Here is a 57,671-nt window from a genome sequence, read left to right as displayed (position 1 = left end):
TTAGCCGTGTTCGACAGTGGTGCGTATGGAGGATCGCAGTAAACCACACAGCCTTTGCGCGCGCGGCTAAAGGTTTCATGGTATCCCTCACAGACGAAGGTGGCCTTTTTCGCTTTCTCGGCAAAAAACTCCAGCTCAGCTTCTGGGAAGTAAGGTTTTTTATAAGAACCAAATGGAACGTTAAAACCGCCCTTCTTGTTGTAACGACATAGGCCATTGAAGCCAAATCGGTTCATATACAAGAAAGCCAACGAACGATACATGACGTTATCTGTACCATTGAACTCAGCGCGAATATCTAAGAAGGCTTCTTTGCGGTTGTTCTCAGGACAGAACCAGCGCTTCGCTTCCGTGATATAAGTTTCAGGATCGGTTTTAAGTAGGTTGTACAGGTTGATAAGATCGGGATTGATATCTGCAAGCAGGTACTGTTCAAAGTCAGTATTCAGAAATACTGAGCCGGCACCGACAAACGGTTCTACCAATTTACGAGCAGGTGGCAGGTGACGTTGGATGTCTTCAACTAGGCCATATTTACCACCAGCCCATTTTAGAAAGGCACGCTGCTTTTTCATTTACTGCTCTATCTATCAACTCAAAAATAAGGCTGCGGAATGTAACATATTTTGAGGCTAAGCTCAGGGTTATTTCGCACGTTCTATCTCTCGATGCACTTGATTCATCGATTTTGCCCAAGGTTCCAACTGTTGAAGTGGTTTTGATAACACACTTACCGCGTCTCTCGCCACTTGAATCGTTGGGTAATCTTGATAAGTGACAATAAACCACTTGGTGTCGTTGCGAAGTGTTGGGTAAATACGAACCTTGTTCTCAAGGTCATACTCTTCAATGAAAGATTGTACGTCTTCCAATGAGGTCATCGCACTCAACTGCAAAGTATAAGCTCGCGGCGAGATCGCTTGTAACTCTTCGCGAGAAAATGAGAAGGTGATTTTCTTAGTCGGTGGTGTGGACTGGGTTAGGGCTACTGCTTCATCGGCTGAAGGCTGTGACTCCACTTTGTCTGCATCTGACTGCGAACTCACCGCGGCTCCTGTGTTTTCCTCAACAGCCGCATCAATCGCACTGGTATCAGCACTTTCAGGTTTATCATCAAGCAAGGCATCAACCACATCAGAGGTGATTACGACACGTTGCTGATCTTGTGTTGCTTCACCAACACTGGCTGTCTCTTCAACCACAACCGGTGGCAAAGATGAGCTGTCGTCATCAGCACCTTGATAACTCATGTCAGCTTCGGCTTCAGAATCGTCCATTCCGTCGATTCCAGCTTGCTCGGTACCACTTTCCACTTCAAAAGTTGGGATAGCTGTCTGTTCAATCGGAGCGATAAGAGATTGCGCTTTATCGTCAGGGGTTGGTTGACTGAACATCCACCAATAACCACCACCAATTAAAATCAACAACAAGGCCACCACAATCGCGATATTGATGGGTGAGCCAATAATTGAGCGAATAATAATCCTTTTTTCCACTTTCAATTCTCCTAAAGCCATTAACTCACCGGGCAGAGGTTGCGCTTTATTAAACGCACGTCGCACGCGAGTTTCAGACTCATCATCAACATATCGAATCACCAGTGATTCAAAGAAATGTTCAGCTTCTGGTTGCGAAAGGTCATCGATCTCAAGATCGATAGGCTTGTGTTGTTGACCGTAACTCAAACGCGTTAATAACGTATCTAAGTGGCCAGGTTCCGAGAAGAGAACGATATTGATCGCCCATTGAGGGTTTGATTGAGCTTCCAGTACCAACATCCATAATTCGGATACCAATAGCTCAGAAAGTCGTTGGGCATCATCAACGACGATAACCACATTACACGGCTCTCCATCCAGTAACCTTGTCAGGCTATCAGATAAAGAATCATGTTGATTAAACAGGGGATCAGAAACAATTTGGCTAAGAATAAGCGCGCGGCGTTGTTGATCGTCTTGGCTTGGATGACAAAGCAGTAAACACTGATTTTTTTCTGTCGACCATGCTTCAAGATAACGCTGAGCTAACCAAGATCGGCCAGAGCCAGCTTTGCCAGCCACCGTCACAAGGTTTGAACCAAAGTTAGTCAAAAGCTGTAAGCGCTCTAGCAACTCAACTTGAGATTCTAACTCTAATACTCTTAATTCATGAGCCAAACTCATTGGGGATCCCTACTGATAAGATCGATCAGTAAAACGCTTCAGTTGCCTAGAGTTTAGCTAGGCAACCTCACAACCAAATTTAAAGAGTACGGCAGAAATCGATCGCTTGTTTAATGATGTCTTGAGGCACATCAGCAACCACTTCAGCAGTACCAATACTTGTTGGTAATACCAAACGCAACTGACCAGACAGCACTTTTTTATCGCGCATCATGTGCTTCATAAAGTCTTCAAAAGACATGCTTTCTGGCGTATGGATTGGTAGTTTCGCATTCTTGAGTATAGAAATAATTCGCTCAAGTTGCTGCTGAGAGATCAGTCCCTGTAATTGAGCTGTTTTAGCTGCCATTACAGTGCCTGACGACACAGCTTCACCATGTAGCCAATTACCATAGCCTAGTTCTGCTTCAATCGCATGACCAAATGTATGACCTAGGTTCAATAACGCTCTGATTCCTGACTCTTTTTCATCTAGAGCCACCACTTCAGCCTTAATTGCACAACAACGAGCAATCGCGGTAATCAGTGCTTCTTCATCAAGTTGATAAAGTTTCTCTAGATTCTGCTCCAACCAATCAAAGAAGGCTTCATCGTAAATGATGCCGTATTTGATCACCTCAGCAATGCCAGCTGCAAACTCACGCTCTGGAAGCGTTGATAAACAGTTAGTATCGATGATCACAGATTTCGGTTGGTAAAAAGCGCCGATCATATTCTTACCAAGAGGATGGTTTACTGCGGTTTTACCACCAACAGAAGAGTCCACTTGAGAAAGAAGGGTCGTCGGGATTTGAATGAAATCAATACCGCGCTGGTAACAAGAGGCAGCAAAACCGACCAAGTCACCGATTACACCACCACCTAAAGCAATTACCACCACATCGCGGCTGTAATTTCCTTCAAGCATGTAGCTCATCACTGAATTGAACGTTTCAAGGGTTTTGTACTGTTCACCGTCTGGCAGCTCGAGAAGAGATGTCTGACAGCCGACTTGATCCAATAGCGATAAAATTTTATCAGCATAAAGAGGCGCTACTGTCACATTACTGATAACAACAACTTTCTGCTTACCTGATAAAAAAGAAAGGTACGCCGGGTCTTCAAATAACCCGGCGCCAATAGAGATAGGGTAGCTACGCTCAGCTAGATTGACCGTAATCCGTTCCATGGGTTTGCTCTCCGAAAAAATGAACTTAACGTTCTTCTAGCATTTTTACGATCTGGTTGGCTACCACTTTTGCACTTTGGTCGTCAGTACGAACTGTGTAGTCCGCCACTTCTTCGTATAGTGCGTTGCGAGATACAGCTAGATCTTCTAGCACATCACGCGGGTTGTCTGTTTGAAGTAGAGGGCGTTTCTTGTCGCGGTTAGTGCGAGCAAGTTGCTTTTCAATTGTTGTCTCTAGGTATACAACAATGCCTCGTGCAGATAGACGGTTACGGTTTTCTTTGCTCAACACTGAACCACCACCTGTCGCAAGAACAATACCTTGTTCTTCTGTCAGATCATTGATTACAGATTCTTCGCGCTTACGGAAACCTTCTTCGCCCTCAACATCAAAAACCCATGCGATGTCTGCGCCAGTGCGCTCTTCGATCACAGTGTCAGAGTCTAGAAACTCCATATGAAGTTGGGAAGCTAGGTGTCTACCAATTGTACTTTTGCCGGCGCCCATTGGGCCAACAAGAAAAATATTGCGTTTCTCAGCCATGTTTTTAGCAGTAATTTACAACGTTAATTCAATGACATCGCCACAAGGTAGGTCAGTACAAGTACTGAAATTAAAAGGCCCGTGGCACCGATTCCTCACAGATAATTCGTGATAAGACCCGAAATTATCAAGGTTAGGTGCCACTAATGCAACTTTATTTTTAATCTAATTGTTCATTACTGAATCACAACTTTGGGTGTGACAAAAATAAGTAGTTCACTTTTACCCACATTTTCATAGCTACGACGGAACAATGCACCCAAAACTGGCAGGTCTCCCAACAGAGGAACTTTATCCACTGTACTGCTCACGCTGTGCTGAAATATACCGCCAAGCACGACAGTTTCACCATTATTAACAAGTACTTGCGTTCCTATTCTTTGCGTATCAATTGCGACAGCTTCACCGGTTCCGGTTTTTACCACTTGCCCTGGCCTATCTTGAGTCACGCTCAAATCCAAGACCAAGCGATTGTCGGGTGTGATCTGTGGTGTCACCTTAAGACTCAATACCGCTTTCTTAAATGCGACCGACGTAGCGCCACTTGAAGATGACTCTAAGTAAGGAATTTCAGTACCTTGCTCAATATAAGCGGGCTTTTTATTGGTGGTGATTAAGCGTGGGCTGGAAATGATTTCAGCTTTCGACTCTTGTTGCAGTGCCGACAGTTCAAGATCGAGTAAGGTATCTGAGCCCAGTTTGGCCACCTGAAACGCAATACTCGAGGCGTTCGGCGATGTTGCCCCTAAATTAACATTGAGGTAGTCATCAATCACGCTGCTGCCGCTATCGTCGTCATACGGCGTAATCGCTGATGGGTGGTTGCCTTCGATTGAGCCGCCAACAGTGAAGCTTCCGTTGGTTGAGGAAACGCCCCAGCGCACGCCAAGCTCATCTAGGTTACCCTCGGTAACAGTGACAATACGTGCCTCTATCTGTACCTGCTTCACGGGAATGTCTAACGATTCAATAATGCCTCGGATCACGGCAATGTTTTCTTCCAATTCACGAATGAGCAGTGAGTTGGTTCTCTCATCAATGGTAATTGAGCCGCGATCGGACAACATGCTGACCGCACCTTCACCGCCAATCATGTCAGCAATGTCGGTGGCCTTAGCAAAGTTAATCTTGATGATTTCCGATTTAAGCTCCCCTAGTTCCTCTTCTAAGCGCGATTTCTCTAACGCTTGTTGCTCTCGAAGGTCGAGCTCCGCTTTCGGCGCGACCAAGATAACATTACCATCAACACGTTTATCCAAGCCTTTAACTTGCAAGATAATGTCGAGAACTTGTTGCCAAGGTACGCCATCTAAGCGTAACGTCAGGTTTCCGGCTACCGAATCAGACACGACGAGATTGAAATCATTGTAGTCGGCAATCAACTGCAGGACATTTCGTACTGGGATATCCTGGAAGTTAATCGATATCAGCTTGCCCTCTTTCTCTAGAACGCTTTTTTCTTTGGCCGCTTCATCGATAACCGGTTTGCTGATCACCACCTCAATAAAACGTCCCTTTAGATTGTATTCATACTGATAGTCATTGCTAATCGTCGCTAGAAGCCGAGTGCTTGGTGTCTCTTTATAGACTTCAATGCCTTCAACCAAGGTAGCGAAGTCTTTTACATCTAGTAGGTAAAGCTTGTCATCATCAACCTGAGTATTGATTAACTCGATACTTAACCCTTCCTGAGCACGTTGAACATCCACCACAGCAGTGCTGGTCGCCAGCTCAATAATGATGACGGCGTCTTTATCTTTGTTGACCCTAAAATCAATATTCTCCAATTTGTTCGGTAAGCTCTCGGCATGGCTGAGCACGCTAACAACCAACATCACAGACACAGCAAAACCTTGTAGAGCCTTGCTCACTAATCCACTTATTCCTTTAATCATATTTACATCTCATATCCACATCATGTGACATTGCTTTACTTCAGAGCCAGCCTAACGTTGCGCTTATGCCAACAACCTAAGCCATCTGGAAGAGTTTCATTAATCTGAACGTATTGGCTCGTCACCTTAGTAACTCGGCCATTGTTTAAGCCGATAAACTGGCCTTTCTTGACGTTTACCACGTTGCCTTTGGGTGTTTGCACTAAGCCAAACACGCTTGAGCCACTGCCCATCACGCCTCTTAAACGAAGCTTACTCAGCGGATACTTCTCTAACTTGCCATTACGAGAACGGGCGCTGGGTTGCCAACAGTCTTTCTTGACCAAGGGTTGGTTTTGCACAATGGCTTCTTTAGGCAGTTCAAAGGGAGGACGCAAAGATCGGCGCTGATAAATCGCCGCCGTGAATTCAGTTGCTGGGACAAGTTGCTCGACGTCTTTTCTCGCCTTGGCTTCAACCTGTGCGACAAAGTCTTGCAGTGAGTCTTGATTAGCTTTGCAGCCTGACAACGCAAGCATCAATACGATTGAGAAAAACGCGCTATTGGGTTTCATCATTGACCTCCGATTTAAACTGGTAGGTATAAGCTCGAACCCTAAAATGCAGCGTGCTACTTTCTTGGCTGACTCGCTGCCAATTCACATCATCAAAGCTGATGATGCGCGGCAGCTTGGCGATAGCAGCAGAGAAGTCCCCAATCTCGTGATAGTCACCTGTCAGCTCTATATTGAGAGGCAATCGATAGAGAAACTCCTTATTCTGCTTTTGCCCCCAATCGATTCGTGTGAAGGTCAGTGAGTTATCCAAGCCGAGCTCATTCACGGAGGCCAGCATGCTCGCTAACTCCTTTTGAACGGGCAGCTGCTCTAATAGATAATCGTAACGACTAGTTAGCTCATCCAACTGGCTCTGCAACTTAGGCAAGGCTGCAACCTTATTCGCCTTTATCCTCAAGGTCGTTTTTAAGGTCTGCTCCTGATGCTTCATTTGTTGCAGTTCCTCGTCGAGCGGCAGCAGATACAGCCAAGTACCAACACCTTGGATTAACACCATCAACACCAGAATCACGAGAAGCTGAGGCAACAATGGCCATTCGGTGATCTCATCAACATCGAGATCTTGCAAGCTCATCCTGTTTTGCCTACCAATCCTATTTTGAAGGTTAGCCATGATGCGCCTCCTTCCCTTTACGGTTCGCAGTGGTGCTTTCTAAAGAGGTGGGACTGAACACAAAAGAGACCTTGAAGGTCTGAAACTCTTTATTGAAGCGCTTGCGGTTATGAACGATAGAGTGCATCTCGACCCCTTTCAGAGAATCTGAACGTTCGAGGTTGTCCAACATGGTGGCGAGACGAGCAGTACTGTCGCTGATGCCCGACATTTCAATCTCTTGACCATTCATCTTTATCTTGTCGACATACACACCCTCTGGAATCAGCTCCGGCATCAAGTTCATAAAGTCGGTGGTCTTATTGCGGCCAAGCTGCAGCGACTCAACCACATCAAGTCGAGTCAGAATGGCTTTGTGTTCTTGCTCTGCGACTTTTAACGATTGAATTTGTCGGTCGAGCTCAGCAATGTACTGATTGAGGTAATTGAGGCGAGCTTGCTGCTTGGCTTGTTGGTCGTAAAAATAGTGACCAACCGCCCATTGCCCTATAAGCGCAATGATGACGCCAAGAATGACCAGATGGATAAAACGCTTCTTGTGCTGAGCACGAATCTCATCACGCCACGGCAGCAGGTTAATTTGATGCAACATGCTTCTCTCCCTGCCACTTGAGCCCACTCATCGCCATACCCGCCGCGATACCAAAGTGTTGCCAGTCCATCGGCAGTCGGCGTCTCTTGGCGACCTTATTCTCAAACAGAGACAAAGGATTCAATGACTCACAGCTCAGCTGAAAATGACGTTCTAGCTCTTCGGTAACCATAGGAATACTGGCGCCCTCGCCCATCAACCAAATCCCAGAAATAGGTTGCTGCGCATTTCCCGATGAATAGAGCTGTAATTGACGCTTGAGCTTCTCAATCAGGTTAACGATAAATTGATGTGTCTCTTCCATAGTACCGAACACGCTCTCGATATCACTCGGGTCATCTGAGCTGCGAAGATCTTGAGTGCCATAGGCGATGTCTTTATAGAAAGGCGCCGAATTCTGCGGGATAATCCCTAGCGAAGTTTGGTCGACTCCAACATCCACCAGCAACCAGTTTTTCTTATCGGGATACAGGCGCGAGGCCAATTGCCAGATATTCAGCAGCCCATGCGCCTGTGTATCCACCACCACAGGTTTGAAGCCAGCCTTGGTTAATGCATCCGCTCGGCTATCCACCACTTCTTTACGAGTGGCGTATACCTGATAACTGCTTGTCGAACCTTTACCAAATCGTTTGTCTTCCAGCTTTACAAAATCTAAACTCAGCTCCTCGATAGGAAAGGGAGATTGATGGGCGAAGGTTTGATAGATAGAAAACTCTTTTTCTCTGTCTTCTAACTCACTCTCTATTTGCAGTACTTTGCTTATCACTGTGTTATCAGGTACCGAAATGGCGACGTTGCGACAGCCAAAAGGCAGTCCTTTCCTAAGTTCTTTAAGTTTCTTAACAGTTTTCTGATACTCCAAAGTATGGTTAGCTGTAAAAATGTCGTCCGAAATCGGCAGCTCTTTGTATCCCACTAGGGCATACAACTCCCCCACGGGTTTTAGTACCACGGCTTTGATGCTGTGATGATTTATATCTATACCTGTAATTAATGATGAACCCATGTGACCTAGCTCCTGAAGTGCCAAGCATTTCGTTGATTATCTAGGGGTTGTGATTATTAGTTAAATAAGCGTTAATAAACGAAAGCTAAGTTTTTAGCCTAGAGTACAAGGGTTTGCTGCTTATCAGCCTTAACTAATCAGGGATTATCCGGTGAAGTTCATAAAGCGATTATTCATATTTACATTGATTTGCATGATTCTTGGAGTCAGTACAATTTTCGGGTTTTATTTTTACGTAAAACCAGAGTTGCCTGATGTTGCCACTTTGCGCGACGTAGAACTCCAAACGCCGATGCAAGTCTTCAGTCAAGACGGTAAATTGATCTCTCAATTTGGTGAGAAGCGTCGTATTCCGGTGAATTATGACGAGATCCCACGCCACTTAGTTGAGGCTTTGATTGCTACCGAGGATAGCCGTTTCTACGAACACCCTGGTATTGACCCAATCGGTATCACACGTGCAGCTATCGTGGTGGCGATGTCTGGTTCGGCAAAACAAGGTGCGAGTACCATTACACAGCAACTTGCGCGTAACTTCTTCTTATCCAATGAGAAAAAAATTATGCGTAAGATTAAAGAGATCTTCATTGCGATCCACATTGAGCAACTGCTTAGCAAAGAAGAGATCATGGAGCTATACGTCAACAAGATCTTCCTTGGTCACCGTTCGTATGGTTTTGGCGCGGCAGCACGTGTTTACTTCGGTAAAGATCTTCCTGATCTAACGCTGAGTGAAATTGCGACCCTTGCGGGTATGCCAAAAGCACCTTCGACAATGAACCCTATTTACTCTGTTGAGCGCGCGACTAACCGTCGTAACGTTGTATTGCGTCGTATGTTAGACGAGAAATACATCACTCAAGCAGAGTTCGATGACGCTCGTAGCGAAGAGCTTATCTCGAAATACCACGGTGCAGAGATCGAACTGAGCGCGCCATATGTTGCTGAAGTTGCACGTGCTTGGATGGTGGAACGCTATGGTGAAGAAGCTTATACATCAGGCATGAAGGTCTACACGACCGTTGATTCGAAACTGCAAAAAGCAGCGAACCAAGCCGCAATTAAGAACCTACTTGGCTACGATGAGCGTCACGGCTACCGTGGTGCTGAAAAAGTATTGTGGCAGACTGCGCAATCAGCGTGGGATCAAGAACAAATCGTTAAACACCTTAAGTCTCAACCAACCTATGGTGACCTAGTCCCTGCAGTTGTTACCGCGGTTGATTCGAAAAGTGTGCAAATTTGGGTTAAGAACCAAGGTGAAGGCACTATCGAATGGCAAGGCATGAACTGGGCGCGTAAATTCCTAACGGATAACCGCCAAGGACCAGCACCTTCTCAAGCGAAAGAAATTCTGGCGGTTGGTGAACAAATCTGGGTTCGCCATGAAGCCGTTACCGGTGATGAAGTCTCTGAAGAGCCGACAGAAGAGTCAGCGATAGCAGAATCGGAAACACCTGTTGTTTGGCGACTAAGCCAAGTACCGAATGCGAACACTGCATTTGTTGCAATGAACCCGAACAACGGCGCGGTATTGTCGATGGTCGGTGGCTTTAACTTTGTTCACAACAAGTTCAACCGTGCAACGCAATCTATTCGTCAGGTAGGTTCTGGTATCAAACCATTTATCTACTCAGCAGCGATTGAGAAAGGCTTAACGCTAGCCTCACTGATCAACGATGCACCGATTAACCAATGGGATAAGAGCCAAGGTACCGCATGGCGACCAAAGAACTCGCCACCGACTTACGTGGGTCCAACTCGTTTACGTATTGGCTTAGCTCAGTCTAAAAACGTAATGGCGGTACGTGTACTGCGCGAAGTAGGTCTAGATGATACTCGTAACTACCTAACTCGATTTGGCTTTGATATTGATGAAGTTCCGCGCTCTGAAACCATTGCTCTGGGTGCGGGTAGCTTAACGCCAATGAAAGTAGCTCAAGGTTACTCAGTATTCGCTAATGGCGGCTACTACGTTGAACCTTTCTACATCAGCCGCATTGAGACACCATTTGGTGAGACTGAATTTGAAGCGACACCAAAAGTGGTTTGTAAAGACGATTGCCAACAGCAAATGACCTCAGATCCAATGGCTGATGAGTTTGCAGAGCAAGATGTGGATGCCAAAGTACAATACGCACCTCAAGTCATCTCTGAACAGAACGCATTCCTTGTTCGTGAAATGATGTACAGCAACATCTGGGGTGGCGGTGATTGGAGCGCAGGTACTGGTTGGAACGGTACAGGTTGGCGTGCACAGCCGTTGAAGCGTCGTGACATTGGCGGAAAAACGGGTACCACCAACGATTCGAAAGATACTTGGTACAGCGGTTACGGCCCTGGCATGGTTGCAACGGTATGGGTTGGTTTTGATAACCACAACCGCAACCTAGGCAGAACCAAAGCGAACTCAAATCTTGGTAAGAACCAAATTACGGGTGCAGAAGCTGGCGCGAAAACAGCAGAACCTGCATGGGTTGATTTCATGGGTACGGCGTTAGCGGGTGTTCCTGCTGAGCGTAAAGAGATTCCTGAGAACATCGTTCGTGTTCGTATCGACCGTGAAACTGGCTTACTGACCAACAAGTTCGATAGCTCATCAATGTTCGAGTACTTCGAGAAAGGCACAGAGCCAACCGAGTACATCACTGAACGTTTCAATGATGACATCTACTCAAGCTCATCAGGTGAAGCTGTAGAAGAGCTGTTCTAACTAGGATTTATAGAACCTAGTAACATGAACCAACAAAAAGGGTTGATATGAATTCATATCAACCCTTTTTTATATCTATATCTGACCAGACTAGGCTCTAAATTCAAGCGCTAAGCCGTCTTCTCCAGTTGAGTTCGAATCGTCTCAGCCAATTGCTCGAAACGTCCCTTCAATGGAGAGCCCGGACGGTAGGCAACAACAATGCGACGTGAAGGTGTTGGATTCACCGCAGGTACGTAACACACACCGTCTTTCTGCTTCTCTTTCGGCACCGATAGCTGAGGAAGCAAGGTAATCCCCGCCCCCGCCGCGACCATGTTACGCAGCGTTTCTAAGCTGGTTGCCTTAAAGCGCTCATCATCTTTGGCGCCCGCAGCAAAACAGAAGCCCAAGGCTTGGTCTCTCAAACAGTGACCGTCACCTAGCGCAAGTACGGTTTGTCCATTTAGCTGCAGCATATCGACAGTGTCTTGCTGAGCCCACTCGTGGTCACATGGAACGGCAACACTTAACGGCTCGTCATACACATCGATCTCTTTGAACACCGCCGTTTCATCAACCGCAGCCAGTACTAAGCAATCAAGCTTACCATCTTCAAGTTGGCTCACTAATTGATGAGTCTGAGCTTCATGCAGGTAAAGCTCAAGATCTGGGAAGCTCTCTTTTAGATGAGGAACAATCTTAGGCAAGATGTAAGGACCAACGGTTGGAATAAAACCAATGTGCATTGGCCCCGTCATCGCTTCACCGTGTCCACTCGCCATATCTTTAAAAGTTTTCACTTCATTGAGAATACGCTTGGCTTGTTCAACAAGTTGTAACCCTGATTCTGTAAATATTACCTTCCTTGGACTACGCTCGGTTAACTGAAGTCCAATTTCATCTTCGAGTTTGCGTATTTGACCGCTTAGTGTCGGCTGACTGACAAAGCACGCTTCTGCCGCTTTTCGGAAGTGTTTATGCTCTGCGAGCGCCACCAAGTATTCAAAGTCACGAATGTTCATGATCAGTCTCTTACCTCAGGTTTTAATAAGAACAAGGGTTCTAACAGAAACATTTAAAAGAAAAATGCTCTTGATAGAATTTACCTATCAAAACCATAACATCAAACGATTAGAGCTATCAAAGGATTTATCTAATAATGGGCTCAACGAAACGAAACAGAGCGAAGAAAAACGTTAAGCTCTGATAGAACAAAATTAAAAATACTATTTAAGGAAATCAATATGTTTGCATCTAAAGAAGGTCAATCAATCCCTCAAGTAACATTCCCAACTCGCCAAGGTGATGCATGGGTTAACGTAACGACTGAAGAGCTATTCAAAGATAAGACAGTTATCGTATTCAGCCTACCAGGTGCGTTTACGCCAACATGTTCTTCAAGCCACCTTCCTCGTTACAACGAGCTACACTCTGTATTCAAAGAAAACGGTGTTGATGACATTCTGTGTGTTTCAGTAAACGACACATTCGTAATGAACGCTTGGAAAGCAGACCAAGAAGCGGAAAACATCACATTCATCCCAGATGGTAACGGTGATTTTACAGACGGCATGGGCATGCTAGTTGAGAAAAACGACATCGGCTTCGGCAAACGTTCATGGCGCTACAGCATGCTGGTTAAAAACGGCGTGGTAGAAAAAATGTTCATCGAAGAAGACGTACCAGGCGACCCGTTCAAGGTTTCTGATGCTGATACTATGCTTAACTACCTTGCTCCTGAGCACAAAGAGCAAGAGTCAATCACAGTATTCACTAAGCCAGGCTGTCCTTTCTGTATGAAAGCAAAACAGAACCTAATCGACAAAGGTCTGAACTACGAAGAAGTGGTACTAGGCAAAGACGCAACAACAGTCAGCCTACGTGCAATCTCTGGTCGCACTACCGTTCCTCAAGTATTCATCGGTGGTAAACACATCGGTGGTAGTGAAGAACTAGAAACTTTCCTAGGCTAATCGCTTCATCGCCGATATAGGCTTAGAAGTATCCGCTAACCCACCCTCTTGTGGGTTAGCCATTCCAAACGCTCTTATCTGAGTTTTGGAAAAAATATAGCTGGTGACTCGCCTGCCTTTTACTAACCTATAGTTAGTAACAAGAAGCAGCTAGTAACAAAAAGCAGAACCACAAGCTAAACCTAATAAAACAGAATCACAAAACTGCCCCGTTATCCTGACTCTCAAACAATCACCAGAGTTGGAGGGGGTCGTTCAAACTAAATTCAGCCATTGCGAGAAAATTATTATGAAACAAGTCAATGTAGATGTAGCAGTTATCGGGGGCGGTACGGCAGGTTTAGGTTCTTACCGCGCTGCAAAAGCACACACTGACAGTGTCGTGATGATTGAAGGCGGCCCTTACGGCACAACCTGTGCTCGTGTTGGTTGTATGCCATCTAAACTGCTTATTGCAGCTGCAGAAAGCGTACACCAAATCGAGAAAGCTCCGGCTTTTGGCGTTCACCCACAAGGCGATATCGTGATTAACGGCCGTGAAGTGATGGACCGAGTGAAGTTTGAGCGTGACCGTTTTGTTGGTTTTGTTTTAGAGGGTGTTGATGAAATCCCAGAGCAAGACAAGATCTCTGGCTACGCAAAATTCTTAGACGACAACACGCTACAAATTGATGACCACACGGTTGTCACCGCTAAACGTATTGTTATCGCAACTGGCTCTCGCCCTGCATACCCTGCCGTTTGGAATGAGCTTGGTGATCGTCTGATCATTAACGATGACGTGTTCAGCTGGGATGATTTACCAGAATCGGTTGCAGTATTTGGCCCTGGTGTTATTGGTCTTGAGCTTGGTCAGTCACTGCATCGCTTAGGTGTGAAGACCAAACTGTTCGGTTTAGGTGGTCAAGTTGGCCCAGTAACCGACCCAGAGATCATGGCTTACGCAGATAAAGCCTTCAATGAAGAGTTCTACCTAGATGCCGACGTGAAAATCGAAAGCATGAAGCGTATTACCACTGAATCGGGTGAGGCTCGCGTCGAAATCCAGTTCATCAATAAGCAAGGTGAACTAGAAACTAACGTCGTTGAGTACGTACTGGCAGCAACGGGGCGTCGTCCCAACACCGACAAACTTGGCCTAGAGAATACCTCTCTAGAACTTGATGAGCGTGGTGTTCCAATCGCTGACCACTACACGCTACAAACATCATTGCCATCAGTATTCATTGCAGGTGATGCAAGCAACCAACTACCTCTGCTACATGAAGCAGCAGACCAAGCCCGCATTGCAGGTGACAACGCTGGTCGCTTCCCAGAGATTCGTGCAGGCTTACGCCGCTCTAAAATCTCGGCAGTATTCTCTGACCCGCAAATCGCGATGGTTGGTGAAACCTACAAAGAGATCACCACACGCTTAGGCACATGTGGCTGTTTCGCAACGGGTGAAGTGTCTTTCGAGAACCAAGGTCGTTCTCGAGTGATGCTGCGCAACAAAGGTATTCTGCACGTTTACGGTGAGCAAGGTACAGGCCGCTTCCTTGGTGCTGAGATGATGGGACCAAACGCAGAACACTTAGCTCACTTATTAGCATGGGCACACCAGAAAAAGATGACGGTTTCTGAAATGCTAGACATGCCTTTCTACCACCCGGTAATTGAAGAAGGTGTACGAACTGCACTACGTGACCTGAATGCGAAACTGCACCTAGGTCCAGAGATGGTGAAACACTGTCTGGATTGTGGTCCAGGTTGTTAATCTCAGGCTACCGTTAAGCAGTTAGCAAACTGCTAGATACTAAAAAAGGAAAGCCATTGGCTTTCCTTTTTGTTTTGGCTTCGAGCAAACAACAGATTCCCGACCACGCTCCTTCGTCGCTACCGGGAATGACGCTGCTTTTAATACTGAGCAAATTCCAAGCCCAATAAGAACTAATCCAAGCTTTAACTCGTCATTCCAGAACCGAGGGACGAGGTATCTGGAATCTCTTGAAGCAATTACCGGTCGCTAAAGACTTAGCTATTACTTCTCAGCAGCAATTACAGAGATTTCAACAAGTAGCGCTTCGCGAGCCATGTCGCCGGTTACACATGCGCGAGCTGGAGCGTGGCCTTCAGGAACCCATGCATCCCAAACTGCGTTCATTTCTTGGAAGTCTTTCATGTCTTTCAAGTAAATCGTTGCTGACAGCATGTGCTCTTTGTCGCTGCCAGCTTGCTCAAGTAGCGCTTCTACTTTATCTAGCATGGTCTGTGTTTGTTCAGTGATGTCTTGGGTTGCATCAGCACACACTTGGCCACATAGGTAGATAATACCGTTGTGTTTAACAATACGGCTCATGCGTTGTTTGGTTTCTTGGCGCTCAATCATCGACTTTCTCTCTCTGTGTCACCGTGATCCAATATCTTGTGACGTGTTATTATCAGGTCAACAAGCATAACGCGAATCAAACCCAAGATGACATGCATTCATTGCAATAAAAGTGAAAAAATCCGTAACAAACTCGGTCGCTGTCAGCGCTGTATGAATCAGCTGATGGTGTTGTCGATTTTAAGTTGGGGGGTATGGTGGCTATTTTTCAGAGAAGACCCAAAAACCATCAATGCCATCGCTTTGATGATGGCCGCTTTCGCGTTCAGTGGCTTGCTATCGTTGCATTGGATAATGAAGTTTATGGTGCTTCCGTTAAAGGGCAAAAAACGTTAGCTGGAAGTCTTTATTGGATAAAGAGTAGTGATTAGAGACAGGGCTAAACAATCCGATAATTCATCATAATTATCGAGCCATCATCATTTCCCAAACAGCAGATAGAAAAAAGCCCCAGAACCAATCGATTCTAGGGCTTTCTTAGAAAATTCTAAGAAAAAGCAGTGGTACTTTAATAGACCGGGCTTTTCTTAGTTTGTTCCCAAAAAAGATCATATTTTCGATCTTTTTTTTAGGGGCTATAAAATCAATGCCTTATGCAACATTAACCTTTGCAATAATCTGCTCTACCAAGTTCACTTCCAACGCAACTTCATCACATGCATGTTGACGAGGACACTGGTCACAATCTTTCAGTACCTTCTCAGGCAGTAGAGATTTCGATGTTGGTAAGAAATCATGCTTCATGAAGAACTCTGGTGTACGCGTCAGCACAAACACCTTCTTGATGGCCATTTGTCGCGCTTTCTCAACCAAGTGCTGCACAATCGCGGTACCCTGCCCTTGACCTTGCCAGCCAGCCTCAACACCGAGCGAGCGAATCTCCGCTAAGCCAGAGTCATACACATAGAGTGATGCACAACCTGTCACCTCACCATGATGCTCTGCGACCGCAAACGAGCCAATATCACGCACCAGTTCATTACGAGAACGAGGTAGGTTTTCACCCATGTTCGCCCAGTAAGCGACCATACCTTCCAACGCTTCAATATCGGTCAGACGAGCAGGACGAACCTTGACGATGGACGTATCACGCTGTGATAAACGTTTCTCAGCTTGGTCAACCGCGTAAGCCACTTGCTGTGGAGATACACCGCCTAGCGCGCTACGTTTTTCAAGACACGATTCAATGGTCAGGATGTCATACACATCCTCTTCAATCACCTCAGAGAACTCTTTCATCTCTGCGATGGTTAATTCTTCTAATGCGCAGCCTTTGGCAATCGCCGCTACTACCGTTACACCAACAATATGGTGAGCTTCACGGAAAGGAATCCCTTTCGCTACTAGGTAATCAGCCAGCTCTGTTGAGTTCGCGTAGCCTTGTTTCGCTGCTTCAAGTGTACGTTCGCCGTTCACTTTAATGCCGTCAAAACAAAGAGCTGCCATTTCCATACAATCATTCCAAGTATCTAAAGCGTCGAATAGACCTTCTTTATCTTCTTGCATGTCTTTGTTGTACGCCAAAGGCAGAGCTTTTACTGTCATCATCATTGCCGCTAATGAACCGTAAACACGGCCAGTTTTGCCACGGATAAGCTCTAGCGCATCTGGGTTTTTCTTTTGTGGCATCAGAGATGAACCTGACGTCACGGTATCCGCTAACTCGATGAAGTTTGATTCACCTGAGTTGTAGAAAATCATATCTTCTGCAAGACGCGAAAGGTGAAGCATAGAGATAGAAGCAATCGACATTAGCTCCATCACATGGTCACGGTCAGAAACTGAATCTAGAGAGTTGCGCGTTGCACGACGGAAACCTAAGTTGTGAGCTAACTCTTCACGGTCCATCGGGTAAGCGGTTCCAGCAAGGGCACCAGAACCCAGCGGACATGTATCTAGACGCTTAATCGCATCATTCAAACGTGAATAGTCACGCTCAAGCATTTCAACGTAAGCCAAGCACCAGTGAGCAAAAGTTACCGGCTGAGCACGTTGTAAGTGAGTGTAGCCAGGAAGCACGGTTTCTTGATGCTGAGAAGCAACGTTCACCATTTGGCTTTGTAGGCGATCCAATGCCAATAGCAGCTGGTTACCTTGCTGACGACACCATAGTTTCAGGTCGGTCGCCACTTGGTCGTTACGAGAACGGCCAGTGTGAAGTTTTTTGCCCAAGTCACCGACTTTGCCGATAAGTTGCTGCTCAACCCAGCTGTGAATATCTTCTGCATCAGAACGTAGAATCTGTTCAGGATCTTCCATCACCTCAAGTTTTAGCTCATTCAGTGCTAACTCAAGCTTCTGTTGCTCTTCTTCTGTTAATACGTTGACCGACAGTAGAGCTTTAGACCAGGCAATTGAGCCCACAATGTCTTGCTCAGCCAATCGGTAATCAAAACGAAGAGAATCGTTAAAATCTTTGAACCGGGTGTCTGCTGCTTGGGTAAATCTACCGCCCCATAATGCCATTGTGTATCTCCTAATTGCACAGTGCTCACTGTTTTTGCAAATGATAATTCTGATTAAGATTCAGTATTTTTCTGATGGTTTAAACTTACGGCAATTCAAAATGAAAATAAAGTATTAATTCATTATTTTCACATATTTATTCACCAGTAGTTCAATCTATTGATTATTTTTAGCGTGGAGCGCGAATTATATGCCATCCGATAGGAAAAACCGAAGCTGATTTATTAGGCAAATAGAAAGTAAAAAGCCCACTCACTAATCAATAGTGAATGGGCTTTGCATAATAATGTCTGTTTACTGACCTTCAACCTTTCGCTAAAGGCTAGCTCGCTAACTCATTGTTAGGATTACTTTTGGCTATTCAAAGCACGGATACGGCTTGATAGCGAGTAAAGGCGAATGAAGCCTTCAGCGTGGCTTTGGTCGTAAACTTCATCTTCACCAAAGGTTGCAAACTCTTCTGAGTACAGGCTGTTGTCAGAACGCTTCTGAGTCACCGTTGCATGGCCTTTGTAAAGTTTGATAACCACTTCACCATTCACGTCTTGTGCTAACTCTTCTGTCGCAGCAAGAATTGACTTACATAGCGGAGTGAACCAACGACCATCATATACAAGGTGAGAAGCCTTAACACCTAGCTCTTCACGGAATTCGAATGCCGCTTTATCAAGAACCAGTTGCTCTACTGCACGCAGTGCTTCCATCATGATTGTGCCACCCGGAGTTTCGTAACAACCACGAGACTTCATGCCAACAAGACGGTTTTCTACGATATCGATACGACCAACACCGTGCTTAGCACCCTTCTCGTTTAGGTAAACCAGTGCGTTGTATGGCGTCATTGTTTCGCCATCAACCGCAACCACTTCGCCTTTTTCAACTTTAAGCGTCACTGTTTCAGATTCGTTTGGCGCTTGCTCAGGGTCTACAGTCCAAGCCCAGCAATCTTCGTTAGGTGCATTCCATGTGTTTTCTAGAACGCCGCCTTCTGTTGAGATGTGCCATGCGTTTGCATCACGCGAGTAAATCTTAGTCAGAGAAGCCGTACAAGGGATGTTACGCTCTGCTAGGTAATCTAGACACTCTTCACGACTCACTAGATCCCACTCACGCCATGGTGCAATTACATGTAGATCTGGTGCTAGTGCAGCAAATGCGCCTTCAAAACGAACTTGGTCGTTACCCTTGCCAGTACAACCGTGACACAGTGCGTCTGCACCTACTTTACGTGCGATTTCAACCTGTGCTTTCGCAATGATTGGACGAGCCATTGAAGTACCTAGTAGGTATTTACCTTCGTAGTAAGCGCCCGTTTTCAACGTTGGGTAGATGTAGTCAGCAACCATCTCTTCTTTAAGGTCTGCGATGTAACACTCAGATGCACCAGAAGCTTTTGCTTTCTCTTCGATACCAATCAACTCTTCGTCGCCTTGACCAACATCCGCAACAAACGCAACCACTTCACAGTCATAGTTCTCTTTCAACCATGGAATGATTACTGATGTGTCTAGACCGCCAGAGTAGGCTACTACAACTTTCTTTACGTTAACTTTGCTCATTTTCTTTCTCCTAGTTTCCATACTGCACATGGCGGTCAGCGTTGGAAATGACTTCATAATTATATGTTTATTTAATTTGTCTAAATTCTTTAAGTAGTGACTCGTTGTGAGACCTACTGAGGTAAAAACTGTGTTCCTATGCTTTTACCTGAAAACAGTTGTGTTAGCTTTTCTGGGTATCGCCAAGTGGCAACTTCGATTGGTCGACCAAGGTCGTTAGCGGCTTCTAGTGCGGCTTGAACCTTAACGATCATGCCGTCGGTAATCACTTTGCCTGTAATAAGGTCATCAGCTTGTTGTTGATTAAGGCTTGGAATGAGGTGGCCTTTGCCATCCAACACACCACTTACATCAGAAAGCAGTACCAGTTCAGCATCAAGCGCGCCTGCAACGGCAACCGCAGCTTGGTCGGCATTGACGTTCATCAGTTGGCCTTGTTTAGTTAGACCAATTGAGCTGATGATTGGCAGTGCGCCCGCATTAAGAATCGCTTGCAGAACGGTTGAGTCGCCCGGCTCCGCTTTTCCTACCGCGCCCAGTTCAGGGTTCAGTTCACTCACTTTGCATAAACCACCGTCTGCAAGGCTCAAACCAACGGCATTGATACCGTCTTTAATCGCCTGACCTTGAAGTAGTTTGTTGGCCGTGCCTGCTAGTGCACCAGCGATCACAGGGATCTGGTCATAAGGAGTAACACGTAGCCCTTCTTTCTTAACGGTTTCGAGGTTCAACTTATTCATCAAATCATCAACAAGGTAACCGCCGCCGTGAACAATCACGATTGGTCGTTGTGCCTGTTGTTGGTAAGCAGAGATAGCACCAAATAACTTGCTAAGTGTTTCACCACAAGATAGCGCTGCGCCACCTAACTTTATGATTAATGGTTGATTATTAAGGCTCATATCTAGATTTCCTTACACTAACGCAGTTAATGGCGCAAAACCATAACGTAAATTTAAACACTGCATCGCTTGGCTAGATGCACCCTTTAATAAGTTATCAATCGCTGAAACAACGATGATGTGTTGACCTTGAACCTTCCAACCTAAGTCGCAGAAAGGTGTCTGTTCTACATCTTGAATTCTTGGCAGTGTCTCTTCGAGTAGTCTCACTGCAGGTTTGCCTTGGTAAGCTTGCTCAAAGGCATCTTGTATCTGTTGTTCTGTCACGCCTTCAGCCAATTTCATGGTGATGGTCGCCAAAATACCGCGCTTAAAGTTGCCGAGGTGCGGAGTGAAAATCACATCACATCCTAAATGTGCAGCCATTTCAGGTTGATGACGGTGATTGAATACGCCATAAGCTTGCAGGCTCACTTCGCAGAAGCTGTTAACCATCGTCGCCTTGCGGCCCGCACCAGTCACACCACTAGTCGCGTTAATCACTGGCCATTGGTTTTCATCCAGTAACTTGGCTTCAACCAAAGGTTTAATCGCCAGTTGTGATGCCGTTGGGTAACAACCCGCGACAGCGACAAGCTGAGCTTCTTTAATTTCTTGTTCGTTCCATTCCGCTAAACCGTAAGCCGCTTTGTCTAGCCATTGTTCGTGTTGATGTTCAAAACCATAAAACTCTTGATAGAAGTTTTCGCCTTTAACTCTGAATGCACCCGATAGGTCGAAAACTTGGCAATCGTTCTCTAGAAAGATTGGCGCTAGGTCGTGACTGACTTCGTGTGCAGTGGCTAAGAAAATCACATCAGACTGTTTAGCTACTTCTTCCGGATTTGTTAAAGGTTGTACTGGCATATCAATCAAACCAGCTAACTTACCGTGCAGTGCCGCAATAGGTTTACCTGCGTCTACACTATTGGCTGAGACATATAAACCTGATAGCGTGAGCTCAGGGTGTCTGTTTATCATTAGAGCCAGTTCTGCTCCTGTGTAGCCGCTTGCGCCAATGATCGTGGTTTTCAACATCTCAACACATCCATTTCTGAGGTAAGTTACATTTCAAATTTGACTATTCATACTTAATTTTTAGCTTTATTTGATTTCTTATGCATTAAATATGATTTAATATGTGTTTTACCGACTTATGGTTTTCCTGTCAATAGTAGAAGTGAAGTTATTATGCAATTACCGAGTTTTCTTGAGGTCTACAAAGGCCTAATTTCCACAGACTCTATTAGCTCGACCGATCCAAGCTGGGATCATGGCAACGAGAAAGTGATCGAAAAAATGGCTCAATGGTTTAAAGACGTAGGCTTTAGCGTTGAAGTCGTGGAAGTCGAACCCGGCAAGCATAATATGGTCGCTAAGATGGGATCGGGCGAAGGTGGCTTGCTACTCGCAGGACACAGCGACACAGTGCCATTCGATGAAGGACGTTGGAACTTCGACCCTCACGCATTAACAGAGCACAACAATCGCTTCTATGGGTTAGGCACGGCCGATATGAAAGGCTTTTTCGCTTTCGTTTATGAAGCAGCAAAGAAGATGGATTGGAGCAAACAGACCAAGCCGCTATATGTATTGGCAACCTGTGACGAAGAGACCACCATGCTGGGTGCGCGTCATTTCACTGAAAATGCGCCGTTTAAACCGGATTACTGCATTATTGGTGAACCAACTAGCCTAGTGCCGATTCGTGGTCATAAAGGTCATGTCGCTAATGCTGTGCGAGTAACGGGTAAATCAGGTCACTCTTCTGATCCTGCATTAGGTGTCAACGCCATCGAGATCATGCATGAAGTGTTGTTCGCTTTAATGCAACTGCGTGACAAGCTAGTCAAAGAGTATCATCACCCGGGTTTCGCAATTCCAAGCCCAACGCTAAACCTTGGCCATATTCACGGTGGCGACAGTGCCAACCGTATCTGTGGTTGCTGTGAGCTGCACTATGATGTGCGTCCTTTGCCAGGTATCAGCCTAGATGGCTTGGATAACATGCTGCGCAGCGCACTCAAAGAAGTAGAAGCAAAATGGCCGGGGAGAATTGAGATTACTCCACTGCACGAACCTATTCCGGGTTACGAGTGCCAACACGACCATCCATTTATCGGTGGCATGGAATCCGTTTGTGAGATTGAATCACAAACCGTGAACTACTGTACTGAGGCACCTTTCCTTCAAGAACTTTGCCCAACCTTAGTTCTGGGTCCGGGCTCAATCGACCAAGCTCACCAACCAGATGAGTTCCTAAGCTTCGATTTTATCGATCCAACGATTGATGTTCTGAGTAAGTCGATCCGTAAATATTGTTTCTAGTTATTACTTTTCTTCCAATATTTTCGTATAAAAGCCACCCGAAAAGGCTGTCTCTTATACACAAATCCCTAAGCCACGGTTTAGGGATTTTTTTTGAACTAATTTTATGTTTCATGATCTGATCATCTAAACAATGACAAGGATGATTATCATGACTTATATAGAGCCAACCCTTTGGGCACAAAAGCAATTTGGTCAAGCCCGCCTCAATGACCCCAGACGTACTCAAAGACTCGTTGCTCTTGCAGCCTCATTGGCCGAGCAACCTGGCGCTCCTGTTTCTAAACTCATCATCTCCCCTGCTGATATGGAAGGGGCTTATCGCTTTATCCGTAATGAGCAAATCAAAGCAGAAGATATCGCAGAGGCGGGCTTTCATGTCACAGCACAAGAGGCTTTAGAGCAACAAACACTTCTTGCGTTAGAAGATACCACCTCTCTAAGTTACTCCCATCGCAGTATACGAGATGAGCTCGGGCACTCTAATCAAGGTAATCGACAGCGAGCGATGTTCGTTCACTCAACCTTGCTTTTTGCTCCCAAAACTCAAATGGTTGTTGGCTTAATTGAACAACAACGCTGGACCCGAGATATTGAAAAGCGTGGTCAAAGACGCCAGCACGCGACTCGACCGTACAAAGAAAAAGAAAGTTATAAATGGGAACAAGCATCTCGCCATGTCGCAGAGCGACTTGGCGAGAAAATCTCAGATGTTATTTCTGTGTGCGATAGAGAAGCAGACTTATTTGAATACCTCACTTACAAGCAAGAGCAACAACAAAGATTTCTCGTTCGCTCAATGCAAAGCCGCTGTATTGAAGAGCACGATAACCGCCTTTATAGCTATGCCTCTACCCTGTTATCAGCCGGAGAGAAAGTACTCGAAATACCGCAAAGGGGCGTAAAGCCCGAACAGCTCATCTAGACATAAAATATGCCCCGTAACACTGAAGACTCCCGCTAATAAAAAGAGTTCGATAACATCCCTCTCTACGTGGGGTGCATCGAGCAAGGAGAGAGTTGCGATAAGCTCGCTTGGCACTTACTCACTTCAGAGCCAGTAACGAGTAAGGAAGAGGCACTTAAAATCGTCAGTTATTATGAGCAACGTTGGCTAATTGAAGACTTCCATAAGGTCTGGAAAAGTGAAGGCACTCAAGTTGAGCAACTGAGAATGCAGAGTAAAGATAATTTAGAAAGGCTTAGCGTGATTTTAGCTTTTATCGCGATTCGGTTACTCCAGTTGAGGTTTATGAATAAATCAGATGAGCTATCTAAGACCAGTTGTGAGCAGATATTAAAAGGCAAAGCATGGAAGCTAATGTGGCTAAAGTTGGAGGGCGAAAAGCTACCAAAGGAAGCACCGAATATATCATGGGCTTACAATGGTATTGCACGGTTAGGTGGTTGGAAGAATACCAAGCGAACGGGTCGTGCTTCTATCAAGACGTTATGGCAAGGATGGTTTAGGTTACAAACCATCCTTGAAGGGTATGAACTCGCTAAGTCTCTTGATTAACCAGACTTGTGATCAAGAGACAGCCCGAAAAGGTGGCTTTTATTCTGTTATCCCTGACACAGCCTGATCTTGTAATTAAATTTCACTTTAATTCCGAACTATTGGGAAATTTACTTCTCCCGAATTTCGAAAACTAATAATTGCAAACTTAGAATGCTTTATTTGACTAGATACAGCACTTTTCGCTAGATTGTGTACTTAACAAGGAACAATGGATGTAATTTTTTTACGAGGCAGGATGACAATGAACGAGAAATACGCCGCTCTCAAGAGTAACGTAAGCATGCTGGGACGCTTGCTAGGTAACACAATCCAAGATGCACATGGTGACGTTATCTTAGAGAAAGTGGAGACTATCCGTAAACTTTCCAAATCCGCCCGCGCAGGCAACAAAGCTGACCGTGACAGCCTAGTTGAAGAAATCAAAAACCTGCCGAACGAACAACTCACTCCTGTTGCTCGTGCATTTAACCAATTTCTCAACCTCACCAACATGGCAGAGCAGTACCACACCATCTCTCGCCACTGTGAGGAGCATGTTTGCGAACCAGACGTGCTGCAATCTCTATTTTCCAAATTAAACCAAAACGACATCAGCAAGCTAGATGCGGCTCAAGCTGTTCGCGACCTGAACATTGAACTCGTTTTGACTGCACACCCAACAGAAATCACTCGTCGCACCATGATCAACAAGCTGGTTAAGATCAACGAGTGTCTGTCTAAATTAGAATTAAGCGACCTATCACACAAAGAGCGCGTGAAAACCGAACGTCGCCTAGAGCAACTTATCGCTCAAGGTTGGCACTCAGATGTGATTCGTCAACAACGCCCAACGCCACTTGATGAAGCTAAGTGGGGCTTTGCGGTTGTAGAAAACTCTCTATGGGAAGCAGTACCAGATTTTCTACGCGACATGGATGGCCGACTAAAAGGCTACCTTGGTGAAGGCCTGCCGATCGATGCACGCCCAGTACACTTCTCATCTTGGATGGGCGGTGACCGCGATGGTAACCCATTCGTAACGCACACCATCACTAAAGAAGTGCTGCGCCTATCTCGCTGGAAAGCTGCAGACCTTTACCTAGGCGACGTTAATGAGCTGATTACCGAGCTGTCGATGACTAAGTGTAATGATGCGGTTCGTGAACTAGCAGGTGATGAGCACGAAGCTTACCGTGCAATCCTTAAGAGCCTACGCACTCTGCTGAACAACACGCTAGAAGTGCTTGACGCAAAACTGCATGATGCTGAAGTACCGAAGAAAGAAACACTGCAGAACATCGACCAACTTTGGACACCACTTTACGCGTGTTACCAATCGCTGCACGAATGTGGCATGGGCGTAATCGCAGATGGTTCTCTGCTTGATACCCTACGTCGCCTAAAAGCATTCGGTGTGCATTTAGTTCGTCTCGATGTTCGTCAAGAAAGTACACGTCACTCAGATGTCCTATCTGAACTGACTCGCTACCTAGGCATTGGCGATTACGACCAGTGGAGCGAGCAAGACAAGATTGCTTTCTTAACCAATGAATTAAGCTCAAAACGCCCACTGCTACCGCGCGACTGGGAGCCATCTGAACAGGTCAAAGAGGTTTTAGACACCTGTAAGGTAATTGCAGCTCAACCTCGTGAAGCCTTCGGCGCTTATGTGATTTCTATGGCTCGTACTGCATCGGATGTACTGGCTGTTCACTTGCTTCTGCAAGAATGTGGTTGCCCATACCGCATGGACGTATGTCCACTGTTCGAAACGCTAGACGATTTGAACAACTCAGAAGCGGTAATGAAGCAGCTAATGAGCATCGACTTGTACCGTGGATTTATCCAGAACCACCAAATGGTGATGATCGGATACTCTGACTCAGCGAAAGATGCGGGCGTAATGTCTGCAGGCTGGGCTCAATACGATGCGATGGACAAACTGGTTAAGGTTTGCGACGAAGAAGGCATTGAACTGACTCTATTCCACGGTCGTGGCGGTACGGTTGGTCGTGGTGGGGCGCCAGCGCATGCAGCCCTACTTTCTCAGCCACCTAAGAGCTTGAAAGGCGGCTTACGTGTAACTGAGCAAGGCGAAATGATCCGCTTTAAGCTTGGCTTGCCAGATGTTGCCGTAAATAGCTTCAACCTATACGCGAGTGCGATTCTAGAAGCAAACCTTCTGCCACCACCAGAGCCTAAACAAGAGTGGCGCGACCTAATGGAAGTGCTGTCTCAAGTCTCTTGTGAGGCTTACCGTAACGTAGTTCGTGGCGAAGAGAAATTCGTACCTTACTTCCGTCAAGCTACACCTGAACTAGAGCTCGGCAAACTGCCTCTTGGTTCTCGCCCTGCGAAACGTAACCCGAATGGCGGAGTAGAAAGCCTACGTGCAATTCCATGGATCTTCTCTTGGAGCCAAAACCGTTTGGTACTTCCTGCTTGGTTAGGCGCTGGTGAAGCGATTCAATACTCAGTTGACCAAGGCCATCAAGCGCTACTTGAAGAGATGTGTCGTGAATGGCCATTCTTCTCAACTCGTCTGGGTATGTTGGAAATGGTGTACTCGAAGTGCAACATGGAAATTGCGAAGTACTACGACCAGCGTCTTGTTGATAAAGAACTACTGCCGTTAGGTGAGTTACTGCGTGAACAGCTGCAAAAAGACATCAAAGCGGTACTGAATGTAGAAAATAACGAGAACTTGATGCAGAGCGACCCTTGGGGGCTTGAGTCAATTCGCCTACGTAACATCTACGTTGAGCCACTAAACATGCTTCAAGCAGAGCTGCTTTACCGTACTCGTAAGTGTGAAACACCACCAGCAGAGCTAGAAGAAGCGCTAATGGTGACGATTGCAGGCATTGCAGCAGGTATGCGAAACACTGGTTAATTAGTGATTCCTACTATAACTTGATCAGCATTTATAACTAAAAAAAGAACAAAAGGTCGCCATGTGCGACCTTTTAATTTTTCAAAATAACTATTAACGAGTATTTTGTCAGTTTTTTGGGTTATTTTGTCCATGTATTCTACTTTATGCTTATTATTTAGATATACTACTGCTCCGCTGCGGAAGCACTCCAAAAAAATAATCTGCAGCAACTTGACCAATAAACTGGTCAACCTAGGTGATAAACGGCTTTGTAAGGTGACATAACCAACCGATGAGTTGGTGCTACTTAGACATAACCAATATAACGTGCCATTAGAAGCACACTTGTTGTTTAAGTATTTGTTTACTGTTTACCATTTGGATTTCAGACATGTCATTACCACACGTAATTCTAACCGTTTTAAGTACACGCGATGCTACTGGTTACGATATCACAAAAGAATTCTCCGCAAGCATTGGTTACTTCTGGAAAGCTAGCCATCAACAAGTTTACCGCGAGCTAAATAAAATGGCTCAGAACGACCAGGTAACTTGCGTGCTTGAGCCTCAAGAAGGCAAACCTGATCGTAAAGTTTACTCTATCACTGATGCTGGCCGTGGCGCGCTAGGTGAATGGTTTGAACAACCAACTGCACACCCAACCGTTCGTGACGAATTCTCAGCTAAGCTAATGGCTTGTGCTGTACAACCTTCTGACGCTTACCGTGTACAACTTGCTGAGCTAGTAGAAGAATCTCGCAAACTGGTTTCTCACTACCGTGAAATCGAAGCAGCTTACTACGCAACGCCATCAACACTAGACAAGCAAGCACGCCTTGAGCGTCTAACACTTCGTCGTAACCTACTTATCCGTGAAGCATGGATTGTATGGGCTGAAGAAGTACTGCTTGAACTTGGCGCTCTAGCTTAAGTTAAGCTAGAAGCTAGAAGCTAGAAGCTAGAAGCTAGAAGCTAGAAAAGCAAAAGGCTTGAACTCTATGAGTCCAAGCCTTTTTTGTATCTATAGGATTTGAAATGTTACTGCCAGAGGCTTTTTACAAGTGCTTAGGCTTTACTTCTTAGACTTTGCTTAAAGCGCAGCGACTTGTGGACGAACACCTAGCGTATGGCAAAGTGCGTAAGTCATTTCTGCACGATTTAGCGTGTAGAAGTGGAAATCTTTCACACCTTCACGGCTCAGCGTACGAACCATATCAATCGCTTGGCTGGCACCTACTAACTGACGAGTGGTTGGGTCATCATCCAAACCTTCGAACTGCTTCGCCATCCAGCCAGGTACTTTTACGTTGTTCATCGCTGCAAAGCGAGACGCTTGCTTGAAGTTAGAAACCGGTAAGATGCCCGGAACAATCTCAACATCCACACCTGCCGCGACACAACGGTCACGAAAACGTAGGTAGCTTTCTACATCGAAGAAGAACTGAGTGATTGCACGGTTAGCACCCGCATCTACTTTACGTTTTAGGTTAATAAGGTCAGATTGAGCGCTTTTTGCTTCAGGGTGAACCTCAGGGAATGCCGCTACTGAGATATCAAAATCGTGGCGAGATTTAAGTAGCTCAACCAAATCAGATGCGTACATCTCTGGCGCGCCGCCGCCTGCTGGAATGTCACCACGCAGCGCAACAATACTCTCGATACCATTTGCCCAGTAATCGTCGGCAATTTGAATCAGCTCTTCGCGGCTCGCATCAATACACGTTAGGTGCGGTGCTGCTACTAGACCAGTTTGGTTTTTAATTTCTTTAATGATTGAGTGGGTACGGTCACGTTCGCCCGAGTTTGCACCATAAGTTACCGATACAAATTTTGGTTGAAGTGTTTTAAGACGGTGAACAGAGTTCCACAGGGTCTCTTCCATCTTCTCACTGCTCGGTGGAAAAAACTCAAATGACACATTGATGTTGTCAGAAAGCTCAGCGATATTCTGATTTAAAGCGTCGATATGACTAGCGTGTGTGTATCCCATCTTACTCTCCCTGTGGCAAAAGCAACCACTAAAAACTCAAATCCTTAAACGACGTTTAGACGTCTATATGTCTGTAGAATGTATTGAATACGATTTAATGTCAACAGATCCATTATGAATTTTTCTCAAGTAGATCGTGAGTAAAACTCAAGTCGTTAAATGGGTCGCAAAGCAGAAATAATGTAGAAAAAAGGCTGAAAAACACATCGTGCTTTCAGCCTCATTTATCTTAGTGAATAGTATGTTATTTAGACACTAAACCAACCGATCTGAAAATCAAAACAGGCTAGACATTCTGTTTAGGTCAGATTGAATTGCGCCAGCAGTGACTTCACGTCCTGCACCTGGGCCACGGATAACCAATGGATTATCTTTGTACCATTTGCTCTCAATCGCAAAGATATTATCGCAAGGCAACAAGTTCGCCAGAGCGTGTTCTTTAGATAGCGCTTCAACGCCTACGGTTGCCTTACCGTTCTTCTCCAAACGTGCTACGTAACGCAGAACTTTCTGTTGAGAGTGCGCTTTCTCTAAACGCTCAGCCAACTCTTCGCTTAGAACAGAAGCTTTGTCGAAGAATTCATCCACTGATAGATCTTGCAGCTCTTCAGGTACGAGCGATTCCACTTTTACGTTTTCAGGTTCGATATCCAAACCCGATTCACGCGCTAGAATCACCAGCTTACGCATCACGTCTGATCCATCAAGGTCAGCACGAGGGTCAGGTTCCGTCAGGCCTTGTTGCCACGCTAAATCGACCAACTCGTTGAATGGCACGGTGCCATCAAACTGTTGGAACAACCAAGACAGCGTGCCTGAGAAGATGCCTGACAACGCAATAATGTCATCGCCACTTTCACGTAGGTCACGTACCGTGTGGTTAATCGGCAATCCAGCACCCACTGTCGCGTTGTACAACCAATGACGGCTGATCTTAGCGAAAGCATCTTGTACTTGATGGTAATACTCGCTCGATGCAGAACCTGCCACCTTGTTCGCCGAGATTAGGTGAATACCTTGTTGTGCGATTTGCAGATACTTTGCTGCAAGCACTGGGCTCGCAGTCACATCCAGAACCACTGCTTCGTCATAACCTTGAATAGAGCCCAAACGCTCTAACCAGTCGTTACCATTGTTAGCAATCGCTTCGTCGTCAAAGCGCTTACCTACCGAAGTCGCATCAATGCCTTGATCGTCGAACCAATAGGTTTGGCTATCAACCACGGCAACCAATTCAAAGTTCATTCCACGGCGCTTTTCAAGTTCCGCTTTTTGCTCAGCAAACAGGCTTAACCAGCTTGAACCAATATTGCCCTTACCACACAAGGCAATCGCAACACGCTTCTGCGCTTGGAACAGTTGAGAATGAATGCCTTTCACTAGACTTGATGTTTCACTCTTACGAATCACAGCCACCAAGCTTAAGCCTGAGTTCGCTTCTGAGATGAACTCAACCGGAGAGCTCTTAAGCTGCTGGTAGAAACCGTAGCAATGGTTCGGGTTCTTAGTCACACCCGCACCCACTGCAGCAATCAGAGAGAAACCTTCTTTTAGCTTAATCTCAGCTTCAATCGCATGGTCTTGGAGATATTCTAATGCACCACCAGCGATCTCTTCTGTGTAGGCAAGACGCAAACAGTGTTGATCCGGTTCAAGCTCATAAGCAAGCGGCTCAAGTTGAGCACGCTTAAGCCCTTCCAGCACTTCACTCTCTAGACGGTCGAAATCATGGCCGTGACCAAAGGTCAGTTGCACGATAAGCACTTCATCCAAAGAGGTAATGATTTTTGCGCCACGACCCGATGCCAGTACACGCTCGATCTGTGTAGAGCCCGCCTCCGGCTGATAGCTGCAGCGTAAGCTGAGATCCATAGCACTTTGAGCCACAGGCTGTAGCGTTCGGCTGTGAAGCACTGGAGCGGCAAGACGAGCCAATTCGCTGGCTTCATCAAGGCGAAGTAGAGGCAATAGACACGCATCTGAAACCAGACGAGGGTCAGCGCTGTAAACGCCCGCCACATCACTCCAAATCGTCACGCGTTCAACTTCAGCCAAAGCACCAATCACGGTCGCTGAGTAATCCGAACCGTTGCGGCCAAGCAGTACGGTTTCACCCTCGCAGTTCTGAGCCATAAAGCCCGTAATCACCACGCGGCAATGTGCATGCTGCGCCAGAGCTTCTTTAATCAGAGGGTAAGAACGTGCGCGGTCGACTTCAGGCTGAGCGCCCACTTCTGCACGTAAAAAAGCACGCGCATCTTGAGCAACGGCTTGTAAATCATGTTGGCACAACAAAGCCGCGAGTAGACGTGAAGACCAAACCTCACCGTGTCCAAGCACTTTTGCTTTTTGTGCTTCGCTCAAGGGAGCCGTTAGCTCACCCAAAGCGGTAAATTCTTGTTGAATAGTTGCAGTAAGTTGCGAGGCAGCTTCACCTTCAAGCAGTGCTTCAATCAGATCGAGTTGGAACTGACGAAGTGCTTGTAGGCATTCATGGGCAATACGACCATCTTTGTCGAGCGCTTCAACAAATTCAATTAAACGGTTGGTTGTTTTGCCTGCTGCCGATACCACCACCAAATCAGATGCTGATGAGTATTCTCTAAGAATGTTGACCACGCGTTGGTAACATTCAGGATTCGCTAAACTGCTGCCACCAAATTTATGTAGCTGGCGAAAGGTTGCCATTATTAACCCTCCTCTTCAGCGATAAAGCGCTGTGTCTTTTCAAACGCTTGCTTGAGGTCATCGATTAGGTCTTCTGCATCTTCAAGGCCAACAGATAGACGCAGTAGTTGCTGAGAAACACCCGCTTCTGCTAATGCTTCTTCGCCCATCGCGCGGTGAGTCATAGACGCAGGGTGACAAATCAGGCTTTCAACGCCGCCCAATGATTCTGCCAAAGAAAACAGCTCTAACTTATCAACAAAGTATTTAAGCGCCTCGAATGAGCCCGCAAACTCAAAGCTGAGCATTGAGCCAAAGCCCGATTGCTGTTTCTTCGCGATATCATGCCCCGGATGTTCGGGAAGGCTTGGGTGGTAAATAGTGCCGACAAGATCTTGTTTCTGTAGAGACGCTAGAATCTCACGTGAGCTTTCTTCGTGAACTCGCATACGCGCACCTAGCGTACGAATACCACGTAAAGTCATGTAGCTATCAAATGGTGTGCCGGTCGCACCAATACAGTTACCCCACCACGCTAGCTCTTCAGCATGCTCTTCTGTCTTAGTGACCACAACGCCACCAATCACATCTGAGTGTCCGTTGATGTACTTGGTTGTAGAGTGGATAACAAAATCAGCACCCAGCTCTAAAGGCTTTTGGAACACAGGTGTCAAAAACGTGTTGTCGACAGCAACCAGAGCACCAACCTCTTTCGCTTTGCGGCAAGTTTCTGCAATATCAACCACACGAACCAGTGGATTCGATGGGGTTTCAATTAAGATCAACTTTGGCTTAAGCGCGATCGCCGCATCCAGAGCAGCTTGATCCGATTGATCAACGAACAGAACTTTGAAGTCACCTTTTAGCGAGCGAGTGTTAAACAGGCGGTAAGTACCACCGTAGCAGTCGTGCGGTGCAATAATAAGATCATCGCCGCCTAAGAAAGCCGAAACCCATAAGTTAAGCGCCGAAGTACCACAGTTAGTCACAACCGCGCCTTTGCCTGATTCAAGCTCAAACAGTGCCGTCTCTAATAAACCGCGGTTTGGGTTACCAGAACGGGTGTAATCGTACTTTGGCACTTCACCAAAAGCGGGAAACCCATAGTTAGTCGAAAGATAAATGGGTGGGACAACGGCATGGTGTTGCGTGTCTGACTCGATACCAGTACGTACTGCGATTGTTGCTGGCTTCCGGCTGCTCATAGGTGCTTCCTTACAAGTTTTGCGTCTGAGAATCACAGCTGCTTGTCGGCATTTTTCGGCTGTGTTAGATATATGTTATTCACTTTACTTTCATAAACGTGAGACGTCAACACTTCTAGACGTCTATATGTCTTTGCTTATGGCAGTAAATCCCGCTAAAATCACCACTATTAATTTATTCTAACAACTAAAGTGATGAAGGTACGCAATGGCCGACTGGAATGGTGAATACATAAGCCCATATGCTGAGCATGGAAAGAAAAGCGAACAAGTAAAGAAAATTACAGTTTCTATCCCTCTAAAAGTGTTAAAGGTTCTTACTGACGAGCGTACTCGCCGCCAGATTAATAACCTACGCCATGCAACAAACAGTGAGCTACTGTGCGAAGCCTTTCTACATGCGTACACAGGCCAACCACTACCAACGGATGAAGACCTTCGTAAAGACCGCCCAGACGATATTCCTGCTGAAGTGAAAAAGCTGATGACAGAGATGGGTATCGAGTTCGAAGCGTTTGACGAAGAATAAAAACAACTCAGTCACTGCCTTCATTATTGATTCGCTCTAGCTGAACCTTATTTATCACATCGCGCATAGCTTTTTATGATTGCGCTGTGAATGATAGACATAAAAAAACCGACTCCAGATGAGTTAATGCCGATCAGTTAAAGCCAAAGTGATCGGTTGAACGATCCTTCAGAGCTGTCAAAATCCAAGTGTATTTAATGCACTTGGATTTTTTTATGGATGTTTCTCAAGCTCTAAACATAATTAATGATTGGAAACCTAGCAACGTTGAAACTTTGTCTGACTTGCTTCCAATTGACCTCATCGACGAAGCTTATTCTCTTACTGATACCGTCACGATGAGAAAGAGGAAATTAACTTTAGAATCCATGGTGTGGCTGCTTGTTGGAATGGCTATCTATAACAGTAAATCCATGAAAGATTTAGTGAACCAACTTGATATTGTCGACCGTACAGGTAAAGCTTTTGTCGCACCAAGTGCGTTAACTCAACGTCGAAAGACGTTGGGTGAAGACGCAATTAAAGCGGTCTTTGAGCGAATGACTACGTCATGGTTAAAAAGTGCAAAGTTACCCCAGTGGAATGGATTAACGCTTCTTGGCGTCGATGGAGTTGTTTGGCGAACGCCCGATAACCCGCAAAATGAAAAGGCATTTTCTCGACAAAAAGGGACGCAATATCCGCAAGTGAGAATGGTCTGCCAAATGGAACTAAGCAGTCACATTATTACGGCCAGTGCCTTTGATAATTACAATACAAACGAAATGATATTAGCTGAAAAACTGATAGAAACAACACCAAACCATAGCGTGACAATGTTCGATAAGGGATTCTATTCTTTAGGCTTATTACATAAATGGCAAGACTCTGGCTCAGAGCGTCATTGGCTTATCCCCCTCAAGAAAAATACACAATATGACATTGTTCAATCTTTAGGGCGAAATGACAAACTGGTTCAATTACACAGTAACCCAAGGGCTAGAAAGCTATGGCCTGATTTACCAAAGTCGATAACCGCTCGACTTGTCACTCGTAAAATTAAAGGAAAAGACTACCAAGTATTAACCTCCATGACGGACTCCCTGCGTTACCCATCAAAAGATATTGCAGGCCTTTATGAACATCGTTGGGAAATTGAGCTAGGCTACCGAGAGCAGAAACAATACATGCTTGGAAATCGTCTCACGCTGCGAAGTCGTTTACCAGAACTGGTAAAGCAGGAGTTATGGGGCATCTTGCTTACTTACAATTTAATCCGATACCAGATGGTCGAGCTCTGCTTCAATCTAAAGGGAAATTACCTTCCTTATCAACTCAGTTTTAACGGCACATTAGCTCATGTATCTGCGTTACTTGTAGGCTTACCTTACTCAACACCAGGCGCAATACCTCGTCAGCTAAAGGGGTTCCACAACATGGCTGAAAGCTTAATACTTGAAGGGCGAAGGGAAAGGACATTCCCTAGAACAGTTAAACCCAGACCACAACGGTATGCTAAGAACAAAAATGCCGTTCACTCTTAAGTGAACGGCATTACTCCAGATGAGTCGGTTTTTTATTATTCTTTTTGGCTCAATAGAGCAACAGCTATTAAGCCATATAGTTAGCAGGCATCTCGATACGAGCTACGCCAGATTCAACAGCCGCTTCCGCAACTGCTCGTGCTACGCGAGGAAGTAGACGTGGGTCCATTGGCTTAGGAATGATGTAACCCTTACCGAACTCCAGTGCAGTCTCGCCCGCAGCTGCTAGTACTTCAGCTGGAACTTCTTCTTTCGCCAGTTCACGAATCGCTTTAACCGCCGCTAGCTTCATTTCGTCATTAATTTCGCTCGCACGCACGTCTAGTGCACCACGGAAAATGAATGGGAAACAAAGTACGTTGTTTACTTGGTTAGGGTAATCACTGCGGCCTGTACCCATGATTAGGTCAGAACGAACTTCGTGTGCAAGCTCAGGCTTGATCTCTGGATCTGGGTTTGAACATGCAAACACAACAGGCTTATCAGCCATCAGCGTTAGTGCTTCAGCAGGCAGTAGATTCGGGCCCGATACACCCAAGAACAGGTCAGCGCCTTCGATAACATCTTCAAGCGTGCGCTTGTCCGTGTTATTTGCGAACAGCTCTTTGTATTCGTTTAGGTCATCACGACGAGTGTGGATCACACCTTTACGGTCAAGCATGTAGATTTTTTCACGCTGAGCGCCACACTTAATCAGTAGTTCCATACAAGCAACCGCCGCTGCGCCAGCACCTAAACAAACAATCTTACACTCTTCAAGTTTCTTACCTTGAAGCTCGATCGCGTTCAGCATACCCGCTGCCGTTACAATCGCTGTACCGTGTTGGTCATCGTGGAATACCGGCACATCACAACGTTCAATCAGGCGACGTTCAATCTCAAAACAGTCTGGTGCTTTGATGTCTTCTAGGTTAATACCGCCGAATGTATCTGCGATATTCGCAACCGTATCAACGAACTCATCGATTGTGCGGTGTTTCACTTCAATATCGATAGAATCTAAACCAGCAAAACGCTTAAACAGGAGCGCTTTACCTTCCATAACTGGTTTAGAGGCAATAGGGCCAAGGTTACCTAGGCCAAGAATCGCTGTACCGTTAGAGATAACTGCAACCATGTTGCCTTTACCTGTGTACTTATAAACGTTATCAACGTTCTGTGCGATCTCGCGAACAGGCTCAGCCACGCCTGGGCTGTATGCAAGTGCTAGGTCTTCTGCAGAGTTTGCAGGCTTCGTCAGTTCTACGGCAATTTTGCCTGGAATTGGGAACTCATGGTAATCAAGAGCTTGCTGACGGAATTGTTCTTGAGGTGATAATTCTTGAGAGGATTGAGCTTGGCTGCTGTCTTCAGACATAGGTGTAGGTTCCTAGGATATTATTATTTGGGGGATCTTGTTCATGTTAATGGATGTACTTCAAAGTTCCTAGGTGGTTGAAGCCTCTGTCTCATTAAAAAACGAGATTTCACTACTAATAAGACCAGTGAGCAGTTGAAATTACTATCGCTTGTTGAAGTTTCGTGCTGAATTTTGGTGAAGAGAGATACGCAAGGAATTGCCCTGAAATAGAATAGAGAGGCAACTTATCGTTGGGTGAGAGTGATGCTTGAATAGAAGTCAGTGCTTTGTCAAATTACAGGCAACAAAAAAGGACACCGAAGTGTCCTTTTTCATGTCTAAATAGCGAGAATTACTTCTTGCTAGAAAGAGCACCGAAACGCTTGTTGAAGCGATCAACACGGCCGCCAGTATCTACGATACGTTGCTTACCAGTGTAGAACGGGTGACATTTGTCACATACGTCTAGGTGGATTGATTCTTTTGCTAGCGTTGAGTTGAACTCAAATGTGTTGCCGCAAGAACAAGTTGCAGTAACTGCTTTGTATTCTGGGTGGATTCCAGCTTTCATGGGATAACCTCAAGTAGGCCGTGTCGCTATACGATTCTAAGCCGCACACCACACGTAGTTTAAAAAAGAAATAAAGACACCGCATCGACACAAAAGAGTGATGAAGCCATACCTTTAAGGCGCAGTATAGTAATGAATCTATAAGGCAGGATCAACTGATTTGATACATTTTTCACCAATTCTCTCTTTATTTCCTTTATCGGCCTGAGATTTCGGGCTGTCGTTGTCTGTATACGCTAACTCGCCGCCTTCAACCAAACTGCTTCTCGAATTTAAGCGCCTTATCCTTTAGACTGTTCGCTCTCGTCAACTCAGATAAAGCCGTCCCTTTATGCGTCCAATGATTGCCCGCGTGGCACTGCCTGTTCCACTCGACAAGCAGTTCGATTACAAGATTCCAAGCCACCTATTTCCTATTATTGGTGGACGAGTCTCTGTGCCTTTTGGACGACAAACCTTAACCGGTATTGTAACGGCTCTGGTTAACGAATCTGAATTCGAACTAGACAAGCTCAAACCCATTAAAGCCCTATTAGACAATCAGCCCGTTTGGCCGGAATCTGTCTATTCACTGTTAATGTGGTGCAGTCAATTTTATCAGTACCCTCTTGGCGAAACCTTTGCTAACGCCCTTCCGAGTGCTCTAAGAAAAGGCAAAGCCGCCGACTTCGCAACGCTGGTTGAGTGGCAGTTAACGCCATCAGGCAAAGACCAACTGATGCAAGGTTTTGGTCGCGCAGTCAAACAAGCCAAAGTGATGCACATGCTTGAGCAAGGCCCCGTTCCCCATCAAGAGTTCATTGATGAAGAAGTTGGCAGCGCCGTACTCAAGACACTAGAAGAGAAAGGCTGGATTGAATCGGTAGAGAAAAAGCCGAAGCGTCAGCCGTGGCCAGTTGATCTTGAAAACGACCAAGACAAACCTAAGCTCAATGCTGAACAAGCCATCGCGATTGCGACCGTAAATAGCCAAACCGACTTTGGTTGTTTCCTGTTAGAAGGCGTCACTGGCTCAGGTAAGACCGAGGTTTACCTGAATATGATTAAGCCGATTCTCGATCAAGGTAAACAAGCGTTAGTACTCGTGCCTGAGATTGGCCTCACCCCTCAAACGATTAACCGCTTTAAGCGACGCTTTAATGTGCCTGTTGAGGTTATCCACTCGGGTTTAAACGATTCTGAGCGACTGAATGCTTGGTTATCGGCACGCGATAAAATAGCGGGCATCGTGATTGGTACCCGTTCAGCTCTGTTCACGCCGTTTGCTGATCTAGGCATTATCATTGTCGACGAAGAGCACGATGCTTCTTATAAACAGCAAGACAGCCTGCGCTACCACGCTCGTGATGTGGCGATCATGCGTGCTCATAAAGCGCAGATCCCGGTTGTGTTAGGCTCGGCGACTCCGGCCTTTGAAACACTGCACAACGCTCAGATCGGTAAATACAGTTATCTCACCCTTACTTCACGTGCGGGTGTCGCACTGCCGACCACCAATAAGGTATTGGATGTTAAAGGTGAATATCTAGAAAGTGGCTTGTCTGCGTCGTTGATTGCAGAGATGCAAAGACACCTCAAAGCAGGCAACCAAGTGATGCTGTTCCTCAATCGCCGCGGGTTTTCTCCCGCATTGATGTGTCACGATTGTGGTTGGACTGCCGAGTGTAAACGTTGCGATGCTTACTACACCTATCACCAATACAGTAATGAGATGCGCTGCCACCACTGTGGTTCTCAGCAGCATATCGTGCACAATTGCCAAGGTTGTGGGTCTGCGAACTTAGTGACAGTGGGTGTCGGTACCGAGCAGTTAGAGGCTCAGCTTGGCCAACTATTCCCTGAATACAAAACCATTCGTATTGACCGCGACAGCACCCGCCGTAAAGGCAGCTTAGAAAGCGCACTCGAGTCGATTCGTAAGGGTGAATTCCAAATTCTTATCGGCACGCAGATGCTTGCTAAGGGTCATCATTTCCCTGATGTGACACTTGTGGCGTTATTGGATGTCGATGGCTCTTTATATAGCAGTGACTTCCGAGCGTCTGAACGTCTTGCCCAGCTATTCATCCAAGTAGCGGGACGCGCAGGACGAGCAAGCAAACCCGGTGAGGTGATCTTACAGACTCACCACCCAGAACATGGGTTGCTGCAAGCTTTGCTGCATAAAGACTACAACCACTTTGCTCAGACGGCGCTGGCAGAACGTAAGCAGGCAATGTTACCGCCTTATACCTTTATGACTCTGTTTAGAGCAGAAGCCAATGACACTCGCTTGGTGGAAGAGTTCTTGCGTCAGGTTCGTCACACATTGGAATCGCACCCGCTGTTTGATCAATATTGCATGGTGCTAGGACCAACCCCAGCCCCATTAGCAAAACGAGCAGGCAAATCGCGCTGGCAGTTAATCTTACAGACTCAAACTCGCTCGTTAATGCAGAAGCTATTAATGAGCGCTAAGCCGGCAATTAATATGTTACCCGCCGCGAAAAAAGTTCGTTGGTCACTCGACATAGAGCCGCAAGATCTGAGCTAAACCCCTTCGGGTTAAAACTAATGATAAGTTTGTTCACAAATATTTCATATTTCTCGTGAGCAAGTTCACACGAGTCATGTGATTTTTGTTAATCTAGCCGTAACTTTACACGGATTAAACGAATAAAATATTGCAATAAAAAAAGTGTTAGCAACACTTTCATAATATCTATTCGATTACATTTATTATTCACGCCTTAGATACTTAGGCGACAAAGGAACTTAAAAGAGGGTTTAATTTATGGCGACAATGAAGGATGTTGCCCAGCTAGCAGGCGTCTCAACAGCCACGGTATCACGTGCATTGATGAACCCTGAGAAAGTCTCAGTTTCGACTCGTAAACGAGTGGAAACAGCAGTACTTGAAGCTGGATACTCACCCAATACATTAGCTAGAAACTTACGTCGCAACGAATCAAAAACCATCATCACTATCGTTCCTGATATCTGTGACCCTTATTTCGCCGAGATCATTCGTGGTATCGAAGATGCCGCAGTAGAAAATGACTACCTTGTCTTACTGGGTGATAGTGGCCAACAAAAGAAGCGTGAGTCTTCGTTTGTTAACTTAGTTTTCACCAAACAAGCTGACGGTATGCTATTGCTTGGCACTGACCATCCATTTGACGTCAGTAAGTCTGAACAAAAGAACTTACCACCAATGGTGATGGCGTGTGAGTTTGCCCCTGAACTTGAACTTCCTACCGTACACATCGATAACCTGACCTCTGCATTTGAAGCCGTGAACTACCTAGCCCAGTTAGGTCATAAGCGTATCGCTCAAATATCAGGGCCAGTATCGGCAACGCTGTGTAAGTTCCGCCAACAAGGCTATCAACAAGCGCTGCGTCGCGCTGGAGTATCAATGAACCCTGCCTATAGCACTGTCGGCGACTTTACTTTTGAAGCCGGTGCTCAAGCGGTTCGTCAATTGTTGGCACTTCCTGAACAGCCTACAGCTATCTTCTGTCACAACGATGCGATGGCGATTGGTGCGATTCAAGAAGCGAAGAAACTGGGCTTACGCGTTCCTCAAGACCTATCGATTGTCGGCTTCGATGACATCCAATTCGCTCAATACTGCGATCCACCGCTAACCACCATTTCTCAGCCTCGTTATGAGATTGGACGCCAAGCGATGTTGATGATGCTTGATCTATTAAAAGGCAACGATGTGCAAGCAGGTTCGCGTCTGCTTGAAGCTAAATTGGTGGTTCGAGGCAGTACAGCGCCGCCTCGAATATAACCCTTAGAAATACCCTTATAAATCTGCGGCACATTTTGATGTGCCGCTTCCATTTCTGCACTATTATCCTCGCGCAATCTGGATTACCATGAGGGCAGAATCAGCAACTATTGAATTGTCTTGTGGCTAATAGAGATTATGTAAAGCGCGGTCGTGGCACGAAAAAACCGACCAAAAAACAAGCCCCTCGCCGTAAACCTTGGCGCAGTGGTCTTTTGGCGATCCTCCTTGCCGGTGGTTTTGGTTACGGACTTTACCTATTGAGTAATGATCCTGAGCCGCCTGCACCAACGCCTGTGGCAACCAAACCAAAACCTAAGCCAAAACCTGCGAAAGTGATTCCGCCGCCTCCTGAAGAGAAGTGGGACTACGTTGAAACGCTGCCAAGCCGCGAGATTGAAGTAAAAGCCAAAGAGCAGCAGATCTCTAAGATCCCTTACATCATGCAATGTGGCGCTTACAAAACCTCGTCGCAGGCAGAAGCACGTAAGTTGGATATTGCCTTCCAAGGTATCTCAAGTGAGATCCGCAAGAAAGATGGCAGTAGCTGGTACCGTGTGGTTCTAGGTCCATACAAGTTGAAGCGCGACGCAGAGCGCGATCGCCATAAGCTGCAACGAGCGAAAATCGAACCTTGTGCTATTTGGAAAGACACCGATTAGTTTTAAGTTCAGCGGCAGTCTCTTTCTTAATAAAAGCCGAAAACAAACACCGAAAGCCTCCCATTGTGGAGGTTTTCTTTTATCCCCCTCCCCTTTAACCAAATTTCCTTACAACTTCCGCCGATAAGTTTGCACGACATCACTCACCCTTCCTTGAATTATCCGAGCACCATCCTCATATACTTTTTATACCCAAAGATAAGAAATATTAAGAGGCCCTACTCGTGACTACCATTGTATCTGTACGTCGTAATAATAAAGTCGTCATCGCGGGTGATGGACAAGTATCTCTAGGCAATACTGTAATGAAGGGCAATGCCCGTAAAGTACGTCGCCTATACAACAACAAAGTACTGGCAGGCTTTGCTGGCGGTACTGCTGATGCTTTCACGCTATTCGAAAAATTTGAAAGCAAGCTACAAATGCACCAAGGCCACCTGACCAAAGCTGCCGTTGAGCTAGCGAAGGATTGGCGTAGCGACCGTGCTCTACGTAAGTTAGAAGCACTGTTAGCAGTAGCGGATGAGACCGCTTCACTGATCATCACAGGTAACGGTGACGTAGTTCAACCTGAGAACGACCTGATTGCGATCGGTTCGGGCGGTAACTTCGCTCAAGCAGCCGCTACTGCACTATTAGAAAATACTGATTTAGATGCGCGTGAAATCGCAGAGAAGTCGCTGAACATTGCGGGCGATATCTGTGTCTTCACCAACCATCACCACACTATTGAAGAACTAGAAAGCACCGTTGAGCTGCCAAAGCCAGAGTAACGACCGCTTCCATCAATAACGTTGTATTCAACAGTGATTAAAGAATTAAGGAAAAACCATGTCTGAGATGACTCCTCGCGAAATTGTTCACGAACTCAATCGCCACATTATCGGCCAAGACAACGCTAAGCGCTCAGTGGCTATCGCTCTTCGTAACCGCTGGCGCCGTATGCAGCTTGAAGAAAGCCTACGTGTTGAAGTATCGCCAAAAAACATCCTGATGATTGGCCCAACGGGTGTAGGTAAAACTGAAATCGCTCGCCGCCTAGCGAAATTAGCAAACGCGCCTTTCATCAAGGTAGAAGCGACTAAGTTCACCGAAGTGGGTTACGTTGGTAAAGAAGTTGAAACCATCATCCGTGATCTAACGGACGTTGCGATCAAGATGACGCACCAACAAGCGATGGAAAAAGTACAATACCGCGCTGAAGAACAAGCTGAAGAACGCATTCTTGATGCCCTTCTACCACCAGCGCGTGATGCTTGGGGTCAGAACGAGCAATCAACTGAAGACACCACTTCTTCAAACACTCGTCAGATTTTCCGCAAGAAACTGCGTGAAGGTAAGCTAGATGACAAAGAGATTGAAGTTGATGTAGCCGCACCGCAAATGGGCGTTGAAATCATGTCACCTCCAGGCATGGAAGAGATGACAAACCAGCTGCAAGGCATGTTCCAAAACCTAGCGGGCGACACCAAGAAAAAGCGTAAGATGAAAATCAAAGACGCATTCAAAGCACTGACGGAAGAAGAAGCTGCGAAGCTTGTGAACCAAGAAGAGCTGAAAGAGAACGCGATCTTCAACGCTGAAAACAACGGCATCGTATTCATCGATGAGATCGACAAAATCTGTAAGCGTGGCGACAGCTCAGGCCCAGACGTATCTCGCGAAGGTGTTCAGCGTGACCTACTGCCTCTTATCGAAGGCAGCACAGTATCAACCAAGCACGGCATGGTTAAAACTGACCACATCTTGTTTATCACATCAGGCGCATTCCAAGTGGCTAAGCCATCTGACCTGATCCCTGAACTGCAAGGTCGTCTGCCAATCCGCGTAGAACTTGAAGCACTATCAGCACATGACTTCAAACGCATCCTGACTGAGCCAAAAGCATCGCTAACAGAGCAATACATTGCCCTAATGAAAACAGAAGATGTCAACATTGAGTTCACTGAAGATGGCATCAACCAGATTGCGGACGCAGCATGGCGCGTAAACGAAACCACTGAGAACATCGGTGCGCGTCGTCTACACACAGTGATGGAGCGTCTAATGGATGAGATTTCATTCGAAGCAACAGACAAAGCTGGCAGCAAGCTAGTGATTGATGAAGCTTACGTAACATCGAAACTTGGCGAATTCGTTGAAGACGAAGACCTAAGCCGCTTCATCCTGTAGCACACGAAACTCCAACTTATTGCTCTATCTCAAAGAAATAGCAGCTAATAAGCGAATTCAAGGCCCACTTTCGAGTGGGCTTTTTATTACCCGAAAAATGGGCGTATACTCAAATCACAGTATGAAACGAAGACTTACAAAGAATTAGACCTACGATGAAACAATCTCTACTGATCTGGCTTGATGCCGCACGACCAAAAACTCTGCCTCTCGCACTTGTCTCTATTCTTACAGGAAGTAGTTTAGCGTTCGCCGGTGGTCAGTTTTCTTTATCGATAGCCCTACTGGCATTTTTAACCGCCACCCTATTACAGATTTTATCGAACCTAGCCAATGACTATGGCGACGCAGTAAAAGGCACAGACAACGAAAATCGTCTGGGGCCAACACGTGCCATGCAATCTGGCGCGGTAACAGCGAAAACCATGAAGCAAGCGATCATCCTCAACATCGTGTTTACCATGGTCGCTGGGCTGATTCTTATTTTTCATGCCTTAACCTCGATTGAAAGTATCTTATCTTTCATTGCGTTAGGCATATTAGCCATTGTTGCTGCCATCGCTTATACCGTCGGTAATAAGCCTTATGGCTATATTGGCCTTGGCGACTTATCGGTATTTATCTTCTTCGGTTTATTAGGTGTTTCAGGGACTTACTTCTTGCACACTGGCCATGTTGAACCAAGCCTATTCCTTCCGGCATTGGGCTGTGGCTTGATGGCGGTTGCGGTACTCAATATCAACAACATGCGTGATATCGAAAACGACAGCGAATGTGGTAAGCGCACCATGGCGGTTCGCCTAGGACAACGCAAAGCCAAACACTATCATTTTGCTCTGCTTGGCCTCGCCCTTGCGTCTTTCGCTATCTACCTGCTTATTCAAGAAAAGCCGGTCTGGATCAGCCTGCCGTTTTTGCTAAGCATTATTATTGTTTACAAGCATGGCAAAGCCGTTTGGGAAACCGAAAAGCCAGCGCAGATTGCACCAATGATGCCCGTGATTGTGAAATGCTCACTGGTCACTAACCTATTGTTTGCAGGGGTTGTCGTAGCTCAAACTCTATTGAGTTAAATGAGACTAATCATTGCAAAGGGATCAAGCGCCGATATACTCAAAGTAAGCTCATTGTTCAAAAGGTATACTAATGGAATACAACACTTCAGCACTGTGCGACATATATTTGGATCAAGTTGATGTCGTGGAGCCAATGTTCAGCAACTTCGGTGGACGTGCATCCTTCGCAGGACAGATCACGACATTAAAGTGTTTTGAAGACAACGCTTTGATTCGCTCTGTACTAGAGCAAGACGGTCTGGGACGTGTGTTGTTAATCGATGGTGGCGGCTCACTACGTAAAGCGCTGATCGATGCTGAGATAGCCCTACTTGCCGAAGACAATGAGTGGGAAGGGATTGTGGTTTACGGCTGCGTTCGTGAAGTCGATGAGCTTGAAGACATGAACCTAGGTATCCAAGCCTTGGCTTCTATCCCTGTTGGTGCGAGCCAAGAAGGTATCGGTGAATTAGACGTTCCAGTGAACTTTGGCAGCGTGACCTTCTTACCTGAAGATTGCCTCTACGCAGACAACACCGGCATCATTCTTTCTGCCGAACCTCTAGATGTAGAACTCGATTTGGATGTCGAGGAAGAAGACGTCGAGTAACTCTCACTCAGCTTCAAATAATAAAACAAATCATAAGAACACAAACAAAAACGCCCGCTACTCAGTAGCGGGCGTTTTTTTAAATCTGAAGAGTCGATTACTCTACTTCATCCATTTTACCAAGAAGGTTACGGATGCGATCTTGCCATGCTGAATGCTCTTCCTGCATTTGCTGAGTTTTTTGCTCTAGCTCGTGACGGCTTGCTTTAAGCTCACCAGCTTCTGTTGCTAGTGCTTGTTTCTCTTCTTTAAGCTCTTCCACTTCCATTTGAAGAAGTGCAATTGTATCTACTGCTGTTTGAATTTTTGCTTCTAGCTGCTCTAGTACTTCAAAAGACATTCTGGCCTACCTTTAAGTTATCCGTTTGATGGTGAAGGTTCACTCCACTTATTTCCCCATTCTACTCAGCAGAGCAAGGATAAACACTCAATATATTCGATATTTTGCGCCATTCGATGAAAAAAACAGCGCTTTTTACCGAATATTGACGTGAACGATTACCGCCACAGCGGCAAACCGATTATTTTGATGAATAATAACTGTTTTCCACTGCGAATTGATCGAGAGCAATCTCCAAAAAACAAAAAGGCAAACGTTTCCTTTTGGATATGGTAAAATTCGCCGCGAAATTTCTATTCCCCCTTTGAAAATTTTGGAGTCCGCATGAAACGCGATTTAGCAATGTCATTCTCTCGTGTCACAGAAGGTGCAGCACTGGCTGGTTACAAGTGGCTTGGCCGTGGCGATAAAAACGCTGCAGATGGCGCTGCTGTAGAAGTAATGCGTAGCCTATTAAACAAAACCGAAATTAGCGGTGAGATTGTTATCGGCGAAGGTGAAATCGATGATGCACCTATGCTATACATCGGCGAAAACGTAGGTGTGGGCGGCGACGCTGTCGACATCGCAGTTGACCCAATTGAAGGGACACGCATGACAGCAATGGGCCAATCAAATGCATTGGCTGTATTGGCTGCGGGCGAAAAAGGCAGCTTCCTTAAAGCACCTGATATGTACATGGAAAAGTTGGTTGTTGGCCCTGGCGCTAAAGGCGTGATTGACCTAGAACTGCCACTAACAGAAAACCTAGAAAACATCGCGAAAGCACTAGGTAAAACACTCGATACTCTAGTTGTAACCACGCTTGCTAAGCCTCGTCACGATCAAATCATCGCCGACATGCAAGCTATGGGCGTTCGTGTATTTGCTGTGCCAGACGGTGATGTTGCGGCCTCTATATTAACGTGTATGCCAGACAGCGAAGTAGACGTCATGTACTGCATCGGCGGCGCACCTGAAGGTGTTGTTTCGGCTGCGGTAATTCGCGCACTCGACGGCGACATGCACGGTCGTCTTCTACCTCGCCACGAAGTGAAAGGCGACACAGAAGAGAACCGCAAGCACGGTGAACTTGAACTTGAGCGCTGCGCAGAAATGGGCGTAACGGCGGGTATCGTATTGAAGATGGAAGACATGGCACGCAGCGACAACGTTGTATTCTCAGCAACAGGCATCACTAAGGGTGACTTGCTAGAAGGTATTTCTCGTCAAGGTAATATCGCAACCACAGAAACCCTGCTTATCCGTGGCCGCTGCCGTACAATTCGCCGCATCAAATCTATCCACTACCTAGAGCGTAAAGATCCAGAAGTAGTAGGTCATATCCTGTAAGCCTAAATTCGGTGAAACAGAATATTCCAAGGCTGATACCTAGTATCAGCCTTTTGTTTTATTAGCGCATCAGAATCTGACCATGGCAGCCAATAGAGTAAAACGCTATCTATAGAGTAAATTATCATCAATATAGTAAATGGTTTGCTTTATAAACACCTTGCCTCATAATAGTAAAGTTCATTAGGTAGGGATAGTATGAAAACAAGCGACAGAATCTTACAGACCATTAAGCGTCAAGGCGCGGTAACCGCGAAACAACTGTCAGAAGAATTTGGCATGACGACAATGGGGGCAAGGCAACATCTGCAAAGCCTGGAAGATGACGGTATTCTTGCGTTTCATGATGTGAAAGTGAAAGTGGGTCGCCCGACTCGCCACTGGTCCCTGACTCAACAAGGTCATAGCCAATTTTCAGACCGACATGGTGAACTCACCATTCAAGTGATTGATGCTGTCGAGAATCTATTTGGTAAAGAAGGGCTGGCTAAGGTTGCTGCCGAGCGTGAACAACACACTCTTAAGCAGTATCAAACTGCGCTGTCTGGCTGTGATTCACTCATCAGCAAGCTTAAAAAACTCACCCAGCTTCGTGAAGACGAAGGCTACATGGCTGAGCTTCAAGAGCATGATGAACACTACATCTTGATTGAGAACCACTGCCCTATCTGTAAGGCTGCAACTCGCTGCCCTAGCCTGTGCCAATCTGAGCTCAACGTGTTTACTGAGTTACTAAAAGATGAGTGTCACGTGAGCCGTACAGAGCACATCATTGCTGGCGAACGACGCTGCACTTACACCTTAACACCCGCCCTTTGATTGCAAAGGTAATCGGCTAATACCGTCTCAATATTGAGAAAATACAAATAGATTAAAATTTGTACAGATTTCTTTCTTAAGCTTAGAGCATATGAAACACGCTTAATGCTAAGGAAGGAATGATGGCGCATCCACAACCCGCTCAAAAACTGCCACCCTTTGATGAACTTGTCCAACTCGCGAAAAGCGACCCGAAAGCATTCAATCAATTCAAACACGAGATGTGCGAACAGATGATTTGTTCGGCTTCAGACGTGATGCAAGACCGACTTCGCGCGCAGCAAAGTCACATCGACTTAGTGGTTAGCCGTTGTAAAAACCCACACCACGCCAATGTCGTACTCATGCAAGAGCTGCGCTGTCAGGTCTGTAAGTTCCAAGATGCACTCGAAGGGCGCTGCGGCTTTGAAGAATCTCTGCCTGAAAATGTCGTGCCTTTTAAGCCGAATACCGAACCTAAAATGTACTGAAATTAGCAAAGCACTAAAAAGAAAAAGGGAGCTTAATGCTAATGCCGTTCACTTAAGAGTGAACGGCATTTTTGTTCTTAGCATACCGTTGTGGTCTGGGTTTAACTGTTCTAGGGAATGTCCTTTCCCTTCGCCCTTCAAGTATTAAGCTTTCAGCCATGTTGTGGAACCCCTTTAGCTGACGAGGTATTGCGCCTGGTGTTGAGTAAGGTAAGCCTACAAGTAACGCAGATACATGAGCTAATGTGCCGTTAAAACTGAGTTGATAAGGAAGGTAATTTCCCTTTAGATTGAAGCAGAGCTCGACCATCTGGTATCGGATTAAATTGTAAGTAAGCAAGATGCCCCATAACTCCTGCTTTACCAGTTCTGGTAAACGACTTCGCAGCGTGAGACGATTTCCAAGCATGTATTGTTTCTGCTCTCGGTAGCCTAGCTCAATTTCCCAACGATGTTCATAAAGGCCTGCAATATCTTTTGATGGGTAACGCAGGGAGTCCGTCATGGAGGTTAATACTTGGTCATAGACAGGATCTTAAGCTCTAAGCTATTTATTTAGATAGAAAAAAGGCTTCATTTATGATCAGATAATCGTCGCCAAACAAACCACCCATATCAACCGTGAAGCCGATGACGATTATCTCCCTACAAAAGCAGTTTAAGCAATTCTTTAATGCTGATAGCCTTCAAAAAATGGCGAAAAGTACAGGACTTATGAAGCGATGTCGGGCTATCTTACCCGACCAGCTAGTAGTAAGCCTAGTGGCCGCTTTGAGCAAAGGAAACTGCTCATCTATTGCCGATTTACTAAGGCAATTCAATGGGATGTGCTTAAGCGCTAAAAATACTGTGGCTTATAAGCCCTACCATAACCAGTTAAGAAAGAAGAATTTCCGATATTCATGCGCCAATTGGCCATGCGAGCGATAGCTCAGTTTGCTCGCCAGCAGAGTGCCAACCTACCAGATAAACTCGCCACCTTTGATGATGTGCTGCTTCAAGATGGTAGCTCTTTCCACATTCATCGTGACCTTTCGAACGTTTACCCGAGCCGATTTAAACGCAATCCAGCCGCAGTTGAATGCCATATGACAATGTCTTTAAAAAGCTTTTCTCCAGTCGCAATGAGCATCAGCGCTGATACAGCATCAGAAAGAGACTTTTGCCCGCCCCAAAACAATGAGTAACAAATTGTTGTTGGCTGACGCAGGGTACCCTGACTTCCAATTCTTTACTGAGCTTGAACTGTATGGTGGTTTCTATATTTTTCGAGGAGCAAAGTCCCTGAATCCTCATGTTATAGAAGCGAGAAACGGTCAGGGCCGGCATTTATCTAAACTAGAAGGAAAGAAGCTCAAAGACATCACTCGAGGTACTAATCGCTCACAGGTACTCGACCTTAAAGTTCGTAGTGGTAAGCAAGAATTTAGAGTGGTAAGACGTTGGTTTGCCGAAGAAAAGCGATTCTGTATTTGGTTAACTAACTTGCCTTCAGGTACCTATACTGCTGATGACATAATGGCGATCTACCGCTGTCGATGGCAGGTGGAGTTGCTTTTTAAAGAATTAAAATCTCACACAAACTGGCAACGATTTGTCACCGCACAAAAGGCCATCGTTGATGGGCTTATCTGGGCCAGTTTACTCTCGCTGATCATCAGGCGCAGTACTGCGCTTCAGATAATGCCATCGGTCTCGCTGTTTAAGGCGGCAAAAAATGTGGATGTGTGGCTGTTGCCCATATTTGAATGTATCAGCCACAAGGCATGGTCAGAAATAGGTAATAAACTGGAATGGGCCTCTAGCTATATATTTAAGAACGCACAAAAGTCCGCCCAGAGGAAGTCAAAGAAAAACATCACGTTAGACGGGATTTATGCTGGTCTTAATGCTTAAGGTTCAGTCTATGAATACTTGGTAGTCTTTTCCTTTAATTTTACGAGTGACAAGTCGAGCGGTTATCGACTTTGGTAAATCAGGCCATAGCTTTCTAGCCCTTGGGTTACTGTGTAATTGAACCAGTTTGTCATTTCGCCCTAAAGATTGAACAATGTCATATTGTGTATTTTTCTTGAGGGGGATAAGCCAATGACGCTCTGAGCCAGAGTCTTGCCATTTATGTAATAAGCCTAAAGAATAGAACCCTTATCGAACATTGTCACGCTATGGTTTGGTGTTGTTTCTATCAGTTTTTCAGCTAATATCATTTCGTTTGTATTGTAATTATCAAAGGCACTGGCCGTAATAATGTGACTGCTTAGTTCCATTTGGCAGACCATTCTCACTTGCGGATATTGCGTCCCTTTTTGTCGAGAAAATGCCTTTTCATTTTGCGGGTTATCGGGCGTTCGCCAAACAACGCCATCGACGCCAAGAAGCGTTAATCCATTCCACTGGGGTAACTTTGCACTTTTTAACCATGACGTAGTCATTCGCTCAAAGACCGCTTTAATTGCGTCTTCACCCAACGTCTTTCGACGTTGAGTTAACGCACTTGGTGCGACAAAAGCTTTACCTGTACGGTCGACAATATCAAGTTGGTTCACTAAATCTTTCATGGATTTACTGTTATAGATAGCCATTCCAACAAGCAGCCACACCATGGATTCTAAAGTTAATTTCCTCTTTCTCATCGTGACGGTATCAGTAAGAGAATAAGCTTCGTCGATGAGGTCAATTGGAAGCAAGTCAGACAAAGTTTCAACGTTGCTAGGTTTCCAATCATTAATTATGTTTAGAGCTTGAGAAACATCCATAAAAAAATCCAAGTGCATTAAATACACTTGGATTTTGACAGCTCTGAAGGATCGTTCAACCGATCACTTTGGCTTTAACTGATCGGCATTAGAGCTTAATGCTCCCTTCTTATCGATCAATATTTACATGGGTCTTCGCCGTAGTCATTACGGCCTTCTGTACCTTTCAACAAACCACACTCAATCAGAATCCAGAAACCACACACTAATGCCGCGACGGTTGCCGCCATATGAATTGGCGATACCGGCTCTGTCGTCGTTGCAACCATTGGCGAAGCTAAACGACCCAATACTAATGGCACATTCAATAGTAGCCAGTAATTAGACTTATTGCGGTCGTGCCAGCGCTTAGCGGTTACCGCAAGGTCTGGGATCACAAGCATCAATAGGACGATTGGTAGCAGGATATAAGAGTAAGCAGGGAACAACACAGAGATACCTGAAGCAAAACCGGTAATCGCTATGTAGTAGAAAACATTCCAAATCCAGTAAGTCTTACGACCAATTCTCCCCTTGAAAGAGAGCAGTAATTCTTTCATCGACATCTTAAATACTCAAATTTATACGCCGCTAAAAGTCAGCAGCAATGGTTAGTTTATTACTTTTTGAAAGCAACTTTTATCCATATCACGAATATTCACCGTTAAGCTTCTTACATGACTCGCTTGTTCTTGCAGGATCTGCATTAACGATCGTGACAATTCTCGCTTTTGCTCTTCCGTTCGTCCCGAAAGTAACTCAAAGCTGATATGAATAAAGTCTACACTATCTTCCTCATCACCGACCAACCAATTATGGCAACGCAGTGAACGAGATTTCACTGATGGCACATCAAACAAGCCACATGTGAGAGCAACTTGGTGGAGATCTTCCAGTAAGCCTTGGATATTTACTCGCTCATCCACTGAATTGGAGTACTCTAGAACTAGATTCGGCATTGTTACTTCCTGTTGTTAACGCAATCGTTTGTCCCTTAATAACAACTAACGATGAAAAATCCGAGAAGTTAGCTATTATTCTGTCTGCCGGATCACTGATATATGCTCAAAATCTACTCTGACCATTGAGTAAGATCCAAGAAAGTCATGACCACAGTCATGATCTGTTGATATTAATCTGTTATATTATTTCGTAATAAAGTTTACTTTTTTACATTCGATTTATTTAAATACTTTGGAGATATTCCTATGCGTCATCCTGTAGTTATGGGTAACTGGAAACTAAACGGCAGCAAAGAAATGGTTGTTGATCTACTAAACGGTCTTAACGCTGAACTTGAAGGCGTAACAGGCGTAGACGTAGCAGTTGCTCCACCAGCACTTTTCGTTGATCTTGCTGAGCGTACGCTTACTGAAGCTGGCAGCGCGATCATCCTAGGTGCTCAAAACTCTGACCTAAACAACAGCGGTGCATTCACTGGCGACATGTCTCCAGCAATGCTTAAAGAGTTCGGCGCATCTCACATCATCATCGGTCACTCTGAGCGTCGTGAATACCACAACGAATCAGATGAGTTCGTAGCTAAGAAATTCGCATTCCTAAAAGAGAACGGCCTAACTCCAGTTCTTTGTATCGGTGAATCTGAAGCACAAAACGAAGCCGGCGAAACTGTTGCTGTATGTGCTCGTCAACTTGACGCTGTTATCAACACTCAAGGTGTTGAAGCTCTTGAAGGCGCTATCATCGCTTACGAACCAATCTGGGCTATCGGTACTGGTAAAGCAGCTACCGCTGAAGATGCACAACGCATCCACGCTCAAATCCGTGCACACATCGCAGAGAAATCTGAAGAAGTTGCTAAGAAAGTTGTTATCCAATACGGCGGTTCTGTTAAGCCAGAAAACGCAGCAGCTTACTTCGCACAACCAGACATCGACGGTGCTCTAGTTGGCGGCGCAGCGCTAGACGCGAAAAGCTTCGCAGCTATCGCTAAAGCAGCAGCTGAAGCAAAAGCTTAATTTAAACGTCACCGTTTAGATTAGATGAAAGGTCAACTTAGGTTGGCCTTTTTTGTTGCCTGTCATTCCAGAAACCTCAAACGGCAGGCACAAAAAAACCGCTGAACAATCAGCGGTTTTTAAATTCTTTAAGCGAACGCTAGGCGTGGCTTAGAACAACTCTTCTGCAACGCGGAACAGCTCAGAACGGTCTGGGTTCTGCATGTTCTCGATACAGTCGATGATGTCGTGGTGAACAAGTTCTTCTTTCTCGATACCAACACAACGACCACCGTGACCTTCTTGAAGAAGGTGAACAGCGTAGTTACCCATGCGAGAAGCCAGTACACGGTCAAATGCAGTAGGACGACCACCACGTTGGATGTGACCAAGAACCGTTGCACGAGTTTCACGACCAGTTGAAGATTCAATCTCTTTAGCCAGTTCGTTCGCATCCATCATTAGCTCAGTTAGAGCGATGATTGCGTGCTTCTTACCTTTAGCAATACCATCTTGGATGTTGCTGATAAGCTGTTGTTTATCTAGGCCAGTCTCTGGAGTAATGATGTACTCACAACCACCCGCGATTGCTGACATAAGCGTAAGGTCACCACAGTGACGGCCCATGATTTCAACAATAGAAATACGTTGGTGAGAAGAAGACGTGTCACGTAGACGGTCAATTGAATCAATAACAGTGTTAAGCGCTGTTAGGTAGCCGATTGTGTAGTCAGTACCCGCGATATCGTTATCGATTGTGCCTGGAAGACCGATACATGGGTAACCCATTTCAGTCAGTTTTTTAGCACCCATGTAAGAACCGTCACCACCGATAACAACAAGTGCTTCGATGCCGTGCTTCTTAAGGTTCTCAATGCCTTTCTCACGAACAGCAACGTCTTTAAATTCAGGGAAACGTGCAGAACCTAAGAAAGTACCACCACGGTTGATCACGTCAGATACGCTTGAACGGTCAAGCTTTTCGATACGGTCTTCAACAAGGCCTTGGTAGCCATCGTAAATACCGTAAACTTCAATGCCAACTGATAACGCAGTACGAACAACGCCGCGAACTGCTGCGTTCATACCTGGAGCGTCACCACCACTGGTCAAAACACCGATCTTCTTAATCATGCTCACCCTCGATTTTTGGGAATCTATTATTCAATTCTTGTTCTTGCTGATTGTATATCAACAAGATTTTAAATCTATATTTGTGCGTTATGTTACATTTCCTCAACAGGAATAGCACTCAAATCGCGTAAAATTATGTAACATTTCTACTTCTGTAAGAGTATTACAGTTTTACTCAATAACTTTGTTGATTCACATCAGAATCAACATTAATTGTTACTAAGGTGGTTTTTGAATCACCTAACAGTTAGTAATTTTTACTCACTTTAGTTCAAAAGCCACCCACTTACCATTTGCCCGCTGATTTTTAGCACGCATTACCACGAGTGGAATTTCTGCTGCTTCTCTGGTCCAAATACGACCGAATACGGGTCTTGGTGAATTAATACATCAGCATCAGGGAACACGGAGATAAGCTTAGCCTCTACTTCGTCAGAAATGCGATGCGCTTCAATTAGTGGGATATTATCTTCCAATTCTAGATGCAGTTGGATGAAGCGTATTGGCCCCGAGCGACGCGTTCGTAATTGATGCACACCCAGCACGCCTTCCACGCTCAATGATGTCTCTTTAATCTGTTTTAGCTCATCATCTGGCAGCTTATGATCAAGCAGAGACTGAACCGCTTCCATCGCCATTTGATAAGCGCTGTACAGAATGTAGATACCGATACCGACCGCGAATACTGAGTCCGCCTGACCAATCCCAAACCAGCTCAATGCCAGTGCCAGCATGATCGCAGCGTTCATATAAAGGTCTGATTGATAGTGCAATGAATCGGCTGCAATTGCTTGGCTGCCCGTTTTGTTGACCACATGTTTTTGGAAACGAACCAGACCAAACGTCATCACTATCGCGAACAGGCTGACGTAGATACCAATTTCTGGAGAGTTCAGTTCATGAGGTCGGAAGAAGCGTTCAATACCATTGAGAATAAGGAAACATGCAGAGCCTGAAATAAACATTGCCTGCGCTAATGCAGCTAGAGATTCAGCCTTACCATGACCAAAGGTGTGCTCTTTGTCGGCAGGCTGCAGAGAGTAACGAACCACGATAAGGTTAACGACAGAGGCCGCGATATCCAGCATTGAATCCACGACGGAAGCCAACAGACTCACGGAACCTGTCACCCACCAAGCTGCGACTTTCACTATCAATAAAATAGTGGCGATGGTTGTGGCTGCCCAAGCGGCGAGCGTAACTAAACGTGCGTATTCTTGTTTCATAACTTGGCTATAAAGTGACTGATAGCACAAAGTATAACCTGCAAACCACCAATTGAATATGACAGCCATGATGTAAAACATTCATTTTTAAAGATCAAAAAAAGCGGCACTCGGCCGCTTCTTTCTAAACACTTTCATTCAACGCTGATTTATCAAGCAATGAATTACTTGTCTTTGTTCATGCGTTTTTCCATTTTGTCAGCACACTTAGTCATGCGCTCTTGTTGGATTTCTTTCAGTTGAGTCTTTTGCTCAGCCGTTAGTACGCTCATCATTTCGTGTTGCTTCTTAAGCATTGCTACGCGACGCTCAGTTTGCTTCTCAACCATTTGGCTTGCTAGGTCGTTTGCTGCTGCTTCGTCAAAATTGTCAGCCAGTACCAATGCTTGAACTTTTTCTTGGTGCGCTTTCATTTTCGCCATTTTATCGGCTTTATTGCCAGCGTGTTTTTCTTTCATCTCAGCGCGGTTCGCTTCGCGCATCTCTTTCAATTCTGTTTTTTGTGCATCAGTCAGGTCTAGTTGACGCATCACTTTCTTATCGAAGCCACCACATTTACCGTGCATGCCTTTATGGTCGCCTTTATCGCCGCCGCCATATGCGAACGCGCTTGCTGTACCTAACATTAGTGGAAGTGCCGCAGCTGCTAGTACAAGTTTCTTAGTCATTTTCATAATTGTTGCCTCAATTCGGTATAATAAGTCATGTGTTGCGTCTGTTTCTCAGCGCTTAGATATAGATTAGTCTTTCCCTCGTAAAGTGACGTTTAGAAAGCGTAAAGAATCGTAAAGAGTGAAAGTTGACGAATAATTAGCAGTATTATTAACCTGTAAATAGTAGATAACCGATTAAGGCTTCCCAATGGCGAACATTCTTCTTATTGATGACGACACCGAGTTAACCAGCTTACTCAAAGACATTCTGAGCTTTGAGGGCTTCACTGTTTCCGAAGCCAATGATGGCTATGCAGGGCTGGAAGCTATCAATGATGAGATTGACCTGATTCTTTTGGATGTGATGATGCCGCGTCTTAATGGCATGGAAACACTAAAGAAACTGAGAGAAAATTGGGAAACACCAGTGCTGATGCTGACCGCAAAAGGCGAAGAGATCGACCGTGTGATTGGTCTTGAGCTTGGCGCGGACGATTACCTGCCTAAACCTTTCAGTGACCGAGAATTGTTAGCGCGTATTCGAGCTATCTTGCGTCGAACTCAAACCGCCACCGCGCCTAAAGCGGCCAGTGATAGAGTTCAATATCAAGACATCGAAGTTTTCCCGGGTAAACAAGAAGCCTACTGCAATGGTGAGCTCATCGATCTCACCACCACCGAGTTCGCTCTACTGAGTCACCTTATCCAAAACCCAGGGCAAGTGATCACCAAAGAAGCATTGAGCCTAGATGTATTAGGTAAAAGGCTCGCAGCGTTTGACCGTGCGATAGACATGCACATCTCCAACCTGCGTAAGAAAATTCCTGAGCGCACTGACGGTAAATCACGCATCAAAACCTTACGAGGCCGTGGCTACTTATTGGTAGAGGAAGATTAATGCGTATACCTAAAATCACCAGCTTATATGGACGTATCTTTGCTATCTTTTGGTTCACCATGTTACTGGTGCTTTTGTCGGTGCTGTCACTTCCCCATTTAGACCCTCGAGTCGCGCGCGATGTGCCTGCAGATCACCTCGATAAACTCGAGCGTATCGCTAAAATCACAGAGAAACGCTACGCCAAAGAACCAAATCTGGGCAAGATTGTCTTCCAACTTGAGGCACCACGCAGCCGCAAGGATTCTCGCGCTCGCATCTATCTGACCGATCTTGAGGGCGCAGTCCTTACCTCGAAAAGGCATTCAGACTACAAACTTAAAGCGATTCGCAACTTTGTTACCTCGATAGATAACCCTGAAGTGCCGAAACAAAAACTGTACGGACACTACATGGTGGCAGGTCCAGTACCCATCAAACTCGCGGGTGAAGAGTTGTTGATGTACGCCGGAATAAAGTGGACTCAACCACCTCCGTTCTTGTTACGCCTGTTTGATAGACCTCTGCAGTTACTGCTTGCGGTTATGTTGGCGAGTACCCCGCTATTGCTTTGGCTAGCTTGGGCACTGAGTCAACCCGCTCGCAGGCTAGAACGCGCGGCACAACGCGTGGCGAAAGGTCAATTCGAGGTCGATCCAACACTCGAAAAAGGTACTTCAGAGTTCAGACAAGCGGGTGAAAGCTTTAACCAGATGGTAGAAGCGGTAAACCAGATGATTTCGGGGCAACAACGCCTGCTCTCTGATATCTCACACGAGCTCCGCTCGCCACTGACACGTCTTCGCATGGCCAATGCACTGGCGATTCGTAAACAAGGCG

Annotated in this window: 49 protein-coding genes and 4 pseudogenes (2 of these 53 running past the window's edge); 25 read left to right on the top strand and 28 right to left on the bottom strand. The window is 45.7% G+C overall.

The features are described 5' to 3' along the window. The 9 genes from OCV19_RS01295 to pilM form a co-directional block, all read right to left on the bottom strand. Positions 1–575: the 5' portion of a Dam family site-specific DNA-(adenine-N6)-methyltransferase gene (locus tag OCV19_RS01295; protein WP_048605377.1), read on the bottom strand. 274 nt of this gene lie to the left of the window's left edge; 575 of the gene's 849 nt are visible here — the first part of the coding sequence; the start codon lies at positions 573–575; its stop codon lies off the left edge, out of view. A 69-nt stretch (positions 576–644) separates the two neighbouring features. Then, positions 645–2,162 (bottom strand): SPOR domain-containing protein, encoded by a 1,518-nt coding sequence (locus tag OCV19_RS01290; protein ID WP_065676545.1) that lies wholly within the window; start codon positions 2,160–2,162, stop codon positions 645–647. Positions 2,163–2,241: 79 nt separating this feature from the next. Continuing rightward, a complete protein-coding gene (gene aroB, locus OCV19_RS01285; protein ID WP_017061124.1) occupies positions 2,242–3,330 on the bottom strand; it encodes a 3-dehydroquinate synthase in 1,089 nt (362 codons plus the stop codon). Between the two features lie 25 nt (positions 3,331–3,355). Further along, complete coding sequence (gene aroK, locus OCV19_RS01280; RefSeq protein ID WP_017061125.1) at positions 3,356–3,874, bottom strand: shikimate kinase AroK; 519 nt, start codon at positions 3,872–3,874, stop codon at positions 3,356–3,358. Positions 3,875–4,050: 176 nt separating this feature from the next. Next, positions 4,051–5,769 carry a type IV pilus secretin PilQ gene (locus tag OCV19_RS01275; protein WP_065676546.1) on the bottom strand — a complete coding sequence of 573 codons (1,719 nt, stop codon included), beginning with the start codon at positions 5,767–5,769 and terminating at the stop codon, positions 4,051–4,053. 35 nt (positions 5,770–5,804) lie between these two features. Further along, on the bottom strand, positions 5,805–6,323 hold the full coding sequence (locus OCV19_RS01270) for a pilus assembly protein PilP (RefSeq protein WP_065676547.1): 519 nt from the start codon (positions 6,321–6,323) through the stop codon (positions 5,805–5,807). Next, positions 6,310–6,939 carry a type IV pilus inner membrane component PilO gene (locus tag OCV19_RS01265; RefSeq protein ID WP_065676548.1) on the bottom strand — a complete coding sequence of 210 codons (630 nt, stop codon included), beginning with the start codon at positions 6,937–6,939 and terminating at the stop codon, positions 6,310–6,312. The genes OCV19_RS01270 and OCV19_RS01265 overlap by 14 nt, the downstream gene beginning before the upstream one ends. Further along, positions 6,932–7,531 carry a PilN domain-containing protein gene (locus OCV19_RS01260; protein ID WP_065676549.1) on the bottom strand — a complete coding sequence of 200 codons (600 nt, stop codon included), beginning with the start codon at positions 7,529–7,531 and terminating at the stop codon, positions 6,932–6,934. The genes OCV19_RS01265 and OCV19_RS01260 overlap by 8 nt, the downstream gene beginning before the upstream one ends. Next, positions 7,515–8,540 (bottom strand): type IV pilus assembly protein PilM, encoded by a 1,026-nt coding sequence (gene pilM / locus OCV19_RS01255; RefSeq protein WP_065676550.1) that lies wholly within the window; start codon positions 8,538–8,540, stop codon positions 7,515–7,517. Before pilM ends, OCV19_RS01260 begins: the two co-directional genes overlap by 17 nt. A 151-nt stretch (positions 8,541–8,691) precedes the next feature. On the opposite strand from pilM, the gene OCV19_RS01250 reads away from it, so the two are divergent. Continuing rightward, positions 8,692–11,253 (top strand): penicillin-binding protein 1A, encoded by a 2,562-nt coding sequence (locus OCV19_RS01250; RefSeq protein ID WP_065676551.1) that lies wholly within the window; start codon positions 8,692–8,694, stop codon positions 11,251–11,253. 110 nt (positions 11,254–11,363) lie between these two features. Here the strand turns inward: OCV19_RS01250 and oxyR are convergent, their stop codons facing one another. Next, positions 11,364–12,257 carry a DNA-binding transcriptional regulator OxyR gene (oxyR, locus tag OCV19_RS01245; protein ID WP_017061132.1) on the bottom strand — a complete coding sequence of 298 codons (894 nt, stop codon included), beginning with the start codon at positions 12,255–12,257 and terminating at the stop codon, positions 11,364–11,366. Here oxyR and OCV19_RS01240 point away from each other — a divergent pair. The 3 genes from OCV19_RS01240 (at position 12,256) to OCV19_RS01230 (ending at position 14,964) form a co-directional block, all read left to right on the top strand. Continuing rightward, positions 12,256–12,435, top strand: a complete 180-nt coding sequence (locus OCV19_RS01240; RefSeq protein ID WP_048659170.1) for a hypothetical protein — start codon at positions 12,256–12,258, stop codon at positions 12,433–12,435. The two genes, oxyR and OCV19_RS01240, sit on opposite strands and share 2 nt — an antisense overlap. Before the next feature lie 44 nt (positions 12,436–12,479). Then, entirely contained in the window at positions 12,480–13,208 is a 729-nt protein-coding gene (locus OCV19_RS01235) for a glutathione peroxidase (RefSeq protein WP_017061133.1), read from the top strand. A 289-nt stretch (positions 13,209–13,497) separates the two neighbouring features. Then, the gene (locus OCV19_RS01230) at positions 13,498–14,964 is read left to right on the top strand and encodes a dihydrolipoyl dehydrogenase (protein ID WP_065676552.1); all 1,467 of its coding nucleotides are present in this window, start codon (positions 13,498–13,500) and stop codon (positions 14,962–14,964) included. 264 nt (positions 14,965–15,228) lie between these two features. Here the strand turns inward: OCV19_RS01230 and OCV19_RS01225 are convergent, their stop codons facing one another. Beyond that, complete coding sequence (locus OCV19_RS01225) at positions 15,229–15,576, bottom strand: RidA family protein (RefSeq protein ID WP_065676553.1); 348 nt, start codon at positions 15,574–15,576, stop codon at positions 15,229–15,231. An 87-nt stretch (positions 15,577–15,663) separates the two neighbouring features. Between OCV19_RS01225 and OCV19_RS01220 the strand changes: the two genes are divergently transcribed. After that, a complete protein-coding gene (locus OCV19_RS01220) occupies positions 15,664–15,912 on the top strand; it encodes a DUF3624 domain-containing protein (RefSeq protein WP_065676554.1) in 249 nt (82 codons plus the stop codon). Positions 15,913–16,167: 255 nt separating this feature from the next. On the opposite strand, the gene argH is transcribed toward OCV19_RS01220, so the two are convergent. The 4 genes from argH to argC all read right to left on the bottom strand — a co-directional run bounded on the left by argH (position 16,168) and on the right by argC (position 21,520). Beyond that, positions 16,168–18,042 carry an argininosuccinate lyase gene (gene argH, locus OCV19_RS01215; protein ID WP_017061136.1) on the bottom strand — a complete coding sequence of 625 codons (1,875 nt, stop codon included), beginning with the start codon at positions 18,040–18,042 and terminating at the stop codon, positions 16,168–16,170. Between the two features lie 347 nt (positions 18,043–18,389). After that, entirely contained in the window at positions 18,390–19,601 is a 1,212-nt protein-coding gene (locus OCV19_RS01210) for an argininosuccinate synthase (protein ID WP_065676555.1), read from the bottom strand. A gap of 113 nt (positions 19,602–19,714) precedes the next feature. Beyond that, on the bottom strand, positions 19,715–20,503 hold the full coding sequence (gene argB, locus OCV19_RS01205; RefSeq protein WP_065676556.1) for an acetylglutamate kinase: 789 nt from the start codon (positions 20,501–20,503) through the stop codon (positions 19,715–19,717). Positions 20,504–20,515: 12 nt separating this feature from the next. Beyond that, entirely contained in the window at positions 20,516–21,520 is a 1,005-nt protein-coding gene (gene argC, locus OCV19_RS01200; RefSeq protein ID WP_017063685.1) for an N-acetyl-gamma-glutamyl-phosphate reductase, read from the bottom strand. Between the two features lie 153 nt (positions 21,521–21,673). On the opposite strand from argC, the gene argE reads away from it, so the two are divergent. The 4 genes and pseudogenes from argE (at position 21,674) to OCV19_RS01180 (ending at position 28,117) form a co-directional block, all read left to right on the top strand. Continuing rightward, a complete protein-coding gene (gene argE, locus OCV19_RS01195; RefSeq protein ID WP_004729680.1) occupies positions 21,674–22,810 on the top strand; it encodes an acetylornithine deacetylase in 1,137 nt (378 codons plus the stop codon). Positions 22,811–22,943: 133 nt separating this feature from the next. Next, positions 22,944–24,329, top strand: a pseudogene (locus OCV19_RS01190) (IS4 family transposase). Between the two features lie 238 nt (positions 24,330–24,567). Then, entirely contained in the window at positions 24,568–27,204 is a 2,637-nt protein-coding gene (gene ppc, locus OCV19_RS01185; protein ID WP_170926842.1) for a phosphoenolpyruvate carboxylase, read from the top strand. A gap of 373 nt (positions 27,205–27,577) precedes the next feature. Further along, positions 27,578–28,117 (top strand): PadR family transcriptional regulator, encoded by a 540-nt coding sequence (locus OCV19_RS01180; RefSeq protein WP_017061141.1) that lies wholly within the window; start codon positions 27,578–27,580, stop codon positions 28,115–28,117. 159 nt (positions 28,118–28,276) lie between these two features. Here the strand turns inward: OCV19_RS01180 and metF are convergent, their stop codons facing one another. The 3 genes from metF to OCV19_RS01165 all read right to left on the bottom strand — a co-directional run bounded on the left by metF (position 28,277) and on the right by OCV19_RS01165 (position 33,048). Then, a complete protein-coding gene (metF, locus tag OCV19_RS01175) occupies positions 28,277–29,176 on the bottom strand; it encodes a methylenetetrahydrofolate reductase (RefSeq protein ID WP_004729683.1) in 900 nt (299 codons plus the stop codon). A gap of 276 nt (positions 29,177–29,452) precedes the next feature. After that, entirely contained in the window at positions 29,453–31,864 is a 2,412-nt protein-coding gene (locus tag OCV19_RS01170; RefSeq protein ID WP_065677290.1) for a bifunctional aspartate kinase/homoserine dehydrogenase II, read from the bottom strand. Positions 31,865–31,866: 2 nt separating this feature from the next. Then, the gene (locus OCV19_RS01165) at positions 31,867–33,048 is read right to left on the bottom strand and encodes an O-succinylhomoserine (thiol)-lyase (RefSeq protein ID WP_065677289.1); all 1,182 of its coding nucleotides are present in this window, start codon (positions 33,046–33,048) and stop codon (positions 31,867–31,869) included. Between the two features lie 208 nt (positions 33,049–33,256). Here OCV19_RS01165 and metJ point away from each other — a divergent pair, with 208 nt between their 5' ends. Continuing rightward, positions 33,257–33,577 (top strand): met regulon transcriptional regulator MetJ, encoded by a 321-nt coding sequence (gene metJ, locus OCV19_RS01160; protein WP_004415993.1) that lies wholly within the window; start codon positions 33,257–33,259, stop codon positions 33,575–33,577. Between the two features lie 215 nt (positions 33,578–33,792). Further along, entirely contained in the window at positions 33,793–35,100 is a 1,308-nt protein-coding gene (locus OCV19_RS01155) for an IS4 family transposase (protein ID WP_086738414.1), read from the top strand. Between the two features lie 67 nt (positions 35,101–35,167). On the opposite strand, the gene OCV19_RS01150 is transcribed toward OCV19_RS01155, so the two are convergent. Both OCV19_RS01150 and rpmE read right to left on the bottom strand, forming a co-directional pair. After that, complete coding sequence (locus OCV19_RS01150) at positions 35,168–36,457, bottom strand: malic enzyme-like NAD(P)-binding protein (RefSeq protein WP_017061144.1); 1,290 nt, start codon at positions 36,455–36,457, stop codon at positions 35,168–35,170. A gap of 334 nt (positions 36,458–36,791) precedes the next feature. Then, entirely contained in the window at positions 36,792–37,010 is a 219-nt protein-coding gene (gene rpmE / locus OCV19_RS01145) for a 50S ribosomal protein L31 (RefSeq protein ID WP_004737142.1), read from the bottom strand. 331 nt (positions 37,011–37,341) lie between these two features. Here rpmE and priA point away from each other — a divergent pair, with 331 nt between their 5' ends. From priA to rraA, 7 genes are all read left to right on the top strand, one after another. Beyond that, a complete protein-coding gene (priA, locus tag OCV19_RS01140; protein WP_065677114.1) occupies positions 37,342–39,543 on the top strand; it encodes a primosomal protein N' in 2,202 nt (733 codons plus the stop codon). A 240-nt stretch (positions 39,544–39,783) separates the two neighbouring features. Further along, positions 39,784–40,788, top strand: coding sequence for a DNA-binding transcriptional regulator CytR (gene cytR, locus OCV19_RS01135; RefSeq protein ID WP_065677115.1), 1,005 nt, complete (start codon positions 39,784–39,786; stop codon positions 40,786–40,788). Positions 40,789–40,910: 122 nt separating this feature from the next. Next, on the top strand, positions 40,911–41,450 hold the full coding sequence (locus tag OCV19_RS01130) for an SPOR domain-containing protein (RefSeq protein ID WP_048605407.1): 540 nt from the start codon (positions 40,911–40,913) through the stop codon (positions 41,448–41,450). 224 nt (positions 41,451–41,674) lie between these two features. After that, a complete protein-coding gene (gene hslV, locus OCV19_RS01125; RefSeq protein WP_004729692.1) occupies positions 41,675–42,223 on the top strand; it encodes an ATP-dependent protease subunit HslV in 549 nt (182 codons plus the stop codon). A gap of 58 nt (positions 42,224–42,281) precedes the next feature. Next, positions 42,282–43,622: an HslU--HslV peptidase ATPase subunit gene (gene hslU / locus OCV19_RS01120; RefSeq protein ID WP_017061150.1), complete on the top strand. Its 1,341-nt coding sequence runs from the start codon at positions 42,282–42,284 to the stop codon at positions 43,620–43,622. Positions 43,623–43,777: 155 nt separating this feature from the next. After that, complete coding sequence (locus tag OCV19_RS01115) at positions 43,778–44,695, top strand: 1,4-dihydroxy-2-naphthoate polyprenyltransferase (RefSeq protein ID WP_017061151.1); 918 nt, start codon at positions 43,778–43,780, stop codon at positions 44,693–44,695. A 73-nt stretch (positions 44,696–44,768) separates the two neighbouring features. Further along, positions 44,769–45,287 (top strand): ribonuclease E activity regulator RraA, encoded by a 519-nt coding sequence (gene rraA / locus OCV19_RS01110; RefSeq protein ID WP_065677116.1) that lies wholly within the window; start codon positions 44,769–44,771, stop codon positions 45,285–45,287. Between the two features lie 97 nt (positions 45,288–45,384). Here rraA and zapB read toward each other — a convergent pair whose 3' ends face one another. Next, positions 45,385–45,627, bottom strand: coding sequence for a cell division protein ZapB (zapB, locus tag OCV19_RS01105; protein ID WP_008219652.1), 243 nt, complete (start codon positions 45,625–45,627; stop codon positions 45,385–45,387). Positions 45,628–45,951: 324 nt separating this feature from the next. On the opposite strand from zapB, the gene glpX reads away from it, so the two are divergent. The 3 genes from glpX (at position 45,952) to OCV19_RS01090 (ending at position 48,248) form a co-directional block, all read left to right on the top strand. Continuing rightward, the gene (gene glpX / locus OCV19_RS01100) at positions 45,952–46,959 is read left to right on the top strand and encodes a class II fructose-bisphosphatase (RefSeq protein ID WP_048605418.1); all 1,008 of its coding nucleotides are present in this window, start codon (positions 45,952–45,954) and stop codon (positions 46,957–46,959) included. Positions 46,960–47,157: 198 nt separating this feature from the next. Beyond that, the gene (locus tag OCV19_RS01095; protein WP_065677117.1) at positions 47,158–47,778 is read left to right on the top strand and encodes a helix-turn-helix transcriptional regulator; all 621 of its coding nucleotides are present in this window, start codon (positions 47,158–47,160) and stop codon (positions 47,776–47,778) included. Between the two features lie 122 nt (positions 47,779–47,900). Beyond that, positions 47,901–48,248: a DUF3135 domain-containing protein gene (locus tag OCV19_RS01090; RefSeq protein WP_017061155.1), complete on the top strand. Its 348-nt coding sequence runs from the start codon at positions 47,901–47,903 to the stop codon at positions 48,246–48,248. A gap of 52 nt (positions 48,249–48,300) precedes the next feature. Here OCV19_RS01090 and OCV19_RS01085 read toward each other — a convergent pair. After that, a pseudogene (locus tag OCV19_RS01085) lies at positions 48,301–48,768 on the bottom strand (transposase); the annotation flags it as partial. A gap of 110 nt (positions 48,769–48,878) precedes the next feature. On the opposite strand from OCV19_RS01085, the pseudogene OCV19_RS01080 reads away from it, so the two are divergent. After that, positions 48,879–50,144: pseudogene (locus OCV19_RS01080) on the top strand (IS4 family transposase). Between the two features lie 15 nt (positions 50,145–50,159). Here OCV19_RS01080 and OCV19_RS01075 read toward each other — a convergent pair. From OCV19_RS01075 to OCV19_RS01065, 3 genes and pseudogenes are all read right to left on the bottom strand, one after another. Then, positions 50,160–51,004 (bottom strand): annotated as a pseudogene (locus tag OCV19_RS01075) (IS4 family transposase); the annotation flags it as partial. A 116-nt stretch (positions 51,005–51,120) separates the two neighbouring features. After that, positions 51,121–51,549 (bottom strand): DUF805 domain-containing protein, encoded by a 429-nt coding sequence (locus tag OCV19_RS01070; protein ID WP_065676603.1) that lies wholly within the window; start codon positions 51,547–51,549, stop codon positions 51,121–51,123. 45 nt (positions 51,550–51,594) lie between these two features. Further along, on the bottom strand, positions 51,595–51,942 hold the full coding sequence (locus OCV19_RS01065; protein WP_017061157.1) for a 5-carboxymethyl-2-hydroxymuconate Delta-isomerase: 348 nt from the start codon (positions 51,940–51,942) through the stop codon (positions 51,595–51,597). Between the two features lie 249 nt (positions 51,943–52,191). Between OCV19_RS01065 and tpiA the strand changes: the two genes are divergently transcribed. Further along, positions 52,192–52,962 (top strand): triose-phosphate isomerase, encoded by a 771-nt coding sequence (tpiA, locus tag OCV19_RS01060; RefSeq protein ID WP_017061158.1) that lies wholly within the window; start codon positions 52,192–52,194, stop codon positions 52,960–52,962. 150 nt (positions 52,963–53,112) lie between these two features. Here the strand turns inward: tpiA and pfkA are convergent, their stop codons facing one another. The 3 genes from pfkA to OCV19_RS01045 form a co-directional block, all read right to left on the bottom strand. Further along, positions 53,113–54,075, bottom strand: a complete 963-nt coding sequence (gene pfkA, locus OCV19_RS01055; protein ID WP_029405386.1) for a 6-phosphofructokinase — start codon at positions 54,073–54,075, stop codon at positions 53,113–53,115. A gap of 317 nt (positions 54,076–54,392) precedes the next feature. Beyond that, positions 54,393–55,301 (bottom strand): CDF family cation-efflux transporter FieF, encoded by a 909-nt coding sequence (gene fieF / locus OCV19_RS01050; protein ID WP_050649603.1) that lies wholly within the window; start codon positions 55,299–55,301, stop codon positions 54,393–54,395. 164 nt (positions 55,302–55,465) lie between these two features. Continuing rightward, on the bottom strand, positions 55,466–55,975 hold the full coding sequence (locus OCV19_RS01045) for a CpxP family protein (protein ID WP_017061162.1): 510 nt from the start codon (positions 55,973–55,975) through the stop codon (positions 55,466–55,468). Between the two features lie 187 nt (positions 55,976–56,162). On the opposite strand from OCV19_RS01045, the gene OCV19_RS01040 reads away from it, so the two are divergent. Both OCV19_RS01040 and cpxA read left to right on the top strand, forming a co-directional pair. Then, complete coding sequence (locus OCV19_RS01040) at positions 56,163–56,852, top strand: response regulator (RefSeq protein ID WP_017063670.1); 690 nt, start codon at positions 56,163–56,165, stop codon at positions 56,850–56,852. Continuing rightward, positions 56,852–57,671, top strand: the 5' portion of a protein-coding gene (gene cpxA / locus OCV19_RS01035; RefSeq protein WP_086738430.1) for an envelope stress sensor histidine kinase CpxA. 560 nt of this gene lie beyond the right edge of the window; the window shows 820 of its 1,380 coding nt (coding positions 1–820); it begins with the start codon at positions 56,852–56,854; its stop codon lies off the right edge, out of view. The genes OCV19_RS01040 and cpxA overlap by 1 nt, the downstream gene beginning before the upstream one ends.

The organism is Vibrio celticus (genome assembly GCF_024347335.1).
In the GTDB taxonomy this organism is placed as follows: domain Bacteria; phylum Pseudomonadota; class Gammaproteobacteria; order Enterobacterales; family Vibrionaceae; genus Vibrio; species Vibrio celticus.
This window is presented reverse-complemented; position numbering and strand designations above follow the sequence as displayed.

Bases quoted from the DNA above. Each gene is read 5' to 3' on its own strand.
- pilM (WP_065676550.1), bottom strand. From the start codon at position 8,540: ATGGGTTCATCATTAATTACAGGTATAGATATAAATCATCACAGCATC.
- OCV19_RS01275 (WP_065676546.1), bottom strand. From the start codon at position 5,769: ATGATTAAAGGAATAAGTGGATTAGTGAGCAAGGCTCTACAAGGTTTT.
- argH (WP_017061136.1), bottom strand. From the start codon at position 18,042: ATGGCATTATGGGGCGGTAGATTTACCCAAGCAGCAGACACCCGGTTC.
- cytR (WP_065677115.1), top strand. From the start codon at position 39,784: ATGGCGACAATGAAGGATGTTGCCCAGCTAGCAGGCGTCTCAACAGCC.
- argC (WP_017063685.1), bottom strand. From the start codon at position 21,520: ATGTTGAAAACCACGATCATTGGCGCAAGCGGCTACACAGGAGCAGAA.
- ppc (WP_170926842.1), top strand. From the start codon at position 24,568: ATGACAATGAACGAGAAATACGCCGCTCTCAAGAGTAACGTAAGCATG.
- OCV19_RS01180 (WP_017061141.1), top strand. From the start codon at position 27,578: ATGTCATTACCACACGTAATTCTAACCGTTTTAAGTACACGCGATGCT.
- OCV19_RS01040 (WP_017063670.1), top strand. From the start codon at position 56,163: ATGGCGAACATTCTTCTTATTGATGACGACACCGAGTTAACCAGCTTA.
- OCV19_RS01220 (WP_065676554.1), top strand. From the start codon at position 15,664: ATGACATGCATTCATTGCAATAAAAGTGAAAAAATCCGTAACAAACTC.
- rraA (WP_065677116.1), top strand. From the start codon at position 44,769: ATGGAATACAACACTTCAGCACTGTGCGACATATATTTGGATCAAGTT.
- OCV19_RS01210 (WP_065676555.1), bottom strand. From the start codon at position 19,601: ATGAGCAAAGTTAACGTAAAGAAAGTTGTAGTAGCCTACTCTGGCGGT.
- OCV19_RS01165 (WP_065677289.1), bottom strand. From the start codon at position 33,048: ATGAGCAGCCGGAAGCCAGCAACAATCGCAGTACGTACTGGTATCGAG.
- OCV19_RS01070 (WP_065676603.1), bottom strand. From the start codon at position 51,549: ATGTCGATGAAAGAATTACTGCTCTCTTTCAAGGGGAGAATTGGTCGT.
- metF (WP_004729683.1), bottom strand. From the start codon at position 29,176: ATGGGATACACACACGCTAGTCATATCGACGCTTTAAATCAGAATATC.
- OCV19_RS01260 (WP_065676549.1), bottom strand. From the start codon at position 7,531: ATGTTGCATCAAATTAACCTGCTGCCGTGGCGTGATGAGATTCGTGCT.
- OCV19_RS01155 (WP_086738414.1), top strand. From the start codon at position 33,793: ATGGATGTTTCTCAAGCTCTAAACATAATTAATGATTGGAAACCTAGC.
- fieF (WP_050649603.1), bottom strand. From the start codon at position 55,301: ATGAAACAAGAATACGCACGTTTAGTTACGCTCGCCGCTTGGGCAGCC.
- OCV19_RS01115 (WP_017061151.1), top strand. From the start codon at position 43,778: ATGAAACAATCTCTACTGATCTGGCTTGATGCCGCACGACCAAAAACT.
- OCV19_RS01150 (WP_017061144.1), bottom strand. From the start codon at position 36,457: ATGTCTGAAGACAGCAGCCAAGCTCAATCCTCTCAAGAATTATCACCT.
- OCV19_RS01065 (WP_017061157.1), bottom strand. From the start codon at position 51,942: ATGCCGAATCTAGTTCTAGAGTACTCCAATTCAGTGGATGAGCGAGTA.
- zapB (WP_008219652.1), bottom strand. From the start codon at position 45,627: ATGTCTTTTGAAGTACTAGAGCAGCTAGAAGCAAAAATTCAAACAGCA.
- rpmE (WP_004737142.1), bottom strand. From the start codon at position 37,010: ATGAAAGCTGGAATCCACCCAGAATACAAAGCAGTTACTGCAACTTGT.
- OCV19_RS01090 (WP_017061155.1), top strand. From the start codon at position 47,901: ATGGCGCATCCACAACCCGCTCAAAAACTGCCACCCTTTGATGAACTT.
- tpiA (WP_017061158.1), top strand. From the start codon at position 52,192: ATGCGTCATCCTGTAGTTATGGGTAACTGGAAACTAAACGGCAGCAAA.
- OCV19_RS01240 (WP_048659170.1), top strand. From the start codon at position 12,256: ATGATCAGTCTCTTACCTCAGGTTTTAATAAGAACAAGGGTTCTAACA.
- glpX (WP_048605418.1), top strand. From the start codon at position 45,952: ATGAAACGCGATTTAGCAATGTCATTCTCTCGTGTCACAGAAGGTGCA.
- aroK (WP_017061125.1), bottom strand. From the start codon at position 3,874: ATGGCTGAGAAACGCAATATTTTTCTTGTTGGCCCAATGGGCGCCGGC.
- aroB (WP_017061124.1), bottom strand. From the start codon at position 3,330: ATGGAACGGATTACGGTCAATCTAGCTGAGCGTAGCTACCCTATCTCT.
- oxyR (WP_017061132.1), bottom strand. From the start codon at position 12,257: ATGAACATTCGTGACTTTGAATACTTGGTGGCGCTCGCAGAGCATAAA.
- argB (WP_065676556.1), bottom strand. From the start codon at position 20,503: ATGAGCCTTAATAATCAACCATTAATCATAAAGTTAGGTGGCGCAGCG.
- OCV19_RS01235 (WP_017061133.1), top strand. From the start codon at position 12,480: ATGTTTGCATCTAAAGAAGGTCAATCAATCCCTCAAGTAACATTCCCA.
- OCV19_RS01230 (WP_065676552.1), top strand. From the start codon at position 13,498: ATGAAACAAGTCAATGTAGATGTAGCAGTTATCGGGGGCGGTACGGCA.
- OCV19_RS01170 (WP_065677290.1), bottom strand. From the start codon at position 31,864: ATGGCAACCTTTCGCCAGCTACATAAATTTGGTGGCAGCAGTTTAGCG.
- OCV19_RS01290 (WP_065676545.1), bottom strand. From the start codon at position 2,162: ATGAGTTTGGCTCATGAATTAAGAGTATTAGAGTTAGAATCTCAAGTT.
- hslU (WP_017061150.1), top strand. From the start codon at position 42,282: ATGTCTGAGATGACTCCTCGCGAAATTGTTCACGAACTCAATCGCCAC.
- argE (WP_004729680.1), top strand. From the start codon at position 21,674: ATGCAATTACCGAGTTTTCTTGAGGTCTACAAAGGCCTAATTTCCACA.
- OCV19_RS01270 (WP_065676547.1), bottom strand. From the start codon at position 6,323: ATGAAACCCAATAGCGCGTTTTTCTCAATCGTATTGATGCTTGCGTTG.
- OCV19_RS01225 (WP_065676553.1), bottom strand. From the start codon at position 15,576: ATGATTGAGCGCCAAGAAACCAAACAACGCATGAGCCGTATTGTTAAA.
- OCV19_RS01095 (WP_065677117.1), top strand. From the start codon at position 47,158: ATGAAAACAAGCGACAGAATCTTACAGACCATTAAGCGTCAAGGCGCG.
- pfkA (WP_029405386.1), bottom strand. From the start codon at position 54,075: ATGATTAAGAAGATCGGTGTTTTGACCAGTGGTGGTGACGCTCCAGGT.
- OCV19_RS01265 (WP_065676548.1), bottom strand. From the start codon at position 6,939: ATGGCTAACCTTCAAAATAGGATTGGTAGGCAAAACAGGATGAGCTTG.
- priA (WP_065677114.1), top strand. From the start codon at position 37,342: ATGCGTCCAATGATTGCCCGCGTGGCACTGCCTGTTCCACTCGACAAG.
- OCV19_RS01045 (WP_017061162.1), bottom strand. From the start codon at position 55,975: ATGAAAATGACTAAGAAACTTGTACTAGCAGCTGCGGCACTTCCACTA.
- metJ (WP_004415993.1), top strand. From the start codon at position 33,257: ATGGCCGACTGGAATGGTGAATACATAAGCCCATATGCTGAGCATGGA.